We start from the raw sequence: 46,190 nt of genomic DNA on the forward strand, positions 1-46,190 counted from the left end.
CTTCGCAGGAGGAAGACTGCCGGGCGCCGTTCCCGTTCCGTTCCCTTCTCGACACCCGGCGCCCCACCATGATCGACCGGTGCCCGACGCGTCGGGTCCGCCGCCGGCCCGCCTACCGGGCGTCGGGCTCCCTGCCAGGGCGTACGTCCGTGCGGAGCAGCGTGCGGACATGGCCCACCCGCCGGGCGGTCTCCCGCGGCGAGCCGCCGGTGACCACCACATAGCCGTGTCCGGTGTCGGCCGTTGCGCCGTCGTCGGCCGCCGGGGGCACCACCGCACCGGTCCCGAACGGGAAGCGGACCGCGTGCACGTACGGCAGGACGCTGATGCTGTCGAGCCCCGCGACGGACCACAGCCGGCCCGTCGGCACCCGGAAGAAGCCGATCTCCGCACAGCGGTACGGGGGCGGCAGCCGGGCGGGCTCGTCGTGCCACGGGCCCCCGTTCCCGTCCCGGGACAGCACGACGCCCCGGGAGAGTTCGATCAGGAACGGGATCCTGGCGCCGCCGTGCCCGGGCCCGGCCCGTACCGGCACGGGCCCGCCGGATGTGTTCACGAACTCGACATGTACGGGCCCCGTGCGATGGCCCGCCCGCCGCAGCAGGGCGTGGGACTGCTCCTCGGCGGCGGCCCGGTCCGGATCGGGCAGCGGCGCCGGATGTACGTATCCGGCGGGCCGCCGGGCCGTGACGCCGAGGGTGAGATGCCGGCCGTCCAGGGAGAGCGTGCTCACGCTGAACTCCCCCTTTGGCGGCGGTGCTTCGGCGTGCCCGCGCCGCTGGGAACGTACGGCTTCCATGAGCGGTCCGGAGTTCTGACACGGGATCACGGCTGTCCGCTCCCCGCCCCGGTGTCCGGCGCCTCGTGCGTCGTCGGCCCCGGCTCCCCGGGGCCCTCCTCCGGTACGGCGCCGACGGCCTCGTCCGGCCAGCGCAGGATGGCGGGGGCCAGCAGGATCGTGGCGGCGAGGTGGACGGCGCCCCCGGCGATCCAGGGCGCGGCCAGGCCGAACTCGGCGGCGACGAACCCGCCGACGAAGGCCCCCAGCGGCAGCGCCCCGAAGCAGACCATGCGCGAACCGGCGCTGACCCTGCCGCGCAGGTCGTCCGGGGTGAGGCGCTGGCTGACGGATGCCGCCATCACGTTCCACACCGCGAGACCGGCGGACCAGACGCAGAACAGCAGCACGACCACCCAGGGCTGACGGCCGATCAGCCCGATGGCCATCAGGCTGAGCGAGCTGCCGAGCGAGACGGTGACGGCCACCTTCCGCGCCCCGAGCCACCGGACGATCCGCTCGCTGACGAGCGCGCCCGCCACCCCGCCGGTCGCCATGGCGGCCAGCAGCAGTCCGTACCCCATGTCCCCGACGCCCAGGACCTGCTGGGCGAAGAGCACCTGGATCGACAGGGCCATCAGCGCACCGAAGTTGGAGACGGCGGCCATCGCCACGATCACGCCGAGCACCCGGTGCCGCATCACATAGCGCAGCCCCTCCGTCGCCTCGGCCAGCAGCTTCGGCCGCTCCCGGCCCTTCTCCAGGTCCGGGCGCTCCGGCTGGAACCGGCCGTTCGCGCCGTTGATCCTCATCAGGAGCAGCAGCGAGGCCAGATAGGTGATCGCGTTGAACCACAGCGGCAGCGGCAGGGCGAAGGCGAACAGCGCGGTGCCCAGCGGCGGTCCGGCGAACTGCTTGCCGATCGTCTCGGCGGTCACGATCCGCCCGTTGGCGGTCTCCAGCCGGCTGCGCGGCACCAGGTTGGGGATCATCGCCCGGCTGGCGCCGGTGAACAGGATGTCGCCGGTGCACAGCAGGAACGCCAGCAGATACACCATCCACAGCTGGACGAACCCGAAGGACGCGAGCATCGCGAAGCAGAACAGCAGCCCGCCCTGGGCGGCCTGGGTGCGGAGCATCAGCCTGCGGCGGTCGAAGCGGTCCACCAGCACACCGCAGGGCAGGGCCAGCAGCAGCCAGGGCAGCTCATGGGCCACGCTCACCCAGGAGATCAGCCGGGGATCCTCGGTGATCTTGCTGGCGAGCAGCGGCAGCGTCGCGATGATGACGCCTTCGCCCAGCGTCTGGACCGAGTAGGCCGACACCTGGAAGTTGTAGTCACGGCCCAGCCGGTGGCGCTGCTTCTTCGTGGGGGGAGAGGGGTCGAGCACGTCGGATGTCATCGGGTGGCACCTCCCGCGACGGTCGCGGTCGGCGCGCCCGTCGCGTCGTCGGGGCAGAGGAACAGTCCGGCGACGCGCCGCTGTTCCAGAGGGATGTCGGAGGGGGCGCCCACGGGGACGAGCCGGCCGCCGCCGCCCGCGTATCCGGAGGGCAGGTAGAACATCCCCCAACAGGCCTCCCAGTCCGCGGTGCGCCCGGTGGCCGGGTCGTACAGCCGCTCGGCGCGGGGTACGACGCGCCGCTGCACCACCGCTCCCCCGGCCGCCGCCGCGCGCAGCGCCCGCCACCACGCGTCGTCGTCGCTCTCCCAGCCCCGGACGATGCCCTGGCCGCCGAAGCCGGTGTCGGGCTTGAGGATGAGGCGCTCGCGCTCGTCGCGCAGCTGCCCGGCCAGCTCCCGGTCCCCGTCCAGGGCCGCCTCGTCGGGCAGGGCGCGGGTCCAGGGCAGCCTGCGGTCCACGACGCGCCGCTCCTCGTCGCTGAGGTGGCCGCGCAGCCGGGGGTCGGAGAGGTGGGCGAGGAAGCGTTTGTTGTCCCCGGCCTGCGGGGTGATCCACAGGGCCACCCGGCCGTCCTCGTGGGCCTCGAGGAGGCGTTCGGTCTTCTCCGTGTTCTCGGCGTCCGCGGTGACCTGGTCCAGCGAGAACACCCGGAAGACCACGTCCACCGGTACGTCCCCGAGCAGCACCCGGCCGTCGCGGAAGGCCACGTCGGTGATCTCGCCGAGGTGGCAGTCGAGACCCCGCAGCCGCAGCGCCTCCGTCAGGGGGCGCCACGCGTCGCCGTACTCCGCGAGCCCGCCCGGACCTTCGAGGACCGCCACCACCGGGTCGTGGCCGGAGGTGACCGGTGCGGCCACCTCCCGCAGGGCGTCTGCCAGCATGCCCACGGTGTCCGTGTGCCGCAGGCCGTGCGTGCCGGCGAACTCCCGGAACCGCGGGAACTCCCGCAAGGCCTCCGGGAGTTCGCTCACCCAGTGGGCGCCGCCCGCGTCGCTGGAGGCGTTCACCTCCAGGACCTTCAGCGACTCGCCGTCGTGGTAGGCGTCGATGCGCCCGAAGGGCGGCGCGGGCCGGGTCCGGGGGCGGCACATCATCCGGGCCTGCACCTCGGGAATGCCGAGCTCCGTGGCGAGCCGCCGGGGGTCGCCGTCGAAGAGCCGCAGATGCGCGGTGGTGAGCAGGCCGACCAGGATCATCAGGTCCTCGCCGAGCGCGCGTATCTCGCCGGCCCCCAGCAGCAGGGGCCGGGAGAGGCGGGGGACGCCGAAGGTGTGCAGCCGCTCGAACCGGCCGCTGTTGAGGTCGATCTGCGCCAGTTCGCTGCCGGGGCGGGCGAGTTCCCGGTCCAGGAGCTCCGTGGTGCGGGCCGGTGTCTGGGTGGTCGCGATGGTCGTCATCATCCTTGCGGCGTCCGTCGTCGGGAGGGGGAGGTGGTGGGGCCGGGCTGTGCCACGCGGTGGTCGATGACCGGGCGGATCTTGGCGCTGACCGGGTTCCGGGGCAGCTCCCCCTCGGCCAGGCACTCGACGACCAGCTCGAAGGCGGACAGGCTGTCGTCGTACAGCTGCTCGTCGCTCAGGGCCGGAAGCGTGCTGGTCAGATGGGCGCGTACGCGGGCCTCGTCCAGCGGCTCCGGGGACTCGGTGCGCAGAATCAGCGTCTCCCGGTGCTCCCGGGTGACCAGTTCGAGCTGCAGCTGCGAGACCTGGAAGGTCTCCAGGGCCGCCAGGACCTCGTGGTGGTGGACCGTGCAGGACTTGAACCGGAGCAGTCCGTCGGAGCGGCCCAGGTACTCCAGGACGCGGCCGGACACGCCGCAGGCGCAGTCCCGTTCGACGATCCGTCCGACATCCCCGATCCGGTAGCGGATCAGCGGGCCCTCGAACTTCTGCAGGCTGGTGACGAGCAGTTCCCCGCTCTCGCCGTCGGGCAGCGGCCGGCCCTCCTCGTCGACGACCTCGATGAGGTTGTAGTCGTCGTTGAGATGGTGCAGCGTGCCGCCCAGTTCACCGCACTGGTAGCCGAGCTGGGCACCGTCGTTGGCCGCGAGGATGCTGGTGATCTTCCGGGTGCCGAGCTCCGTGCGCAGCCACTCCTTGTCGGACTCGGTCATCGCCGTGCCGCCGTAGATGACCGTCTCGATGCGCAGACCCGGGTGCTGCTTCTTCGCGTCGCGCAGCAGCGGCAGGATCAGCGCGGGCTGGCCCAGCAGGACGTTGGCGTCGAAGTGGTCGACCAGCTTCAGCAGCAGGTCGACGGTGATCTGCTGGCCGGTGGAGTACGCCTCCACCGGCAGCCGGGTCAGCTCGCTCGCGCTGGTCAGCAGCCCGCCGTACATGCTGCCGCCGATCAGGGTGTTGACGACCCGGTCGCCGTTGCGCACGCCCAGCTCCCGCAGGACGGGCAGCGCCTCGCGGACCATGTTCTCCCAGTCGGTGCGGGAGAAGACGACATAGCGGGGCTCGCCGCTGGTGGCGCCGCTGCGCAGCACCTCGCCGCTGGGGCGGGCGCCGCTGGACAGGTCGGCGGAGCGCGGCAGGGAGTGCGCTTCGAGCAGGTCCTTGGTGAGCACCGGGAGCCGGTCCAGCTCCGCGGTGCCGCGCACCCGGGGCAGGTCCCGGTAGTACGGGGCGCGGCGGGCCGTGCCGAGGAGATAGCGCAGCTTGGCGTCGAGCCGCTCGGTGCGCTCGGGGTCGGCGTTGCGGACGGCGGCCAGCGTGGTGCCGGGCAGATACACCCGGCGCAGCAGGCTCCGCGTCCAGTCGTCGCGGGCGTCGAGGGCGCTGACGGGCGCCGGGAGGCCGTCGCCGGCGGCCGGGACCGCGAGGCCGATGGCCGGTTCGCCCGGGGTGCCGGACGGGGCGTACAGCTGCTCGTCCCACCAGGCGGGAAGCGGCTCGCCGCCGGGCACGGGCACCAGGTCGGGCACGGTGACCGGTAGCCCGTCGGCCGGCGCGTCCGGGCCGGCGACCCGGCCTTCGGGCAGCGGCAGACCGGTGCCGCGCAGGGTCTCCAGCACCTCCTGCCACAGGGCGGGGCGGCTGCTGCGGATCACCACGGTGTTGCCGGTGGCCCAGGCGTACAGCAGGCCGCGCAGGGTGTTGCCGGGCCGCTGGTCGTCGAGGACGACCGCGCCGGCGGGCCGGAGTTCGTACACGTCGTTGGTGTCGGCGAGGGGCTGCCAGGGGTACTGGCTGAGCCCGCCGAGCAGTGCGTCGAGCGCCTCGGCGAGCGGTGCGCCGTCCAGCAGGGGGACGAGGGCGTCGAGCTTCTCGCGCCGCAGCAGTGCGGTCAGCGGGGCCGCCGCCTCTTCGACGGCGAGCAGCAGGTCGGTGGGGTAGTGCCTCACAGGGTCGCCTCCGCCCGGGCCGGTTCCTGGTGCGCGGTGTGGTGCAGGGTGATCCGCCGGGCGCAGGTGCGCAGGAAGGCGCCGAGCTTCTCCGGATCGGTGTGCGAGGCCTCGACGAACACCGGAACCTCCCATTCCTGGTACGTGACGTGGTCGGGGAGCGGCCGTCCGGGGTCGAGCAGATGGACCCGGTCCACGCACGGATCGGCGCGCAGCTCGTCGGGTATCCCGACGCGGACCGTGCTGCCGGCCGGCAGATGGTGTCCGGGCAGCGCCACCCAGCCGTGGTGGAGCCCGGAGGCGGCGTCCGGCCGGGGCCGGGGCAGCCCCAGGCGCAGGGCGATCTCGTGGCTGGGCAGATGCACCCCGGTGTGGCGGTGGTGCATGGTGACGATGCCGCCGCCGCCGACCCGGTTGGCGATCTCCAGGAAGACGGTCTCGCCGTCGGCCGTGGTGAAGAACTCCAGATGGACGCAGCCCTCGGTGATGCCCAGCGCCTCGACGACCCGGGAGGTGAACTGCCAGTGCTCCTCGGTGCGGTGGATCTGGTGTGATCCGAGCGGGCTGCCGTCGAGGTACTCGGCGGGCTTGTTGACGTACCGGCTGACCACCAGATCGGTCAGGACGCCGTCCGTGACGAGCCCGTCGGCGTGGTGGAGTTCGCCCTCGACGTACTCCTCGATCTGGTAGTCGTGCGGCTCGGGCAGCCCGCGGTACGCGCCGAGGGCCTCACGGGCGCTGTCGAAGATCATCACGTTCTCGCTGGACGCGCCCTGCCGGGGCTTGACCACGGTCCGGCCCTGCCACGGCAGCGGGCCGCGGGACGGCGGCGCGTCCACGAAGCGCGGCAGCCGGATCCCGGAACCGCGCAGGGCCTCCTTCATCAGGACCTTGTCCCGTACCAGCCGGATCCGCTCCTCGGAGGGGCCGGGCAGCCCCAGGTGCTGTCGGACCCGGGTGGCTTCGAGGATCCCGAACTCGGACAGGGCCAGCACCTTGTCGAAGCCGTCGGCCGGGCCGGTGCGCGCGGTGATCCCGGCGACCAGGTCCTCGTCGTCGCCGAGCACGACGCGCTCGCACCGCAGGGTGTCGGGGAGGTTCTCCATCGCCGTGGCGCGGCCGATGTAGGTGACGTGGTGCACGTCGTGGTCGATGCCCCGGTCGTACGAGATCTTCTGGTACGGAACCTGATGGATGACAAGAATCTTCAAGGGCGTACTCATGGGCGCACGGCTCTCATCCTTGGTGTTCGAGGGCGGTGATCCCCCAGCTGAAACCCATGCCGCTGGTGGCCAGCAGGATGAGGTCGCCGGAGCTCAGAAGTCCGTCGTCGCTGAGGTCGCGCAGGGCGATGAAGGGGTCGGCCCCGCCCATGTGGCCGAACCGGTGGTAGTTGAAGACGCTGCGGGACGCCGGGACGCCGAGCTCGTCCAGCAGCCGTTCGTGCATGGTGCGGTCGCCCTGGTTGATCAGCAGCCGGTCGACGTCGTCGATGTCCCGGCCCAGTTCCTTCAGGGTCTGCCGGACGAGATCGGTGAAGGTGCGGACATAGGCGTCCGCCAGGCCTGAGCGGTGCGGGCCGCGCCGGATGACGACCCGGTCGTTCCGGATCTCGCCCTGGTAGTAGTCGGACCAGCTGGGGTCGGTGCGCATCGCGGAGTGCAGGACCCGGAAGGTGGTGGCGGCGTCGCCGTCGGCCGCCAGCAGCAGTGCGGCGGCCGCGTCGCCGAAGTTGAACAGGCCCTTGGACGCCGGATCCGCGTGGTCCACCATCGTGCTGAGCCTGTCCCCGACCAGCACGAGCGCGTACTCCCCGGGCCCGAGCGCCGGGTTCTGGGCGGCCAGCCACAGGGCCGCCGCCCCCGCGTTGCAGAAGTTCGCCACCTCGAAGCAGTGCGCGTCGCCGATGCCCAGCCGGTCGGCGACCTTGGCGGCCGGCGACCAGAAGGGCCGGTCCCAGGCACCGGATCCGGCGTAGAGGACCTGCCGGATCCGGTGCGGCGGGGCCGCCGTACGGTCCAGCACCGTACGGGCGGCCCGCACCGCCAGCTCCCAGGCCGGCTCGCCGTCGCCCAGCACCGGGAAGCTCTCGGTGTGGGTGATCCTGGCGATGTCCGCGACGGGGACACCCGAGGCGCGGTGCATCGCGTGGATGTCGGCCGTCGCGGACGGGAAGCTCACCGCGAAGTCGACTATGCCTCCCACGGCTCGGCCGCATCGATGCTCACCCGGTGCACGGTGCGGACGGCGTCCGGCGCCACCGCGGTGGCCGCGTGGTAGGTCGTCTCCGTCTTCCAGACCACCAGGTCGTCGGTGGTCCAGCGGTGGGTGTAGACCCGGTCCGGGTCCTGGATGAGGCTGTCCAGCAGCGCGAAGAACTCGGCGTTCTCGTTGGCGTCGAACCCGATGACGGAGTCCATGTACTCCGGGGCGCCGTAGAGGTACTGGCGACCGCTGGCCGGGTCGCGCTTCACCAGCGGGTGCTCGACCTTCGGGTACTCCTGGTCGACGAGCGCCCGGAACTCGGCGATGGACAGCCCGACATGCTCGCTGCCGATGCGCTGCCGCTTGTTCACGGTGTGCAGGGCGGTGCGGTCGGCGATCCGCTGCTTCCACTCCTCGGGCAGCCGGTCGTACACGTCGCAGGCGCTGGCGTACAGCGTGTGGCCGCTGGTGCTGGGCACCTGCACCCCGTGCAGCATCGTGTACGGGGCCGGGTTCTGCTGGTACGTGGAGTCCTGGTGCCAGAAGTTGCCGACGCGGGCCACGCCGATCGGCTTCTCGGCGCGGGTGGCGTTGGAGGAGATCATGATCTCCGGGAACTCGGGGTGGCGGTACTTCGCCATCAGGAAGGGCTTCGGCGTGCCCAGCCGGCCCGCGAGCTCGACCTGCTGCTCGGGGGTGATGCGCAGGCCCCGCACCACCACCAGCTCACGCTGGTGGACGATGTCGACGAGGGTCTGCCACACCTCGTCGCGCTTCAGGTCGTCGTAGGTGACGCCGAGCATCACCGAGCCGATGAACGGCGTGAGCTGCTCGACCTGTACAGGGGTGGTCGTAGACATGGTGAAGGTGTTCCTTTCCTCGGACAGCGGTTTCACGTGGCGGCGAGGCAGGTGTGCAGCGCCTCGGCGAAGCCCTCGATCTGCTCGGGGGTCCGGAAGGGCTGGACCGTGACCCGGAAGCGTTCGCTTCCCTTCGCCACGGAGGGGTAGTTGACGGGCTGGACGTAGATGCCGAACTCGTCGAGAAGTCGTCGGGAGACCTGTTTCACCCGTTCGCCGCCCGGCACGATGATGGGCACGAGATGGGTCGGGGCGGTGATGAAGTCGATGTCGCGCCGGGCCAGTTCGGCGCGCATGCGGTCGGCGTTCTCCCGCAGCGTCTTGCGCAGCAGCCGGCCGGTGTCGCCGCCGATGATGTCCAGGCTGCGCACGGTGGCGTCCAGGCTGGAGCGCGGGATGGTGGTGGTGAAGATGAAGCCGGGGGCGTGGGAGCGTACGTAGTCCAGGGCGTCGTCCGGCCCGGCGACATAGCCTCCGGTGGTGCCCACGGCCTTGCCGAACACCCCCTGCACGAAGGTCGCGCGGTGCTCGCCGATCTCCTCGCAGATGCCCGCCCCGGTCGGTCCGTTGACCCCGATGGCGTGGGTCTCGTCCAGATAGGTGAGGGCGTTGTAGCGCTCCGCGAGGTCGCAGATCTCGCGGATGGGCGCGATGTCCCCGTCCATCGAGTACACGGACTCGAAGACGATCAGCTTGGGCCGTTCCAGGGGGTAGCCGGCGAGCAGCTCCTCCAGGGCGGCCAGGTCGCTGTGGGCGAACACGTGCCGGGTGTTCTTGGTCGCGCGGATGCCCTCGATCAGCGACCGGTGGTTCAGCTCGTCGGAGAGGACCACGGTGTCCGGCAGCGCCTTCAGCAGGACGCTCAGCGTCTCGAAGTTGGCGACGTACCCGCTGTTGAAGACCAGCGCGCGTTCCTTGCCGTGCCACTCGGCCAGCTCCCGCTCCAGCCGGGCGTGCGTCTCACTGGTCCCGGCGATGTTGCGGGAGCCGCCGTTGCCGACGCCGTGCTCGACGGTGGAGGTGATCTGCGCCTCCATCACCTCGGGGTGTTGGCTCATGCCCAGGTAGTCGTTGGTGCACCAGACCTGGATCCGGCGGCCGTCGTGCATGGCGTGCCCGCGGTCGTGGGCGATGTAGGAGCAGGGGGTGAACTCCCGGTAGAGCCCGGCGCTCCTGAGCTTTTCGAGCTCGGCGCCGAGCCTGCTGAAAGCGGCCGGGGAGCGGGCGACGAGCGATGACGCGGCCATGGTTTCCCTTCGCTGTTCCTCCCGGGTCTGTCCTCCGGGGCGTGAAAACAGCGTGCAGGGGCCTCTTCCCCCCTCGGTCCCGTCCGCTTCCCCCGCCGGTACCGAGAACGCCCCCGCCCTGTACGGGGCGGGGGCGGGGGGCGTCGCGGAGGGGCCGGAGGGCGCGTCGGGCGCGTCGGGCGGGCTTCAGATCAGCTCGCGTACGGTCCGCCAGGCCGCGTCCCAGTCGTCGGCGAGATACATGTGTCCGCCCGGCCGGTCGACGGCGCGGAACGGCTGCGAGGTGTAGGCGGCCCAGTCCAGCCAGGGTTCGGTGGGCGCCAGGACGTCGTCCGTGCCGCGGATCGCGGTCAGGGGCACGGGCAGCGGTTCCGGTCCCCGGTCCGGGTCCGGGGCCAGCAGGGTGACGTCGGCGCGCAGGGCCGGGAGCAGCAGGGTGCGCAGTTCGGGGTCGAGCAGCGGGGCCAGGTCGCCGGTGAGGCTCTGGCCGGTGACCGAGCACAGGTCCGCCACGGCCTGTGCGTCGTCGGTGGCGGAGATCGGCAGCGGGCTGCGGTGGCGCGGGCTGACCGTACCGCTGACGATCAGACGGCGGGGCCGGGGGCCGCCCCGGGCCACCAGTTCACGGGTGACGCCGTGGGCCAGGGCTCCTCCGAAGCTGTGGCCGAAGACGGCGAAGGGCCCGGAGCCGACCGCGGCGAGGACCCGGTCGGCCGTGCCGTGCACGGCCGCCTCGAAGGTGGGGTAGAAGGGCTGGCCGAACTCCTCCTCGCGGCCCGGGAGTTGGATCGGTACGGCGGTCAGGTCCGGGGTGGAGAGCGCCTTCCAGCGCCGGTAGACGCCCGCACCCGCTCCCGCGTACGGCAGACAGATCAGCCGGGTGGTCACACGGCCTCCTGCGGCAGGCCCGTGCGGGGCTGTTCCAGGACGCGGGTGCGGTAGCGGATCGTGGTGCGGTACGGCTCGTCGTGGGCGAGGAGTTCGCGGTGCAGCCGGGCGATCCGGTGGTGCGGTACGCCGGGCCACAGGTGGTGGACCGTGTGGAAGCCGTCGCCGTGCGGGTGGAAGAGCAGCCGCTGGCGGAGGCCGATGTTGCTGACCGTGCCGCCGAAGACGGTGTCGGCCTCGCGGTAGACGTGCTCGTTGGCCTCGCCGACGAAGCGCAGGGCGGGCAGTCCGACGAGGTGGGTGGCGAGCCAGCCGAGTCCGGCGGCGAGCGCCCAGCCGGCGCCGCCCATGAGCTGGGCGGGCAGCACGAGGACCAGGGCGCACCACAGGAAGGGCAGGGCGGTGGTGAGGGGCGCGGATCCCATGGATTCCAGCCAGCCGCGCTGGTAGGCGCCGAACCGCCGGATCATGCCGAGGGTGTACGGCAGGACGCCCGAGCGGTCGAGGTTCTCGAGGTCGAGTTCCTCGTAACGGGTGCGGTCGGGGTCCTCGGCGGTGCCGAAGCGTCCGTGGTGCAGCAGATGGCTCGTCCGGTAGTCGGCGATCCGCGCGCCGGTCGGCGCCCCGGCCAGCACGGTGGCCAGGATGTCGCCCGCCGTGCGGTGGCGCCGGCTCCAGTTGAAGTGGGACGCCTCGTGGACCAGGCATTCGAGCGCGCGCAGCTGGCGCGCAGCCAGGAGGACGGCGACGGGGAGCGCGAGGGCGAGCGCCCACCAGCCGGCGTCGCGGACGGCCGGCGAGGTGGCCGCGAGCAGCAGGACCACGACGCTCAGGTGGTCCAGGACGGCGGTGCCGGTGGTCCGCCACAGCCGGGTCGTATGCGCCTCGGCGATCGCGTCGCGCAGCTGCGACGGGTTGCGGTAGCCCCTCTTGTAGGCGGTCTCGGGCAGGCCGAGATGAGCGCCCGGTGGTGACGAAAGCATGGAAATCCCCCATGGTGCGGTGTAAAAGGGCGGCGGAGGCGCTGGGCTCTCCGCCGCCCGTGGTGCTGGTGAGAGGCGTGCGCTCTAGCGGCGCAGGGTGCGGCTGCGGCGGACGATGCGCGGACCGTCGTCCTCGGCCGCAGCGGCTGCGGCTGCGTCCGGTGTGCCGGCCGTGTCGACGACGGCGGCGAGCCCGGCGACCGTCGGAGCCTGGAAGAACTCCTGGACGGTCAGCGGTACGCCGAACCGGGCGCGGATCCGGGTCAGGGCCTGGATCGCCAGGAGCGAATGCCCGCCCAGCGCGAAGAAGCTCTCCTGGCGGCCGACCCGGGCCAGCCCGAGGAGCTCCGCCCAGATCTCCGCGACCCCGCGTTCGGTGTCCGTGGCGGGTGCCGCGTACGCGAGACGGGTCGGGCGTACCCCGAGGGCGAGCAGGGCCCTCTTGTCCACCTTCCCGTTCGTCGTCAGCGGCAGCGCGTCGAGCACGCGGTACGCGGAGGGCACCATGTAGTCCGGCAGGGCCGCCTCGGCACAGCCGCGCAACTGCGCCTCGTCGGGCGCGGGCGCCCCGGCCTCCGGGACCACGAAGGCGATCAACTGCCGTCCCACGGACGGGATGTCGACGGGCAGGACCCGGGCCTGGTCGACCGCCGGGTGCGCCGAGAGCGCCGCCTCGATATCGCCCAGCTCGATCCGGAAGCCCCGGATCTTCACCTGGTCGTCCGTCCTGCCGTGGAACTCCAGCATCGCGTCCCGCCGCCAGCGCGCCAGGTCGCCCGTGCGGTACATGCGCGAGCCGGGCGGACCGAACGGGTCGGCCACGAACCGTTCGGCGGTCAGCCCCGGGCGGCCCAGATAGCCGCGCGCCAACTGCGCCCCGGCCAGATACAGTTCGCCGGTCACGCCCGGGGGAACCGGCTGGAGCCGGGCGTCGAGCACGTACACCTGGACGTTCTCGATCGGCCGCCCGATCGGCGTACGGTCGTGGACGTCGACGCAGTCCATCACGGTGACCGCGACCGTGCTCTCGGCCGGGCCGTAGCCGTTGAAGAACGTGCGTCCTCCGGCGGTCCACTGCGGGACGAGGGAGCCGGCGTAGGCCTCCCCGCCGACCGAGACCAGACGCAGTCCCGGCAGCCGCTCCGGATCGAGCAGCGGCAGCATCGCCGGCGGGAACTCCGCCACGGTGACGCCCGTGGAGCGCATCAGCTCCGTGAGCACCTCCGGGTCGCGGCGCTCCTCGTCGGAGGCCACCACCAGGGCGGCGCCGGAGAGCAGCGAGCAGTAGACGTCCTGGGCGTGCACGTCGAAGGTGGGCGCCGCGAAGTGCAGGAGCGTGTCGGCGTCGGTCACCTCGTACCGGCGGGTGAGCGCGTGGAAGAAGCTCACCACCGCGTGGTGCTCCACCAGGACGCCCTTGGGCAGCCCGGTGGATCCCGAGGTGTGCACCGCGTACGCCGCATGGCGCCGGGTCAGCGGGCGCACCCGGTCCGCGTCGGCCGGATTCGACTCCTTGCCCGGGGTGTCCACCAGGGCGGCGACCGACTCGACGGTGAACACGGCCACCGGCGCGGCGTTCTCCAGCGTGGCGGCGGTCCGGGCGGCGGGCGCGGCGGGGTCGATCGGCATGTAGGCGGCGCCGGACTTCAGCACGCCGAGCATGGCGGTCACCATGTCCGCCGAGCGCGGCAGCACCAGCGCGACCAGGTCCTCGGGGCCCGCGCCGGCCGCGATCAGATGGTGCGCCACCCGGTTGGCGCGGGCGTTCAGCTCCCCGTAGGAGATCGTCCGGCCGGCCCAGATCAGGGCGGGGGCCTCCGGGGCGCGCGCCACCCGCTCCTCGAACAGCTCGACGAGGGTGGCCGGGGCGACCGGGCAGGTCCGGGAGTTCCGCGTGACGAGCAGGTCGTCGCGCTCCTCGGGGGCCAGCAGGTCGACGGCGGCCAGACGGCGGCCGGGGTCGTCGGCGAAGGCCGCCAGGATCCGGACGAGCCGGTCGCCGAAGTCCTGCGCGCTGGCCTCCTCGAACAGGTCCACGCTGTACTCGACGTAGCAGTCCAGACCGTCGGGGGCGCCGTCCGGGGTGTGGCTCTCGGTGAGGTCGACGTGCAGGTCGAACACGGCCGAGTCCAGGTCGAGCGGGACCGGCTCGGCCCGTACGCCCGGCAGGTCGAGCAGGTCCTCGGTGTCGTTGTGCAGGGTGAGCATCACCTGGAACAGCGGGTGGCGGGTCATGGAGCGGACCGGGTTGAGCGCCTCGACCAGCCGCTCGAAGGGGATGTCCTGGTTCTCGTACGCGGCGAGATCGGTGGCCCGTACCCGGCCCAGCAGCTCCCGCAGCGTGGGGTCGCCGGAGGTGTCCGTGCGCAGTGCCAGCGTGTTCACGAAGAAGCCCACCAGCTCGTCGAGCGCCTCGTCGGTGCGGCCCGCGATCGGGCTGCCGATCACGATGTCCGTGCCGCCGCCGAGCCGGGTCAGCAGGGTGGCCAGGCCGGTCTGGAGCACCATGAAGAGGCTGGTGTCGGTCTCCTCCACGCGTTCCAGGAGCCGCCGGTGCAGCGGTGCCGGGATCCGGAACGGCACCGTGCCGCCCTTGTTGCTCGCCGCCGCCGGACGCGGCCGGTCCACGGGCAGCACGGTCTCCTCCGGTGCGCCGTCGAGCGCCGTGCGCCAGAAAGCGAGCTGGCGGGCGACCGTGCTGTGTGGGTCGTCCTCGCTGCCGAGGAGGTCCCGCTGCCAGAGGGTGTAGTCGGGGTACTGCACGGGAAGCGGCGGGAGGTCGGGCGCCGCGCCCCGGGTCCGGGCGCGGTAGGCGGCGGCCAGGTCCCGCCACAGCGGGCCCATGGACCAGCCGTCACCGGCGATGTGGTGGATCACCAGCAGGAAGACATGGGTGTCCGGACCGGTGACGAAGAGATGGGCGCGGACCGGCGGGTCGACCGTGACGTCGAAGCCCTCGCCCGCGGCCCGGGAGGCGGCGGCCGCCACCTCGTCGTCGCCGGTCTCGGTGACGACGAGCCGGGGGCGTGCCTCCGCCGGGTCCAGGAGCTGCTGGCGGGGGCCGTCGGCCGAGTCGGGGAAGACCGTGCGCAGCGTCTCGTGCCGGGCGACGAGGTCGCCGAGCGCCGCTTCCAGGGCCGCGTGGTCGAGCGGGCCGGTGAGCCGCAGCGCGGAGGGCATGTTGTACGCGGCCCGCTGGTCCTCGAACCGGTTGAGGAACCACAGGCGTTGCTGGGCGGACGACAGCGGTACGACGTCCGGGCGCTCCGCGCGGACCAGCGGCCGGCGCGCGCTGCCGGCCGCGTCGAGGGCCCGGGCGAGGGCCGCCACCGTCGGCGTCTCGAAGACCGCCCGGATGGGGAGTTCGATGTCGAGCTCCGAGCGGATCCGGCTGATCAGCCGGGTGGCGAGCAGCGAATGGCCGCCGCCGGAGAAGAAGTTGGCGTCGACGTCGTGCCACGGTCGGCCGAGCACCTCGCCGAAGAGGGCGCACAGCTCCTCCTCCCGGCGGCTCCCGGGCGCCCGGCCCGCCGCCTCCGGGGTGAAGGAGGGGGCGGGCAGGGCGCGGCGGTCCAGCTTGCCGTTGGGCGAGAGCGGGAAGGCGTCCAGGACGACGAAGGCGCTCGGCACCATCGCGGAGAGCAGGAACTCCTCGGCGTGGCGGCGCAGTTCACCGGTATCAGGGCTGCTGCCCGCGTCCGGTACGACGTAGGCGACCAGGTGCTTCCCCTCGGGCCCCTCGTCCCGGGCGAGCACCGCGACCTGGGCCACCGAGGGGTGCTTGGCGAGCACCGACTCGATCTCGCCCGGCTCCACGCGGATGCCGCGGATCTTGACCTGGTGGTCGGCCCGGCCCTGGAACTCCAGGGTGCCGTCGGGCAGCCGCCGGGCGAGGTCGCCGGACCGGTACATCCGGGAGCCGGCCGGCCCGTGGGGGTCGGCGACGAAGCGTTCGGCGGTGAGGCCGGGGCGGTCCGCGTAGCCGCGGGCGACGCCCTCGCCGCCGATGTACAGCTCGCCCACGACACCGGCGGGCACCGGCCGCAGCCGTCCGTCGAGGACGTAGACCCGGGTGTTGGCGACGGGCCGGCCGATCGGGGCCGCCACGGGCCAGTGGGCGGGGTCGGCGGGCAGCGAGTGGACGGTCGCCCCGTGCGCCTCGGCGGGGCCGTACAGATTGTGCAGCCGTCGGCCGTTGCCCGTGTGGTGGGCGCGGGTGCGGTCGTCGAGGGTGAGCGCCTCACCGGCCTGCTGGACGTCGGTGAGCGAGGTCAGCGCGAGCCCGAGCTCCTCGGCGGCCTCGTACACCGCGTCGATGACCGGGGCGGGCGCGTACAGCTCGTTGACCTGATGGCGGTCCAGCCAGCGGGCGAGCTGTTCGGCGCTGCGCCGGGTGTCCTCGGTGGGCACCACGAGCGTCTTGCCGGAGATGAGCGTGGAGAGGATCTCCTGTACGGAGACGTCGAAGCCGACCGCGGTGAACTGGGCCGTCCTGACGCCGGTCATGCCCGCCATGGTGTCCCGCTGCCACAGGATCAGGTTGCGGGGCCCGGCGGCCGGCATCAGGACGCCCTTGGGGCGGCCGGTGGAGCCGGAGGTGTAGATGACGTACGCCGTGTTCAGGGCGGTGAGCGGGGCGGTGCGCTCGGCGTCCGTGGGGTCGGTGGCCGGGCGGGCGGCGGTCTCCGCGATCAGCGCGGGGTCGTCCAGCAGCAGCCGCTCGGCGCCCTCCGGCACCAGGCCGGCGGTCCGGGAGTGGGCGATCGTCAGCGCCGGGGCGGCGTCGCCGAGGAGGTAGGCGACGCGGTCGCGGGGGTAGTCCGGGTCCACCGGGACGTAGGCGGCGCCGCTCTTGAAGACGGCGAGCAGCGCCACGATCATCTCCGGCGAGCGGGGCACCAGCAGCGCGACGGACCGCTCCGGGCCCGCGCCCCGGGCGATCAGGGTGTGGGCGAGCCGGTTGGCGCGCTCGTTCAGCTCGGCGTAGGTGAGGGTCTCCTCCTCGAACACCACCGCCGGCGCGCCGGGCGTCCGGGCGACCTGCTCCTCGACCAGGGCGGGCAGGGTCGCCCCGGCGACCGGAGCCTCGGTGGCGTTGTGGCCGGTGATCTCCCGCGTGTGCTCCTCGGGAGCGAGCAGGACGATGTCGTCGATGCGGGCCTCGGGCGTCGTCAACTGGGCGCGGAGCACGGCGAGGTAGTGGTCCGCCATCCGCCGTACGCGGTCCTCGTCGTAGAGGTCCCGGCTGTAGACGAACCGGCAGACGGTGGACTCGGGTCCGGCCTCGAAGTGCGCTTCGAGGTCGAAGCGGGTGACGCGGTCCTCGATCTCCAGGAAGCGCACGTCCAGTCCGGGCGCGCGGGGCTCCTCGCGCAGGTCGAGGTAGTTGCACATGACCTGGAAGACCGGGTTGAGGCCGGGGTCGCGGTCGGGGGCCAGCTCCTCCACCACCCGGCCGAAGGGCGCCTCCTGGTTGGCCTGCGCGGAGAGCAGGTTCTCGTGCGTGCGCCGCTGGAGTTCGGCGAGCGTCGCACCGCCCGGCACCTGGTTGCGCAGCGCCACCGTGTTCACGAAGAACCCGACGACGCCCTCGAACTCCTTACGGGTCCGGTTGGCGACGGGCGCGCCGACGATGATGTCCTCCTCGCCGGTGTAGCGGTGCAGCAGGACGTCGAACGCGGTGAGCAGCACGCTGAACGCGGTGACCCCGTCGCGTCGGCACACCACCTTCAGCTGCCGCTCCAGGTCGTCCGGGAGCGTGGCCAGGAGCGTGCCGCCCTCGAAGGTGGGCCGGGCCGGGCGGGGGCGGTCGGCGGGGATCCGCAGGACGGGCAGCTCGCCGGCGAGTTCGGTCTTCCAGTGGTCGACCTGGCGGCGCAGGTCGCCGCCCACGAGCGACTCCTGCTCCCAGCCGGCGTAGTCCGCGTAACCGAGCGCGAGGGCGGGCGGGGCGGCGGGCGTGCCGGAGACGCGGCCCTCGTAGAACTGCCAGAACTCCCGCGAGAACAGGCTCTCCGACCAGCCGTCGGTGACGACGTGGTGGAAGTTGAGGAAGAGGTAGTGGCGGCCTGTGCCGGGGCCGGACCGGAACACGGCGGCCCGCAGCAGCGGCCCCTCGGTCAGGTCGAACGGGATCTGCGCCGCGTCCGCCATCCGGCGCAGGATCTCCGCTTCCACCGCCTCGGGCGTGGCGCCCGGCACGTCGGTGCAGGCGATGTCGAGCGGGAGCGCGGGGGAGATCCGCAGCACCGGTCCGCCGTCCTCCTCGCCGAGGACGGACCGCAGCATCTCGTGCCGGTCGACCAGGTCCTGGAGTGCGCCGCGCAGGGCGTCGAGGTCGAGGGGGCCGTCGACGCGCAGGGCGAACGGGACGTTGTAGGCGGCGTTGCCGCCGTGCAGCCGGTCCAGGAACCACAGTTGGCGCTGGGCACTGGAGGCGGGCAGCGGTCCTTCGCGGTCCACCCGGCCGATCGCGCCGTCCGAGAAGACGTCCTTCGTGGAGGTGAGGAGCATGCCCAGGAGCTCGGCCTGGAGGCTCTCGGCGGTGTCGCGCGGTGCTTTGCCGGTGGCGTGCGGTGCCATGCCGGTGTCCTGCGGTGCCATGTCAGTGCTCCCGTCCGTCGGCGAGCACCCGGCGCACGATGGACAGCGCCCGGTCGATGTCCGCTTCGCGGACCCCGCAGTGGGTGACGGCGCGCAGCCGGCCGTGGCCGAGCTCCGCCAGCGCCAGCCCGTGCAGACCGACGGCCTCGACGAAGGTCTGCCAGGTGAAGCGGGGGTCGGTCACCTTGAACATGACGATGTTGGTCTGGACGGCGGCCGGGTCGACCTCGATGCCGTCGATCCCGGCGAGCCCCTCGGCCAGCCGCAGCGCGTTCGCGTGGTCGTCCTGGAGCCGGTGCAGATCGTCCAGGGCCACCAGCCCGGCCGCCGCGATCAGGCCCGCCTGCCGCATACCGCCGCCGAGCATCTTGCGGGCCCGCCGGGCCTCCGTGATGAACTCGGCGGTGCCGACGACCATCGAGCCGATCGGCGCGCCGAGCCCCTTCGAGAGGCAGAACTGCACGGAGTCCGCGTACTGCGCTATCTCGGCGACCGGCAGCCCCAGCGCGGTGGACGCGTTGAAGATCCGCGCCCCGTCGAGGTGCACCGCGACCTCGCGTTCGTGCGCGAACTCCCACACCTCCTTGAGATAGGTCTGCGGCAGCACCACACCGCCGCACCGGTTCTGGGTGTTCTCCAGGCAGATGAGCGAGGGCAGCGCGAACTGCTCGTCGTCCGGGTCGTCGGGGAAACCCCGCCGCAGATCGGACAGGAGCAGCCGGCCGTCGCTCTGGTTGGGGACCGGCTCGTACATGACGCCGGCGCAGACCGTCGCCCCGGCCGCCTCGTAGATGTAGATGTCGCTCTCCGCGCCGACCAGCATCTTCGAGCCGCGCGGGGCGTGCGTCATGATCGAGACGAGGTTCGCCATGGTGCCGCTGGGCAGCAGCAGACCGGCCTGCTTGCCGAGCAGATCGGCGGCGCGCTCCTCCAGTTCGAGGACGGTCGGGTCCTCGCCGTACACGTCGTCGCCGAGGCGGGCCTCGTTCATCGCCCGCATCATGGCGGGGGTGGGCAGGGTGAAGGTGTCGCTGCGCAGTTCAATCATCGTCGGTGCTCTCTTCGCTGCTGGTCTGTGGGTGGTGTCGGAGCGCGGGCTCTCAGGCGTCGGGGCGCAGCCGGACGTCGACGGTGCGCAGGGCCGCGTCCAGGGCGTCCGCCACCTCGGCGGAGCCGGCTCCGGCGGCGACGATGTGGCCGAGCCGGTCGTAGGCGTTCCGCGGCGGGCGTACGGCCGCGCCCTCGCGGGCGGTCACGGTGACCCGCTCGACGCCGTCCAGGGCCAGCGCCTCGTCGGCGCCGGCCACGGTCTCCAGGGTTCCGGTGCGGTCGGCCAGCAGGAACTGGATGCCCGCGTGGCCGCTCCGGTCGGCGGCGAGGTCGACGGGGAGGGCGGCGGCGGCCCTGATCTGCTGCTCCAGGAGGTCACGGCCGGTGGCCAGCCGGATCAGCTCGGGGATCATGCCCCCGGCCAGCCGCGGGTTGATCTCGATGATCGCCGGTCCGCGCCCGGTGAGCTTGACCTCGGTGTGCGTGGGGCCGGAGCGGATGCCGACGGCCTTGAGCGCCCGCCGGACGGTCTCGGTCAGCTCCTCCCGTACGGAATCGGGCAGTTCGGCCGGGAAGAGGTGCCGGGACTCGACGAAGTGGGGTGTGCCGGTGAGGTGTTTGGCGGTGACGCCGACACAGGTGGACTCGCCGTCCTCGCCGAACATCTCCACGCTGTACTCGGGGGCGTCGAGATACTCCTCGACCAGCACGGTGCGCGCGGTGGGCAGCCCTCGTACGTTGGTGTGCACGGCGAGCACCCGGGCCGCGTGGGCGACGGCCTCCTCGACCGTGGTGCACAGGAGCACGTCGTTGGAGCCGGAGTCGTCGGCGGGCTTGACCACGCACGGCAGGCCCACCGCCGCGACCGCCCCGGCGGTCTGCGCCTCGTCCGTCACCACGGCGAAGCCGGGCTGGCCGACGCCGGCCGCCGCGAGGGACTTCCGCAGCTCGGCCTTGTTGCGGCAGCGGGCGGTGGCGTCCTCGGGGTTGCCGGGCAGGCCCAGCCAGTCGGCGAGCGCGGCGACCGTGGGCACGTAGAAGTCGCTGGTCGTGGTGATCCCGGCGATCTCCTCGCGGCGGAAGTGCTCCTGGATCAGTGTGCGGAGGCCGGGCAGGTCGTTGGTGTCGCAGACCATGATCTCGCAGCCGGTGCCGTCCAGCCCGGCGTAGCGCTCCGGCTTCGAGGTGAGCAGGACGGCGGTGAGGCCCAGGACGGCGGCGGTGCGCAGCGCCTGCACCCCGGTGCCGCTGGTGTTGGCCTCGACGAACAGCAGATGGCGGCGGCGTTCCGGGCGTCCGCTCAGCTCGGCGCGGGACCAGGCGTACACCTCGGTGCCGTAGTCGACGGTGACGGGGGCCTCGGACAGCGGGAGGTCCGCCAGCCGGTGCTCCTGCCAGTAGGCGTCGCTGTAGACGGTCGTGGTGTACCGGTCGCCCCGGTCGGGGAAGATGCCCGCGATCCGGGTGCCGGGCGCGGCCCGCAGCGCGGTGTCGCGCAGCAGCCGGTAGACGGATCCGGAGGTGTTGCCCGCGAAGATCTGCTGCTCGTGGGCGAGCGCGCGGGTGGCGGTGAACGCCTCGTGGTCGTTGAGCCAGTGGACCTCGTCGATCTGGGTCCGGTCGAGGTTGTTGGGGTGCAGGCTGTTGCCGAGCCCGCTCTGTCGGCGGCCCGGGACGTCGGGCTGGTCGAAGAGGGTGCTGCCGACCGAGTCGACGCCGATGACCCGGAGGCCGGGCAGGTGCCTGCGCAGGGCGCGGGCGGTGCCGCAGAGGGAGCCGCCGCTGCCGACCGCGCCGACCAGGATGTCGATGGGGCCGAGGTCGTCGAGGATCTCGGCGGCGAGCGCCCGGTAGGCCCCGGGGTTGTCGGGGTTGCTGTACTGCTGCGGCCAGAAGGCGTCCGGCATCTCGCGCATGAGTTCGGCGAGACGGGTGAGGCGGGCGCCCTGCCAGCCGCCGTCGGTCATGGCGGGCACGACGTGCACCTCGCAGCCGAGCGCCAGCAGCTTCGCCATGGTCGTCGGGTCGGTCCGCGGGTCGGTGACGATGTGGACCGGGTGGCCGAGCGAGCGGCCGACCAGGGCCACGCCGAGCGCCATGGTGCCCGATGAGCTCTCCACGACGGGGGCGCCCGGCCGGAGCACGCCCAGCCGCCGGGCCTCGGCCACGATGTTCTTGGCCACCCGGTCCTTCATGCCGAAGGCGTTCGCGAGTTCCAGCTTGGCGTACACCTCGGTGCCCGCGGAGGCCGGCAGGTCGAGGCGGACCAGCGGTGTGTGGCCGACGGCTTCGTTCATCGAGTCGAAGATCATGTTCATGCCCCCCAGGCACGGTCGGTGTGCGAAGAACGAGCGGGTACGGGCACGGCCCGGCGGGCGCCGGAGTGCCAGGCGTCGCCCGTGCCGAGCGAGCGGTGTACGGCGGTGGCGCCGGGCAGTTCGGCGCAGGCGGCGCGCGCGGCGGCCATCTTCACGTCGAGGGCCGGGTCGTCGGCGGCGTAGAGGATGCCGAGCATGGTGCCGCTGTGCGCGCACACCACACCGAGCCCGCCCGTCGCGGCGCTGACGCGCTCCATCTCGGACAGCCGGCGGCGCGGCCGCAGCCGGGCGTTGAGCTGGGCGCTGCGGGTGGCGACCTGGCCCACGGTGGCGAGGTCGCCCGCCCGGACGGCGTCGCACAGCCGGTCCAGCAGCCGCGCGTATTCCCGCTTCTCGGCCTCCCCGGCCGGTTTCGCCGCCCGGTTGTGCACGATCGTGTCGACCTGGCCGCCCTCGTCGTGCGCGACGATCACCAGGGGCGGCAGGGCGCCGAGGGCTTCACGGAGCTCGGCCTCCCGGTGGTAGTAGGCGACGATCTCGTCGTACATCACGCCGTCGGTCGGTTCGATCTCCCGCAGGAACGACTCGATCGTCGCGGCGTCGAACTCGGTGCCGAGCGCCGCCGCCACGGCGCGCGCCGTGGCCACGAGGTCCGCCGACGAGCTGGCCATGCCCTTGCCCTCGGGCAGTTCGCTGTCCAGCTCCAGGACGCCGCCGCCCCCGTGGCCCGCCGCCGCGAGGGCGAGCCGGGCGATCCGCAGCGCCTTGCGCTTGTGCGGGGGCCAGACGACCAGCCCGCTGCTGTCGGGGAAGTGCTGGAAGGAGGCCGTGCTCCACGCGGCGACCGGGAAGGTCACCATGAAGTGCCGGTCGCTGCCCGGCAGTACCCCCTGCAGCAGTTCCCCGAAGGTCCCGAAGGCCCTGCCCGTTCCCCGTGTCGCCCCGTCCGTCTCAGACAGCACCGTGCGCGGTTCCGCTTCCATCTGCGCTCTCCCCCGTTCCCCGGGCGTTCGCCGCCCTGTCCTGCCATTCCTTGACGAGCCGCTCGCGCTCCGCGCCCTGGGCGCGCAGCGCGGCGGCCACCGCCTCCGGGTGCGCTGACCCGGAGGACTTCATACGGAGCAGCGCCTGCTCCACGTCGAAGGCGTCGCCGAGCGTCCCGGCCGGGTCGCGCAGGACCAGGCCCTCCGTCTCGGCGGCCGCCCGCAGCAGCTCCGGGTCGGTGTCGGCCGGGGCGAGCCCGGCCTCCGAGGCCGCCACGACATACCGGCCGGCGATCACCTGGGCGCGACGCCAGGGGATCTGCTCGGCGAGCGTGAGGGAGTTGGCGAGCGAGAAGCCGCCGAGGAACTCCCGGGCGCACACCCGGGCCATCCGGTCGGTGTCGAAGTCGAGATGGCGCAGGACCTCGGTGAACAGCCGCAGGGTGCTGCGCAGCGTCTCGAAGGACTGGTTGACGTACGCCCCGGCCTCCTTGGACACCTCCACGGTGTTGGAGTACGGCGTGTTCCGCTGCCCGAGGCTCGCGTCCAGGTGGAAGGAGGACAGATGGGCGCTGCGCCCGCGGATGCGCTCCAGGACCGGGAAGTTCTTCTTCTGCGGCATGGCCGAGGAGATGCCGCACAGCTCGTCGGGCAGGTCGATGAAGCCGTACTCGCTGCTGCCCCAGGCGAGCAGATCCGTGGCGAAGCGGCTCAGCGTCACCCCGAACACACCGAACTCCGCGGTGATTTCGAGCGCCCAGGCGCGGGAGGCGACGGAGGTCAGCGCGTTGGGCTGCACCCGTCCGAAGCCGAGGAGCGCGGCCAGCCGGTCGCGGTCCCAGGCCAGCTCCTGCCCCGACATGGCGCCCGCGCCGAGCGGGCACGCGTCGAGCGCCTCGTAGGTGGCGAGCAGCCGGCGCAGGGTGTGCTGGACGTGTTCGGAGAGCGCGGCCAGATGGAAGCCGGGCGTGATGATCTGGGCGGCCTGGTGGTGGGTGTAGCCGGGCATCGGCCGGTCGGCGGTACGGGCGGCCAGCGCCCGCGCGGCGGCCTCGAACTCCAGCAGGTGCTCCGCCGCCTCGACGAGCCTGGCCCGCCCGAACATCAGCTGGGCGCAGGCCTGGAGGTCGTTGCGGCTGCGGTCGACGTGCCAGGCCGGGACGGGGGCGGAGAGCCCGGACTCCACATGGCGTTCGAGGGCGAACGCGATGTCGGACATGGTCGACTGCCGGTTGGCCGCGAGGACGTCCTTCGTCGCGCCGGCCAGCAGGCCGTCGAGCTCGGCCGCCTGTGCGGGGGTGACGAGCTCCATGCGGGCGTACTCGGCGACGAGCGCCCGCTCGATCCGTACGTAGAACGGCAGGAGGTGCTCGGACTCGTAGCGGAACTGCGGATCGAGGATCTCCTCGCGCAGCAGGGCGCTGGGGCCGCTCGCGATGCGGCCGGTGAGTGCGGTGGTGTGCGGTGTGTTCACAGGGGTGCCCCTCAGACCGTTTCGGGATGGTGCTCGGGGATGACCCGCACCGATCGGACGTCGGACAGGAGCAGGACGACCGCGGAGAGCAGGACGCCGACCGCGCCGAGCAGCAGCGTCTGCTGGGTGCCGATCCAGCCGCCGAGGAGGCCGCCGGCGAGGGCGCCGACCGGCGTGATGCCCATGACGATCATGCGGATCGAGGCGTTCATCCGGCCCAGCAGCCGGTCGGGCGTGAGCGCCGTGCGCAGGCTGCGCTGGTTGACGTTGTAGACGATCACCATGGCGGCGTCGATGAAGTACATGACGACGATCAGGAGCGCGGCGACGACCTTGGGCAGCAGGGTGGCCACCGGGATCAGCAGGGCCGTGACCCCCGCGAGGCCGAGCGAGAAGACCATGGCGCGGCCGACGCCCAGCCAGTTGCTCGCCCGCTCCGCGATGAGCGCGCCGACCAGGGCGCCCGCCCCGGACGAGGCGAAGACCAGGCCGATGTAGAAGGGTTCGAGCCCCAGGGTCCGGGTGATGAAGATCAGGAACACCGGCTCGATGACCAGGGTGAACAGGTTGAACAGCAGGGTCGCGGTGACCAGGGTGCGGATCACCCGGTTCCGCAGGATCGGCTCCGCGCCCTCGACGATGTCCCGCCAGATGCTCCGCGGTGCGGGCCCCTCCTCGGACACGACCGGGGCCGGCTTCTCCTCCCGGTGGGTGATGAGGCCGGTGAAGACCGCCGATACGAGGTACGTCACCGCGTTGATGATCACCGCGAACGGGGCGGAGATGATCTGGAGCAGCGCCCCGCCGACGGCGTTTCCGCCGATGTCCGATGCGGAGCTGCTCAGTTCGAGCTTGCTGTTGCCGTCGACCAGATGCCTGCGGTCGATGAGCAGCGGCAGATAGGAGGAGCTGCCGATGTCGGACACCACGGTGCAGGCGCCGATCAGCAGGGACACGATGAGCAGCAGCGGGAAGGTGAGGAAGTCACCCGCCCAGGCCGCCGGAATGATCAGCAGCAGCACCGCGCGCAGCACGTCGGTCAGGATGAGGATGGGCCGCTTGGGACTGCGGTCCAGCCAGACGCCGACGAACAGGCTGATGAAGAGGTACGGCAGCGTCTCCGACGCGACCAGGACACCCATCTCGAACGGGGTCGCCGAGAGGGAGACGGCCGCGATCAGCGGGACCGCCACGGCGGTGACCTTGGATCCGAACAGCGAGGCGGTCAGCCCGAGCCACAGGTTCCGGAAGTCCGCATGCCGCCACAGACTCGATTTCTTCTCCGTCACCGGTCCAGCCCTTCGCCCATGATCTTTTCCATGTCCTTCGCCGTCTCCCGGATGTGCGCGCCGCGCACGATCCCGTAGTGGTCGGTGTCGAGTTCACGCACGACGAGTGGTCCTCGGACCGCTTGCGCCCAGGCCCGCGCGGAGCCGAGCCGCGCCCCGTCCGTGCTCTGGTAGAAGTGCACGGCTCCCCGGTGGGCGGGGGGCCGGTAGGCCGCGGCGGCGAGCGTGTTCGCCCGGAACACCGCGTAGTGGCGGGCGAGTTCACCGGGGGTGAGCCCGGCTCCCGCGTCCTGCCGGATCAGCTCGTCCCGGACGGCCCGCAGCCCGTCCTCCTCGCGCCCGGCGGCCTGTGCGGCGGCCAGGGACGCGGCCAGCGGCTCCGGCATACCGAGTCCGGCGGACCTGAGGAGGTCTTCGGCGAAGTCGGCGAGCAGGGTGTCGGGGGCGCCGCCCGTACCGGGGAAACCGGTGTCCAGCAGGGCCAGCAGCGCGACGTCCTCGCCCTGTTCGGTGAGCGTGTGGGCCATCTCGTACGCCACCAGACCGCCGAACGACCAGCCGCCGAGCCGGTAGGGGCCGGCCGGCTGGACCTCACGGACGGCTCGCAGCCCGAGGTCGGCCAGCTCCCGCACGCTCGCCGCCGGCGGTGTTCCCGGGGTCAGTCCGGGGGCGGGCAGACCGTGGACGGGCCGGCCGGTCCCGAGTACGGCGGCGGCCTCCCGGTAGCACAGGACGCCTCCGCCGACCGGGTGGACGAGGAACAGCGGGGGCCGCCCGCCGCCGCCCGCGAGGGGCACGGCCGCGCCGGGGCGGCCGTCCGTACCGCGCCCGTCGCGCAGCAGGGCGGCCTGCCGGGCGACCGTCGGGTTCGCCAGGACGGCCGAGACGCCGAGAGCGGTGCCGTACGCCGCGTTGATCCGGGAGATCAGGCGCAGGGCCAGCAGGGAGTGGCCGCCCGCCTCGAAGAAGTCGTCGTGGATCCCGAGCCCGCTCCGCCCCAGCAGCTCGGCCCAGATCTCCAGCAGCCGCCTCTCCCGGGCGTCGCGCGGCGGCGCGGCGGGAGCGGCCCCGGCCGGGGCCGCGGCCGGGTCGGGCAGCCGCTTGCGGTCCAGCTTGCCGCTGTGCGTCAGCGGCATCGCGGCCAGCGGGGACCAGGCGGTGGGCACCATGTAGGCGGGCAGGGCGGTCGCCAGATGGGCGGCGAGCGAGGCCGGTTCGGGGGCGGCGCCGGGAGCCGGCACGTAGTAGGCGGCCAGCCGGTCCTCGCGCAGCAGCACCGCGCACTCCGCCACCGACGGGTGGGCCGAGAGGACGGCCTCGATCTCGCCGAGCTCGATACGGAAGCCGCGCAGCTTGATCTGCGCGTCGGTCCGGCCGCGGTACTCCAGCGCGCCGCCGGGCAGCCGCCGGACGAGGTCGCCGGTGCGGTAGAGCCGCCGGGTCACTCCTCGGCCGTCGGTGTGCCGGACGAAGCTCGCCCCGGTCAGATCGGGCCGCCGGTGGTAGCCGTCGGCGAGCTGGACGCCGCCGAGATACAGCTCGCCGGTCACGCCCTGCGGGACGGGCAGCCCGTGCCGGTCCAGGACGTGCAGTTCGGTGTTGGCGACCGGCCGGCCGATGGGCACGACGCCGGAGCCGTCGTCGACGCACGTCCAGTGGGTGACGTCGACGGCCGCCTCGGTCGGCCCGTACAGATTGTGCAGCTCGGCGGAGAACCGGGCCAGGAACCGTTCCTGGAGGTCGTACGGGAGGGCCTCGCCGCTGCAGACGACCCGGGTCAGACCCGTGCACCCGGCCGTGGCCGGGTCCTCCACGAACGCCTGGAGCATGGAGGGCACGAAGTGCGCCGTGGTGACGGACTCCGCCTCGATCAGCGCCGCGAGGTACGCCGGATCGCGGTGCCCGCCGGGCTTCGCGACGACGAGGACGCCGCCCGCTAGCAGGGGCCAGAACAGCTCCCAGACCGATACGTCGAACGTGGTGGGCGTCTTGTGCAGCACCGGTTCGCCCGGCCGCAGGCCGTACGCGCGCTGCATCCACAGGAGCCGGTTGGCGATCGCCCGGTGAGAGACCACCACGCCCTTGGGCTTCCCGGTCGAGCCCGAGGTGAAGATCATGTACGCGGGGTCGGCGGGCCCGGAGGCGGCGCAGGTCTTCTCGCCGGGGGCCGTGGTCCCGGTGTCGCCGGGCCGTACGACCTCGACGCCGGGCCCGGTGATCTTCGCGTCCCAGGGGGCCGCCGAGATCACCAGGGAGATGCCCGCGTCGTCCAGGATGCCGCGCAGGCGCTGCTCGGGGTGGTCCGGGTCGAGCGGGACGTAGGCGGCGCCGGACTTCAGCACCGCGAGCAGCAGCACGGGAAGCTCCAGGCAGCGCTCCACCAGGACCGCCACGAAGCGACCCGGACCCGCGCCCCGCGCCCGCAGCCGGGCCGCCAACAGGTCTGCCCGCTCGTCCAGTTCGCGGTAGCTGAGGGTGTGACCGTCGTACCGCACGGCCGGGGCGTCCGGCGTGCGCCGGACCTGCTCCTCGACCAGGGTGTGCAGCACATGGGGGCGGTCGAACACCTCGGCGGTGGCGTTCGCCTCCGCCAGGGCGCGGTGCTCCGCCGGGGAGAGCAGATCGGCGCTCTCGTAGCGGGCCTCCGGGTCGGTGGCCAGCGCGGCGAGCGCGGCGGCGTAGTAGCCGTGCGCCCGCTCGACGCTCTCCGCGTCGAAGCGGGTGGCGTCGTGGCGCAGCCCGAGCCCGAGCGCGCCGTCGGTGCCGTCGCGGAAGAACTCGGCGCCGAAGGGGAAGTTGGTGTGCGCGATCCCGCGCTCGTCGAGCACCCGCACCGGCGACCCGCCGGGCGCCTCGGACCCTTCCGGCACCGCCGAGACCGACGCCTCGACGTGGAAGTGGGTGTAGTTGAAGAACGCCTCGAAGAGCTCGGACGTCCCGGCCTCCCGCACGATCTCGGCGAGCGGGAACCTGCGGTGCCGCTGGATCGCCAGATCCAGTTCCGCGGTGTCCCGCACCAGGTCGGCCCAGGTGCCGCCGGTCAGCCGGGCGCGGACGGGCAGCGTGTTGAGGAAGACGCCGAGGGCCAGATCGCCGTCGCGCTCCTCGCTGCGCCCGCCCAGGACCGCGCCGGTGACGACGTCGTCGGTCCCGGTCAGCAGCGACAGCACACGCAGATGCGCGGCGAGCAGCACGGTCCGCAACGGAACCCCGAGGTCGCGGGCGAGCGCGGTGAGGCCCCGGTGCACCGCATCGGGCACCGGCCGCTCGTCGATCTCCATGACCGGACGGGCCGACTCCCGGGCGGCGGCGGGGGTGCCGGGCAGCCGGGTGAGCGTCGAACCGGCGAGCCGGTCCGCCCAGAAGCGGCGGCTCTCCTCGTCGGCGGTCGCCTCGCGCTCCAGGCGTACGTAGGAGGCGAAGCGGGCGGCCGGCGGGGGCGCGGTCTCCGGTGCGGCGCCGGCGAGCCCCCGGCCGTAGCCGAGGAGCAGTTCGGCGAAGAGGGAGCGCTCGCTCCAGCCGTCGAGGATCGCGTGGTGCTCGCTGATGAACAGCTGGAGGGTGTCGTCCGTGCGGCGCTGCACATGGAAGCGGATCAGGGGCGCCGTCAGCGGGTCGAACGGCGCGGCACGCTCCCGCTCGAACCTGCGGTCCGCCGCCGCGTCCAGCTCCGCCGCGGTCAGCCCGCGCAGATCCTCGAACGTCAGCGGCAGCGGCACCCGCTCCCACACCAGCTGCATCGGCTCGTCGAAGCGGCTCAGGTCGAAGGAGGTCCGCAGGATCTCGTGCCGCCGCAGCAGGCCGGCGACCGTGTCGCGCCAGGACCGCTCGCAGAAACCGGCCTCCAGGCGGTACGTGGAGACGTTGTGGTACTCCGTGCCCGCGCCGGACAGGTCGCTGTGGAAGAGCATCCCGCCCTGGAGCCGGGTCATCGGGTACGCGTCGGTGACGCCGTCCGGCACCCGCGCCCGGTCGGCGGCCGGGAGCAGCGAGAACGGTCGGTACGTACGCCGGTCGGCGGGCTCCTCGGGGGTGCGGGCGACGGCGGCGAGCGAGCGCACGGTCTGGTGGGTCATCAGATCGGTGAAGCCGATCTCCAGCCCCGCCTCGCGCGCCAGCGACAGCAACCGGATGGAGCGGATGGAGTCGCCTCCGAGCGCGAAGTAGTTGTCGTCCACGCCCACCCGCTCCACGCCCAGGGCGCGTGCCCACACCGAGGCCAGCGTCTCCTCGGCCGGGGTGCTCGGTGCGGTGAACTCCGCCTCGCGGTCGGCCGTTCGGGCCGCCGGGTCGGGGAGCTTCGCCCGGTCCACCTTGCCGTTGGCGGTGAGCGGGAACTCCGGCAGCACCGTGAAGGTGGACGGGATCATGTAGCCGGGGAGCCGGCGGGCCGCGTGGCCGCGCAGGGCCTCGGGGTCCGGCTCCGCGCCGCGCGCGGTGACGTACGCGGCGAGCGCGGCGTGCCCTTCCGTGTCGGTGTGCAGCACCACGACGGCCTCATGGACGCCCTCGTGCTCGGTGAGGGCCGACTCCACCTCGCCCAGCTCCACCCGGAAGCCGCGCAGCTGGATCTGCGAGTCGATCCGGCCGCCGTACTCCAGGTCGCCGTCGGGCAGCCGGCGGGCCAGGTCGCCGGTGCGGTAGAGCCGCTCGCCGGAGCCGGCGGGGGCGAAGGGGTGGGGGACGAAGCGTTCGCCGGTCAGTTCGGGCCGGTTGAGATAGCCGTCGGCCAGGCCGCTCCCGCCGACGTACAGCTCGCCCGTCACCCCGGGCGGCACGGGCGAGCCGTGCCGGTCCAGGACGTACAGCTGGAGGTCGTCGATGGGCTCGCCGATGACGCTGCCGGCGCCGGCCCGCAGGTCCTCCAGGGTGATCGGGCGGTAGGTGACGTGCACGGTCGTCTCGGTGATGCCGTACATGTTGACCAGCCGGGGCGTGACGTCGCCGTGCCGGGCGAACCAGTCGCGCAGGGCGTGCGGATCGAGCGCCTCACCGCCGAAGATCACCTGACGCAGGGCGAGTTCGCCCGCCGGTGAGCCCGGCGCGCCCTGACCCTTCCCGGCTTCCTCGGCTTCCTCGGCGCGGATCAGCTGGTAGAAGGCGGAGGGCGTCTGGTTGAGCACCGTGACCCGCTGCTCGCGCAACAGCCGCAGGAACGCGGCCGGTTCGCGGCTCGTCTCGTACGGCACGATGACGAGCCGGCCACCGTGGGCGAGTGCTCCCCACAGCTCCCAGACCGAGAAGTCGAAGGCGTAGCTGTGGAACAGCGTCCACACGTCCTGCTCGCCGAACCCGAACCAGCGGTCGGTGGAGGTGAACAGCCGACTGATGTTGCGGTGCGGGATCAGCACGCCCTTGGGGCGGCCGGTTGACCCCGAGGTGTAGATGACGTACGCGAGGTCGTCGGGGCCCGCACCGTCGGCCGGAGGACCCGTCGGACCGTCCTCGGCCGTGTCCGCGCCCGTGTCCTCGGCGTCCAGGACGTCCCCGTCGAACCCCTCCCACCACCGCTGAACCCCGCCCCCGGTGAGGATCGTGCGCAGCCCGGAGTCCTCGACCATGTGGCGCAGCCGCTCCACGGGATAGGCGGGGTCCAGGGGTACGTAGGCGCCGCCGGCCTTCAGGACGGCGAGGAGCCCGGTCACCAGGGCGGCGGACCGCTCCATGCTCAGGCCGACCAGGGTGCCCGGTCCGACGCCGTGGGCGCGCAGCCGGTGGGCGAGGCGGTCCGCGCGGGCGTCCAGTTCCGCGTAGCGAATCGTGGTGTCGCCGTCGACCAGGGCCACCGCGTCGGGCGTCCGGGCGGCCCACCGGGCGAAGCGCTCGTGGACCGGCTCCGGGCGGGCGTCGGTGCGGCCGGGGGCCGGCGGCGGGGCCAGCTCCGCGTACTGCGCGTCGGACAGCATCCGCAGCGAGGACACCGGGGCGTCCGGGTGCGTGACGATCTCCTCGATCAGCCGCCCGTAGTGCTCGGCCAGCGCCCCGACGATCCGGTCGTCGAACAGGTCCGTGCGGTACTCGAAGACGCCCGAAGCGCCGCCGTCCGCGGTCTCCGCCACATCGAGGGTCAGGTCGAACTTGGCGGTGCCGGAGTCCACGGGCACGGGCCGGGCGGTGATCCCCGGCAGCCGCAGCTCCTCGTCACCGGTCTCGTTCATGCCGAACATCACCTGGAAGAGCGGTGAGGCGTCGGCGGCGCGGTCCGGGTTCTTCATCCGGACCAGCTCCTCGAAGGGGAGGTCCTGATGTCCCTGGGCCGCCAGCACCCGGTCGCGTACCTGCCCGAGGAGTTCGCGGAACGTCGGGTCCGCCGACAGATCGGCGCGGAACACCGTGGTGTTGATGAACAGCCCCACCGTGTCGGCGAATTCGTCGCGGTGACGTCCGGCGATCGGGGTGCCGACGACGATGTCGTCGCGTCCGGTGTAGCGGCTCAGCAGGATGTCGAAGGCGGCGAGCAGGCCCATGAAGAACGTGGCGTTCGCGTCGGCGCACAGCTCGCGCAGCCGCCGGGCCGCCGAGGGCAGCGGAAAGACGAGGTCGGCTCCGGCGCCGCGCGCTACCGGCGTGGCGGCGCTGCCGTTCCCGGCCGGTGCTTCCGTGCTCGGCGGACGGGTCACGGGCAGCCGCAGGACGGGCAGTTCGCCCGCGAGCTCCGCCTCCCAGTGCTCCCGCTGCCGCTTCGCCTGCGGGCTCTCCAGCCACTCGTCCTGCCAGGCGGAGTAGTCCGCGTACTGGAACTCCGGCTCCTCGGGTGCCGCCGTGTCCTCGCCGTTCACCAGGGCGGTGTACGTCGCGGTGAACTCGCGGAGCAGGATCTTCGTCGACCAGCCGTCCGCGACGATGTGGTGCATGCCGAGCAGCAGCACCGCGTCCCGGTCGCCGACGCGCAGCAGACCGGCCCGGAACAGCGGGCCCTCGGCCAGGTCGAACGGGCGGGCCGCCTCGTCCCGTGTCCAGGCCTCGGCCGCGGCCTCCGGGTCCTCGGCGTCGCGGGCGTCGTACTCCCGCCACTCGAAGCCGGCGTCGGGGCTGATCAGCTGGAACAGCTCGCCCTCACGGGCCGCGAACGTGGTGCGCAGGGCCTCGTGCCGCTGGACGAGAGCCTCGGCGGCCCCGCGCAGGGCCCGGCTGTCCACCGCACCCTCCAGCCGGTGGAAGAGCGGCAGGTGGTACGTCGGCGCGTCCCCGGCCAGCTGCTGCAGGAAGTACATGCGGTGCTGTGCCCGCGAAGCGCGGAACTCATAGAATTCCGGTTCGGCTGCTCCAGGCAGTCCGGTCGTCACGACGTCCCCATCCTCGATGTCCTTCGATGCCCGGCGGCTCGCACGGCCGCCCGTCCACTCACTCGTCCCGCCCGGCCCGCTGCTCCGGATCGGCGCCGGCCCGCTGTTCCGGATCGAGACCCGGTCAGCGCCGGCTTCGGCGCGGCTCAGCGCAGGAGTTCGAGCAGGGAACGCATCTCGTCCACGCTCATGCCGCTGATCTTTTCCCTGAGGTTCCGGTCCACCTCGTCGGCGAAGTCCCGCAGCACCGGCCGGTCGAACACGGTGCGCAGCGGCAGCTCCAGGCCGAAGCGGTCGCGGAGCCGACCGGTCACCCGGGTGGCCAGGAGCGAATGGCCGCCCAGGTCGAAGAAGGTGTCGTCCGCGCCGACCGACCCGACCTCCAGCACCTCGCACCAGATCTCGCCGACGGCCCGCTGGACCGGCCCGTCGAGAGCGGCCCGTTCGCCCTGCCCGGCGCTCATGTCCTCCGCAGGGTCGGGCAGTTGGTGGCGGTCGGTCTTGCCGTTGGCGTTGAGCGGCAGCCGGTCCATGACGACCAGGAACGGCGGTCGCATGTGGTCCGGGAGCCACTCGGCCAGATGCGCCCGCAGCGACTCCACGGTCGGCGCGCCGTCCTGCCCGCCGCCCGCCACGTAACCGCTGAGCCGGTACTGCCCGGAGGGCGTGCGCCGGGCGACCACCACGGCGTCCCGCACCTGGGGGTGGTCGCGGAGCACCGACTCGATCTCGCCGAGCTCGACGCGCATGCCGCGGACCTTGATCTGGTGGTCGTTGCGGCCGACGAACTTGATCGAGCCGTCCGGGCGCAGATAGCCCTGGTCGCCGGTGCGGTACAGCCGCTCCCCGGTGCCGAAGGGGCTGGCCACGAACGCCTGGGCGGTCTTCACCGGGTCGTTGAGGTAGCCGCGGGCCAGACCGGCGCCGCCGATGTACAGGTCTCCGGTGACCCCGACGGGCAGCGGGGCGTAGGCCGCGTCGAGGACATGGACGGTGTTGTTGTCGAAGGGCGTACCGACGCTCACCGCACCGGTGTCCTCGGCGTCGGCGGCCGCACACGTACGGATGGTGGAGTCGATGGACACCTCGGTGGCGCCCCAGGTGTTGTGCAGGGCCCCGGGCATGGTCTCGTGGAAGCGCCGTACGGACGCGGGGGTGAGGGCCTCGCCGCTGGAGACCGTGTTGCGCAGGGAGCCGAGCGCGATCCGCTCTTCCGGGGTGATCTGGTCCATCAGCAGGTTGAGCATGCTGGGCACGGTCTGGAGGAGGACCGTCCGGTAGGTCGTGGCGGCGGCCAGGACCGCCTGCGGGTCGCGGTGGAGGCCCGGCCCGATCAGCGCGATGCGGCCGCCGTACATCAGTGGCCAGAAGAGTTCGAGCGCCGAGTCGTCGAAGGTGAGCGTCGTCTTGTGCAGGACGGTCTCGCCCGGACGCAGGGCGTGCTGCTTCTGCATCCAGACCATCCGGTTGACCCAGCCCCCGTGGGCGCTGGCGACGCCCTTGGGCGCCCCGGTCGAGCCGGAGGTGTAGTACACCGACACCAGGTTCTCCGGGTGCACGGCGACGGCGGGCCGGTGCGCGGGGCAGCCCGCGAGGGTCTCCCGGTCCGCGTCGACGCGGACCACATGGGCCGCCTCGGGGGCCCGGTCCGCCTGGTGGCCGAGGGTGAGGCAGACCTCCGCCCGGGCGTCCGCCATGATCTGGGTCAGCCGCTGGCGGGGAGCCTCCGGGTCCAGGGGCAGATAGCCGGCCCCCGCCTTGAGGACGGCGAGGAGCGACACGACCAGCTCCGTCGACCGGTCCATGCACACACCGACCACGTCGTCGGGCCCGACGCCGAGCCGCCCCAGGTGGTGGGCGAGGCGGTTGGCGCGCGCGTCCAGCTCCGCGTAGGTGAGCTCGGCGTCCTCGTGGACCACGGCGACGGCGTCCGGGGAGGCGTCCACCCGGTCCTCGATGAGCTCGTGCAGGGCCCGGTCGGCGGGGAAGGCCACGGTGGTGTCGTTCCAGGCCGCCAGCCGGTCCAGCTCGGCCGGGGTGCAGAGCCGGTGCCGGGCGAGGCCCGCGCGGGGGGCGTCGAGGACCTGGTCGAGCAGGCCGAGGAAGTGGGTGACCAGGCGTTCGGCGGTGGCCCGCTCGTAGAGGTCGGTGCTGAACTCCAGGTCGCAGGCGAACGATCCGTCCCGCTGCCGCGCCATGAAGAGCGTCAGGTCGAAGCGCGAGGTCGCGCCGGTCGCCCGGGCCGGTTCGGTCTCCAGGCCGTCGAGGCGGAGGGTGAGGTCCTCCCCCTCCTGATAGGCGAAGACCGTCTGCACGAGCGGCGCGTGGCTGGTGACGCCCTGGAGGCCGAGCCGCTGCACGATCTGCTCGAACGGCACGTCCTGGTGGTCCAGCGCGCCCAGGCAGGTGGCGCTCACCCGGCGCAGGAAGTCCTCGAAGGTGTCGTGGTCCCGGTGACGGGAGCGTACGGGGACGGTGTTGACGAAGAAGCCGACGAGCCGGTCCACGTCGGGGTGGTGCCGGCCCGCGACCGGGGTGCCGACGACGAGGTCGCGCTGTCCGGAGTACTTGTGCAGGGTCGTCAGGAAGGTGGTGAGCAGCCACGCGTAGACCGTGACGTCGTGCCGGCGGCTCGCCTCGGCCACCCGGTCGCCGAGCTCCGGCTCCAGCGTGAACAGGACGTGGTCGCCGTCGTAGGACTGGGCCGCCGGGCGCGGGCGGTCGGTCGGGAAGGCCGACAGCTCCGGGGCGCCGGCCAGCTCGGACTCCCAGTAAGCCAGCTGCCGTTCCCCGGCCCCGCCGTCCAGCCAGGCGCGCTGCCGCACCGCGAAGTCCGCGTAGTCCAGGGGAAGTTCCGGCAGTCCGGGGGAGCGTCCGGCGAGTGCCGCCGTGTAGCCGTCGGCCAGCTCGTCGAGGATCAGGGTGGTGGACCAGCCGTCGGTGACGGTGTGGTGGAAGGTGAGCTGCAGAAAGGCGTCGTGCTCGGCGACCCGGTACAGCGTGGCCCGGAACAGCGGGGCCGCCGCCAGGTCGAAGGGGGTGGCGATGTCCGCCCGGATGAGGCGTTCGGCGACCGCCACGGGGTCGGCCGCGCCACCGCGCAGATCCTCGATGCGCAGCTCGGCGTGGAGCGAGGGCTCGATCCGCTGTACGGGCCGGTCCCCGTCCAGGTGCAGGGCGGTGCGCAGGACGGCGTGACGGTCCACCAGGCCCTGCAGCGCGGTCCGCAGCGCCGCCGGGTCGAGCGCGCCGCGCAGCCGGTGGACGAGCGGTTCGTTGTAGGCGGCGGAGTCCGGGTCGAGCTGGTGCAGCAGCCAGAGCCGCTCCTGGGCGTGGGACAGCGGAAGGCCTTCGCGACCCGCGGCGCCCCGGCCGGAGGAGTCGGAAGGGCCGGAGGCGGCCGCCGGACCGGACAGGTCGGACAGGTCCGACAGGCTCGCCGGGTCGATGAGGTCGACGAGCAGCACGGCCAGCTTGGCGGGGCTCCGCTGCTCGAAGATCCAGGCGAGCGGCACCTCGCCCGTCGCCTTCGACCGGATCCGCATCGCGGCGCGCGCGGCGAGGATGGAATCACCGCCGGATGCGAAGAAATCGTCGTCGCGCGCGAACTCGGAGAGGCCGAGGGCATTCCCGAACACGTCCGAGAGCCAGGCCTCTACTTTTTCCTGAGATTCACTGCGCGAAGACACGTCTACCCCGACCCCAAAGAGAGAGTTCATCGATCCTGCCGACTTATCCGTATGTCTGCGTCGGCATGACTTGATCCTGCACTTCGCGACGGAGGAAAGGGGCGGCGGCGGTGGCTCACATACCTGCATGACAGCAACATGAGCGCCCGGCATATCGGAAGGCAATGGATCAAATCGGACAGTGATTGTCCGGCGGCCTGTGATCCCCGGGGCGAATCACATGTTCCGTTCGGAGCCCTCCGATATATTTGCCCACCATGGATCCATTGAGTGAAAAAGCCATCCGGAATTCCTTTGTGAACTGCACCAAGGGGGAGGCGTCCCGGCTGCGTCTCCCGCTCGGCTTCGGCGAGCTGGCCTGGGAGGACCTGGACTTCCTCGGCTGGGTCGACCCCGGCGCACTGCTGCGGTCGCATGTCGTCATGCCGGGCCCCGACGGGCCGCGCGGAATCACCCTGCGCGTTTCCAGTGCCGCCCGGAAGAGCGCGGTGAAGTCCAGCATGTGCCAGATATGTCTGACCGGGCATTCGTCGTCCGGCGTGAATCTCTTCGTCGCACCGCTGGCCGGACCGTCGGGCCGGCAGGGCAATACCGTGGGCATCTATGTGTGCGCGGACCTCGCCTGCTCCCTGTACATGCGCGGGAAGCGGCAGCCCAAGCTGCGATTCAGCCAGTACGAGGAATCGCTCACGCTCGACGAGCGCATCGCGCGGGCGATGGACAACCTCACCAAATTCGCGGACAAGGTGGCCGGGATCGCCTGAGGAACGGGACCGCCCGAGGAACCGGAAACGCCGAATGCCCGCCACCTTCCGGGTGGCGGGCGTTTTCGTCGGGCCGGGGTCAGCGGCCGGCGTTCTCCATGGCGTCCACGAGGCTCTGCGGTCGCATGTCCGTCCAGGTCTCCTCGATGTACGCCAGGCACTTCTTCCGGTCGGCGGCGCCGAACGCCTGCGTCCAGCCGGCGGGCACCTCGACGTGGCCGGGCCACAGCGAGTGCTGGTTCTCGGCGTTCACCAGCACGTAGTACGTACCCTCGGCGTCCTCGAAGGGGTTGCTCACAGCCTGTTCCTTTCGTCTGGGCGGTCGGATCCGCGGCGGCGGATCTGCTGAGGCGGATCTGCTGAGGCGGATCCGCGGGACGGATCGGTGGGACGGATCGGTGGGACGGATCGGTGGGACGGATCGGTGGGTCAGGCCGCCCGGCCCCGGCCGGTGTCCGCGACGCCCCAGCCGGTGTCCTTGGCGATCGTCCGGGCGCCCGGCGTTCCCCAGCCGGTGTCCTTGGCGATCGTCCTGGCGGCCGGCGCACCCCAGCCGGTGTCGTCGTTCGTGCCGCGGCTCTCGGCGGCGGCGACGGAAACCCCCGCGACGCCGACGACGGCGAGTGCGCAGACGACTCTGACGGCCTGAATGAGGTGCCTCATGATGCGGTGTCCTTACCTGCTCGTACGAGAGAGGCGCAGTCGGCGCCGCTCTGCACCCCCCGTGGGCACACCGCCACACTGCCAGCCCGACGTCGGCACATGGCTGGTTCCGGTGGGCCATAAAGTTGCATGTCAGGTTGATGATCGCTGGACAGATCGGGATGAAAGGCCGAGATATGGAATTGCCGGAACTTTCGGGCGCCGTAGAGCCTTCGGCCGACACTCCCCAGGCCGTCTACCGGTTCGCCCTGCGCCAGACGGCCGTCACCGCCGCCGATGTGGCGGCCGCCCTCGCCCTCGGCGTCGAGGCCGCCGAGGACCACTGCGCGCAGCTCGCGGCCCTCGGGCTGCTGGCCGAGGACACCCGCACCTCCCCCACCGTCTTCCGGGCCGTCGACCCGGAGACCGCCGGGGAGCGGGTGCTCGGCCCGCTGGAACGGGTCATCCGCACCCGACGCCAGGAGCTGGAGAGCGTGCGGTCCCGGCTCGTGGAGTTCAGCCGCGTCTACGAGGAGCAGCCGGTGCGGACCGACACCCGGGGCACCGTGGAGTTCCTGGCCTCCCTCAGCAGTACGCGCGCGGCGATCGTCGAGCTCGCGGCGAAGTGCGAGTCCGAGGTGCTGACCGCGCAGCCCGGCGGCGGCCGGCGCGCCGAGGTCCTGGAGGAGGCCATCTCCCGGGACGAGGCGATGCTGCGGAGCGGCGTCCGGATGCGCACCCTCTACCAGCACACCGCCCGCTTCAGCCAGGGCACCCGTGAGTACGTCGACCGGGTCTCGCGGATGGGCGCGGAGGTCCGCACGCTCGACGACCAGTTCATCCGGGTGCTGCTCTTCGACCGCAAGGCGGCCGTCATCGGAGTGGAGAGCGATCCCGGCTCCGCCATCATCGTGCGCGAGCCCAACCTCATCCACTTCATCGCCAAGACCTTCGACCTGTGGTGGCTCAACGCCGCGCCCTTCCCCCTGGAGTGGAGCAACCAGGAGGTCGCCGACATCGCCGACCAGCTGAAGCAGCGCATCGCCCTGCTCCTCAGCGAAGGGCTCACCGACCAGACGATCGCCAAGCGCATGGGCATGTCCGTCCGCACCTGCCGTCGTCACATCGCCGAGATCATGGAACGTCTCGGCGCCAAGAGTCGTTTCCAGGCGGGCTGCCTGCTGAGCGCCCGCACGGACGTCTTCGCCGCCCCCGAGGCGCCCGAGACCCCCGCGGACCGCTGAGCTCGGTGGTCCCGGACCCCGATCTCGTACGATCCGGAACTGTCTCGCTGCCTCCGGGGGCCGAGTTCCGGGGTCACCAGGCACACTTCATACGTAAACAGTCGAGCCACAAAAAGGACTCAGGCATGATCACGTTGACGAAGGAAGACGGCCCGGCGGACCTGGGCGGGGTGACCCACCTGTCCATCGGGGCGTCCTGGGACCCGACGGTCGGCAGCAGTGGCGGTCTGATGGGGAAGATCAAGCAGAAGGCCGGCACGGACCTCGACCTGATCGCCATCGCGCTGCAGGGCGGCGACCCGGTGCGGCTGGCCGGCCTGGACTCCCTGGACCCGCTGGGCAACGGCTCGCTGGTGCACAGCGGCGACAACCAGACGGGTCACGGGGACGGCGACGACGAGACGGTGACCGTCGAGTTCGCCAAGATTCCTTCGAACATCACGTCGATCGTCTTCATCGCCGCCGCGTACAAGAAGCGCAGCGCGTTCAAGAACGCGCGCAACATCAGCTTCAAGGTGTACGACGCGACGGGCGGCAGCACGCAGCAGGTGGCCGACATCTGGCCGAGCATGCTCACCCAGGACAACGGCGTCGCCGTGGCCAAGGCGATCCGCGAGGGCGCGGGCTGGAAGCTCCAGGTGATCAACGAGACCGGGAAGATCAAGCAGGGCGACGAGCAGGCTCTGATGCGCTTCGCCGTGAGCCGATAGTCACCGGCAGCCGCCGGTGGTCGACGCCCTGGCGCCGCCTTCGTGGCGGAGCCGGGCGACAGACCGGATGCACGGCCGACGAAAACGCGGCTGCGGTGACCGCCGGGGCGGTCACCGCAGCCGCGTTCGTTCTTTCCGGGGTCAGCCGGTCTCAGGGCCGGTCGTCGAGACCGGGGGTGTCGCCCTCGCCCGACTCGGCCTCGGCCTGCTTGGCCTTGACCTCCGGGTCGAGGTCGGCCCGGTTGCTGCCGTCGACCGAGCTCAGCGGCCGATCGTCGCCCACCTCGGTGGCGACGGGCGGCTCGACCAGCCAGTCCGGGTTGGCCTGCTTGTCCCACCAGCGCCAGGCGGCATAGGCGCCGCCCGCCAGCACACCCAGCACCAGGAAGCCCTTGGCGGCCCGGCCGGCCTTGGCCCGCCGCTGGTGCTTCCTGGCGAGCTTCTGGATTTCCTTGGCGGTCACCTGGGTGCGCAGCGCCGCCAGGGCGGCCGCGCTGCGGGCCGACGCCTGCTCGGCGACGGGCAGGGCCACCGCCCGGGCGTGCTCGACGCGGGGCGCGGTGTAGTCGGCGGCACTCCGTGCGGCCTTACGGGTGGAGACCGCGGCGCGGTGCGCGGCCTCGTCGACCCGGGGCGGCACATGGCTACGGGCCTGTTCGAGGCGCGGTGCGAGATGGGACGCGTACTGGACACGGGCCTGCTGGGCCGCCTTCGTCACCTTCGGCGCGAGCCGTACGCGCGCCTCGTGCGCGTAGTGGGCCGCCTGCTCCTTGGCTGTGTCGGCGTAGGGCGCCACCACTTCCGCGGCGTGCTGCGCGCTGTCCTTCGCCGAGTCGGTTGCGGCGCGCACGCTGTCGATGCGGGTCACGAGATCCTCCTCCTTGGTGGCGGGTAGGTACTCCGCCTGTCCGCCCAGTTCGAAATCATGCCTGTCGCGGCCATGCCCGGCATGCGGGACGGGCATCCGGGTCATGTTCGTCTTTCGCGGTCAAAACGGTTCATGTGAAGTCTGCCGACGACAATGCCACGGTTCGGTGGCGAACGCGCCGTTTCGCCCGGCATCCGGCCGTACATTTCCCGGTCCGTGGGAGGATCGGCGGACGCCGGCGAAGGATGTGACGTCAGGTGAAGGATGAAGGAAGGCAGATCGTGGCCGAGCAGCTTTACGCCACCTTGAAGACCAGTCGGGGCGACATCGAGATCCGACTCCTGCCGAACCACGCCCCCAAGACGGTCAGGAACTTCGTCGAGCTGGCCACCGGGCAGCGCGAGTGGGTCAACCCGGAGACCGGCGAGAAGACCACGGACCCGCTGTACGACGGCACCGTCTTCCACCGCGTCCTCAGTGGCTTCATGATCCAGGGCGGCGATCCGCTGGGCAACGGCACCGGCGGCCCCGGCTACCGGTTCGCCGACGAGTTCCACCCGGAGCTGGGCTTCACCCAGCCGTATCTGCTGGCCATGGCGAACGCGGGCCCGGGCACGAACGGCTCGCAGTTCTTCCTGACCGTGTCCCCCACCGCCTGGCTGACCGGCAAGCACACCATCTTCGGCGAGGTGGCCGACGAGGCGGGCCGCAAGGTCGTCGACGCCATCGCGGCCACCCCGACCAATCCGCGCACCAACCGTCCGCTGGAGGACGTGGTGATCGAGTCCGTGGTCGTCGAGACCCGCTGACGGGCCCGCCGCGCGGCAGGCCTCGCGGGAACCAACCGCCCTGCCCGTCCGTACTTGTTACCGAGCGGACCAGCGGGGCGGCTCTGTCCGCGCCGCCCGAGTGACGAGGACCGAGAGGCAGGCCAGGACCGATGGAGCAGCAGCCGCCGGGGGACCGGGCCGCCACGGGCGGCGGTGTGCCGACGCCGACCTGCTACCGCCATCCCGACCGCGAGACCGGCATCAGCTGTACGCGCTGCGGGCGGCCGATCTGCCCCGAGTGCATGGTCAGCGCGTCGGTCGGCTTCCAGTGCCCCGACTGCGTACGCCAGGGCTCGGGCACCGGGCACCACCCGGCGGCCAGTCAGCCGCGCACGCTGGCGGGCGGCTCGGTGGCCGCCGATCCGCGCCTGGTCACCAAGATCCTGCTCGGCATCAATCTCGCCGTCTTCCTCCTGGTCAGCATCCGTCCCGAGCTGGTGAACGATCTGACGCTGCTCGGGCGGGCCTGGGACCCGAGCCCGCCGCCGGGATCCATCGAAGGCGTCGCCGAGGGCCAGTGGTACCGCCTGGTGACCTCGATGTTCCTGCACCAGGAAGTGGTGCACATCGCGTTCAACATGCTGGGGCTGTGGTGGCTCGGCGGACAGCTGGAGGCGGCGCTCGGCCGGTCCCGCTATCTCGCCCTCTATCTGCTGTCCGGCCTCGCGGGCAGCGCCCTCACCTATCTGATCGCCGCGCAGAACCAGCCTTCGCTGGGCGCGTCCGGCGCGGTCTACGGCCTGTTCGGCGCGACCGCCGTCCTGATGCGCCGGATGAACTACGACATGCGTCCGGTGCTGGTGCTGCTGGCGATCAACATGGTCTTCACCTTCACCTGGGGCGGCATCGCCTGGGAGGCGCACGTCGGCGGTCTGACCGCGGGCGTCGCCATCGCCGTCGGCATGGTCCACGCCCCGCGTGAGCGGCGTACGGCGGTGCAGGCGGGCACCTGCGCGCTCGTCCTGCTGGTGACGGTCGGGATGATCGTCGCCCGGACGATGGCGCTCACCTGAGCCGGATCCTGTGCGGAACGGGGTCCTCCACCCCCAGGTGGACCGAAGTTGTCCACAGTGTGCGCAGAATCTTGTGCATGGCAAGAGGAACAGTCGTTCCCATCGTCGCTGAGCTGGGTTTTCTCGCCCGGACAACGGGGTGCAGCCCCCCTCGACGAGGGAGGCTGCGGTCACACCGGCGTCAACTTGAGTGGAGGTTATCCACAGATCGTCTGACCTTTTCCCCCAGCTGTGGATAACTCTGTGGGTAACTCAGGGCAAGGCTTGCGCGGAGGTGGTCCGTCACTTCCACTGCGTCGACACGGCGAAGCCGCCGGCGATGAAGCCGAAGCCGACCACGATGTTCCAGTTGCCCAGGGCGTCGACCGGCAGATCGCCTTCGGTCACGTAGAACACCACGATCCAGGCCAGCCCGATGAGGAACAGGGCCAGCATCACCGGAGCGACCCAGCTGCGGTTGGTCAGCTTGATAGCCGTTGCCTGCTTCGCCGGGGGCGGCGTGAAGTCGGCCTTCTTGCGGATACGTGACTTCGGCACGAGGGACTCTCCTGTCGATGCGCTGCGTGACCGCGCAGGGATCTGTGGCGGGCGCCGGGGGCGGGGTGCCAGGGGGAATGCTGCTCCCCCCGAGCGTCCGTTAGCGTAGTGCTTCCCTGGCGCCTGATGAGATAAGGGTACGTTGAGCAATTCTGCCGACTCCCCGGAAGGCCCGGCCCGGCGCACCTCCGTGTGGGCGGTCCGGGGGCTCACCGCTGCGGTTTTCGCCCTGGCCGGACTCATCTTCGTCACCAGCGCCAACACCGCCAAGGGCACCAATCTGCGCAGTGACTCCTCGCTGCTCAAGCTCTCCGACCTGATCAGGGAGCGCAGCGAGAAGAACGGCGAGCTGAACGACTCCGCCGCCGCCGTGCGTGCGGACATCGACGCGCTCGCCCAGCGCGACGACGGCTCCACCAAGGCCGAGGACGCCCGGCTGAAGGCCCTGGAGAAGGCGGCCGGCACCACGAAGATCAGCGGCGACTCGGTCAGCGTGACCCTCAACGACGCGCCCCCGGACGCCACCGCCAACCCCGGCTACCCCGAGCCCCAGCCCAACGACCTGGTCATCCACCAGCAGGATCTGCAGGCCGTGGTGAACGCGCTCTGGCAGGGCGGGGCCCGCGGAATCCAGGTGATGGACCAGCGGCTGATCTCCACCAGCGCGGTCCGCTGCGTGGGCAACACCCTGATCCTCCAGGGCCGCGTCTACTCCCCGCCGTACAAGGTCACCGCGGTCGGCGACCCGGGGAAGCTCAAGCGGGCGCTCAACGACTCCACCGCGATCCAGAACTACCTGCTGTACGTGAAGGCGTACGGGCTGGGCTGGAAAGTCGACGAGAACGAGGCGGTGACTCTTCCCGGGTACTCGGGCACAGTGGATCTCCACTACGCACAGCCTGTGGAGTGAGCCCGAGCTGAGCCCCGGGGAGGCCGTCCGGTGTCGGTGCGACTCGTCGTCAGAACCTTCAGCGAACTCTGCATCACCGTGGGCGCGCTGATCGTGCTCTTCGTCGCCTACGTCCTGTTGTGGACGGGGGTGAAAGCGGCCGACGCGGCCGAGGGCGAGATCGACACGCTCCAGAGCCAGTGGGCCCGCGAACCCGTGACGCCGGCCCCGCCGCCCGCCACCACCGAGCCCTCCGCCGAGCCCTCCGCCCCGGCGGCCCCGGTCCCGTACCGCGACGGAAAGCCCTTCGCGACGCTGCACATCCCCCGCTTCGGTTCCGGCTGGGAGTGGCCGGTCCTGGAGAACACCGAGGCCACGACCTTGCAGAAGGGGCTCGGGCACTACCGCGGAACGGCCCGCCCCGGTGACACGGGCAACTTCGCGGTGGCCGGCCACCGGCGGACGTACGGCGACCCCTTCAAGGACTTCCCGGAACTGCGCCCCGGGGACGCGGTGGTCGTCAACGACGGCACGACCTGGTTCACGTACCGCATCGCGAGGAAGCCGTACCGGACCGTGCCCACCGACACCGCCGTCGTCGACCCGGTGCCCCGCGGTTCCGGCTTCGAGGGCGCCGGGCGCTATCTGACGCTCACCACGTGCGAACCGGAATGGGGCAGCAGCCACCGGCTGATCGCCTGGGCGCACCTGGACGCGACGCGGCCGGTGAGCGACGGCAGGCCGCCGGAGCTTTCCGGCTGAGTCCTGCCGGGCCCGAGCTTTTCCCCAGCTGACCCACTCCCCGGCCGCGGCCCTCTAGTCTGGTGCGGGTACCGAATGGAGGGGTCAGCATGTACGGCTGGATCTGGCGGCATCTGCCGGGCAACGCATGGGTGCGGAGCGTCATCTCGCTCGTGCTGGTTCTGGCGGTCGTCTACGCACTGTTCCAGTACGTGTTCCCGTGGGCGGAACCACTGCTTCCGTTCGGTGATGTGACCGTCGACGGCGCGAGCGCCGGTGGAGCAGGAGCAGGCCAGTGAGCGCGCGCGTCCTCGTCGTGGACAACTACGACAGCTTCGTCTTCAACCTCGTCCAGTACCTCTACCAACTCGGCGCCGAGTGCGAGGTGCTGCGCAACGACGAGGTGACCACCGCGCACGCTCAGGACGGCTTCGACGGTGTCCTGCTCTCGCCGGGCCCCGGCACGCCCGAGCAGGCCGGCGTCTGCGTCGAGATGGTGCGCCACTGCGCGGACACCGGCGTCCCGGTCTTCGGCGTCTGCCTGGGCATGCAGTCGATGGCGGTCGCGTACGGCGGAGTCGTCGACCGCGCCCCCGAACTGCTGCACGGCAAGACCTCACCCGTGACCCACGAGGGCAAGGGCGTCTTCGCCGGACTGCCGTCGCCCTTCACCGCGACGCGCTACCACTCGCTCGCGGCCGAACCCGGCGCGCTGCCCCCGGAGCTGGAGGTCACCGCCCGCACGGCGGACGGCATCATCATGGGGCTGCGCCACCGTGACCGGGCGGTGGAGGGCGTGCAGTTCCACCCCGAGTCGGTGCTCACCGAGTACGGCCACCTGATGCTCGCCAACTGGCTGGAGCAGTGCGGGGACCAGGGGGCCGTCGCGCGGTCGGCGGGGCTCGCGCCGGTGGTGGGCAAGGCCGCCGCGTGACCGCGGGCCGCCCCGGGCCCGACGCCGGACCGGAGGGCCCTCACCCGCAGGGGGCGTACGGGGCCGACGGCGCGTTCGTGGCGGCGGTGGACGGCCTCGCGGATCCGCTCAACGATCCGCTGCCCGGCGGGCACGCCTCACCGTGGTTCCGGGCGGACAACATCCCGGCGGGCGGACCGGTGCCGGGCGGACCGGGCCCCGCCCGGGGCCCCGACCTCGGCTACGCACCCCACCAAGGGCCTCAGCAGCCCCAGGGAGCGCCGAACGAGTGGTACGACCCCGCCGGGTACCAGCGCGACTGGTACGGCCCCCAGGAGCCGTCTGCGCGAATAGCAGAGGCGGCCGCGGCGGCCGAGACGGCTCCGGTGGCTCCGGTGCCTCCGGCGGCTGTCGCCCAGGAGCGGGCTCCGGCCCCGGATCCGGGCTTCTCCGCCGAACCGCGTACCGAGGTCATCGCCCGTATCCCGGCGGAGCCCGCAGCCCCGTTCGAGCCCGACGCGGCGTACGAGCCCGAGGCGGCGTACGAGCCCGCCCGGGAGCCCGAGCCCGGCGCGGAGGACCCGGCCCCGGCCCCCGTGCCGCCGGCCGGCGGGCGGGCCGAGCGGCGGCG

General features: G+C 72.3%; 31 protein-coding genes and 1 pseudogene. 10 read left to right on the forward strand and 22 right to left on the reverse strand.

Annotated features, from left to right (window positions below; all coding sequences use genetic code 11):
- Positions 1–112 precede the first annotated feature (112 nt).
- The 18 genes from G3I54_RS08120 to G3I54_RS08205 form a co-directional block, all read right to left on the reverse strand.
- Positions 113–733 carry a hypothetical protein gene (locus G3I54_RS08120; protein WP_164612498.1) on the reverse strand — a complete coding sequence of 207 codons (621 nt, stop codon included), beginning with the start codon at positions 731–733 and terminating at the stop codon, positions 113–115.
- Positions 734–825: 92 nt separating this feature from the next.
- Positions 826–2,181 (reverse strand): MFS transporter, encoded by a 1,356-nt coding sequence (locus G3I54_RS08125; protein WP_164612500.1) that lies wholly within the window; start codon positions 2,179–2,181, stop codon positions 826–828.
- A complete protein-coding gene (locus G3I54_RS08130; protein WP_164612502.1) occupies positions 2,178–3,581 on the reverse strand; it encodes a hypothetical protein in 1,404 nt (467 codons plus the stop codon). The genes G3I54_RS08125 and G3I54_RS08130 overlap by 4 nt, the downstream gene beginning before the upstream one ends.
- Positions 3,581–5,533: a phenylacetate--CoA ligase family protein gene (locus G3I54_RS08135; RefSeq protein WP_164612505.1), complete on the reverse strand. Its 1,953-nt coding sequence runs from the start codon at positions 5,531–5,533 to the stop codon at positions 3,581–3,583. The genes G3I54_RS08130 and G3I54_RS08135 overlap by 1 nt, the downstream gene beginning before the upstream one ends.
- Complete coding sequence (locus tag G3I54_RS08140) at positions 5,530–6,756, reverse strand: ATP-grasp domain-containing protein (protein WP_239144281.1); 1,227 nt, start codon at positions 6,754–6,756, stop codon at positions 5,530–5,532. Before G3I54_RS08140 ends, G3I54_RS08135 begins: the two co-directional genes overlap by 4 nt.
- A 13-nt stretch (positions 6,757–6,769) precedes the next feature.
- The gene (locus G3I54_RS08145) at positions 6,770–7,738 is read right to left on the reverse strand and encodes a 3-oxoacyl-[acyl-carrier-protein] synthase III C-terminal domain-containing protein (protein WP_164612507.1); all 969 of its coding nucleotides are present in this window, start codon (positions 7,736–7,738) and stop codon (positions 6,770–6,772) included.
- Positions 7,726–8,598, reverse strand: a complete 873-nt coding sequence (locus G3I54_RS08150; protein WP_164612509.1) for a TauD/TfdA family dioxygenase — start codon at positions 8,596–8,598, stop codon at positions 7,726–7,728. The genes G3I54_RS08145 and G3I54_RS08150 overlap by 13 nt, the downstream gene beginning before the upstream one ends.
- Before the next feature lie 32 nt (positions 8,599–8,630).
- Positions 8,631–9,845 (reverse strand): 5-aminolevulinate synthase, encoded by a 1,215-nt coding sequence (hemA, locus tag G3I54_RS08155; RefSeq protein WP_164612511.1) that lies wholly within the window; start codon positions 9,843–9,845, stop codon positions 8,631–8,633.
- Between the two features lie 186 nt (positions 9,846–10,031).
- Entirely contained in the window at positions 10,032–10,733 is a 702-nt protein-coding gene (locus G3I54_RS08160) for a thioesterase (RefSeq protein ID WP_164612513.1), read from the reverse strand.
- Positions 10,730–11,716 (reverse strand): fatty acid desaturase, encoded by a 987-nt coding sequence (locus G3I54_RS08165; RefSeq protein ID WP_164612515.1) that lies wholly within the window; start codon positions 11,714–11,716, stop codon positions 10,730–10,732. Before G3I54_RS08165 ends, G3I54_RS08160 begins: the two co-directional genes overlap by 4 nt.
- Positions 11,717–11,800: 84 nt before the next feature.
- Complete coding sequence (locus G3I54_RS08170; RefSeq protein WP_164612518.1) at positions 11,801–18,319, reverse strand: non-ribosomal peptide synthetase; 6,519 nt, start codon at positions 18,317–18,319, stop codon at positions 11,801–11,803.
- A 1-nt stretch (position 18,320) separates the two neighbouring features.
- A complete protein-coding gene (ltaE, locus tag G3I54_RS08175; RefSeq protein WP_164612520.1) occupies positions 18,321–19,367 on the reverse strand; it encodes a low-specificity L-threonine aldolase in 1,047 nt (348 codons plus the stop codon).
- A 52-nt stretch (positions 19,368–19,419) separates the two neighbouring features.
- Positions 19,420–21,687, reverse strand: coding sequence for a pyridoxal-phosphate dependent enzyme (locus G3I54_RS08180; protein ID WP_239144282.1), 2,268 nt, complete (start codon positions 21,685–21,687; stop codon positions 19,420–19,422).
- A complete protein-coding gene (locus G3I54_RS08185; RefSeq protein ID WP_164612522.1) occupies positions 21,684–22,670 on the reverse strand; it encodes a kinase in 987 nt (328 codons plus the stop codon). Before G3I54_RS08185 ends, G3I54_RS08180 begins: the two co-directional genes overlap by 4 nt.
- Positions 22,639–24,144 (reverse strand): lyase family protein, encoded by a 1,506-nt coding sequence (locus tag G3I54_RS08190; RefSeq protein ID WP_343240288.1) that lies wholly within the window; start codon positions 24,142–24,144, stop codon positions 22,639–22,641. The genes G3I54_RS08185 and G3I54_RS08190 overlap by 32 nt, the downstream gene beginning before the upstream one ends.
- An 11-nt stretch (positions 24,145–24,155) precedes the next feature.
- On the reverse strand, positions 24,156–25,433 hold the full coding sequence (locus G3I54_RS08195) for an MFS transporter (protein ID WP_164612524.1): 1,278 nt from the start codon (positions 25,431–25,433) through the stop codon (positions 24,156–24,158).
- Positions 25,430–32,719, reverse strand: coding sequence for an amino acid adenylation domain-containing protein (locus G3I54_RS08200; RefSeq protein ID WP_343240289.1), 7,290 nt, complete (start codon positions 32,717–32,719; stop codon positions 25,430–25,432). Before G3I54_RS08200 ends, G3I54_RS08195 begins: the two co-directional genes overlap by 4 nt.
- Positions 32,720–32,865: 146 nt before the next feature.
- The gene (locus G3I54_RS08205) at positions 32,866–36,357 is read right to left on the reverse strand and encodes a non-ribosomal peptide synthetase (protein ID WP_164612529.1); all 3,492 of its coding nucleotides are present in this window, start codon (positions 36,355–36,357) and stop codon (positions 32,866–32,868) included.
- Between the two features lie 308 nt (positions 36,358–36,665).
- On the opposite strand from G3I54_RS08205, the gene G3I54_RS08210 reads away from it, so the two are divergent.
- On the forward strand, positions 36,666–37,172 hold the full coding sequence (locus tag G3I54_RS08210) for an FBP domain-containing protein (RefSeq protein WP_086777761.1): 507 nt from the start codon (positions 36,666–36,668) through the stop codon (positions 37,170–37,172).
- Positions 37,173–37,251: 79 nt separating this feature from the next.
- Here the strand turns inward: G3I54_RS08210 and G3I54_RS39375 are convergent, their stop codons facing one another.
- Together G3I54_RS39375 and G3I54_RS39380 are read right to left on the reverse strand one after the other, a co-directional pair.
- Entirely contained in the window at positions 37,252–37,470 is a 219-nt protein-coding gene (locus tag G3I54_RS39375; protein WP_164612531.1) for an MbtH family protein, read from the reverse strand.
- A gap of 131 nt (positions 37,471–37,601) precedes the next feature.
- Positions 37,602–37,835 (reverse strand): hypothetical protein, encoded by a 234-nt coding sequence (locus G3I54_RS39380; RefSeq protein ID WP_164612533.1) that lies wholly within the window; start codon positions 37,833–37,835, stop codon positions 37,602–37,604.
- A 176-nt stretch (positions 37,836–38,011) separates the two neighbouring features.
- Here G3I54_RS39380 and G3I54_RS08225 point away from each other — a divergent pair, with 176 nt between their 5' ends.
- Both G3I54_RS08225 and G3I54_RS08230 read left to right on the forward strand, forming a co-directional pair.
- Complete coding sequence (locus G3I54_RS08225; RefSeq protein ID WP_164612535.1) at positions 38,012–39,058, forward strand: helix-turn-helix transcriptional regulator; 1,047 nt, start codon at positions 38,012–38,014, stop codon at positions 39,056–39,058.
- A gap of 125 nt (positions 39,059–39,183) precedes the next feature.
- The gene (locus G3I54_RS08230) at positions 39,184–39,768 is read left to right on the forward strand and encodes a TerD family protein (RefSeq protein WP_030077175.1); all 585 of its coding nucleotides are present in this window, start codon (positions 39,184–39,186) and stop codon (positions 39,766–39,768) included.
- A 151-nt stretch (positions 39,769–39,919) separates the two neighbouring features.
- Here the strand turns inward: G3I54_RS08230 and G3I54_RS08235 are convergent, their stop codons facing one another.
- Positions 39,920–40,636: a DUF5324 family protein gene (locus G3I54_RS08235; RefSeq protein ID WP_164612537.1), complete on the reverse strand. Its 717-nt coding sequence runs from the start codon at positions 40,634–40,636 to the stop codon at positions 39,920–39,922.
- Between the two features lie 281 nt (positions 40,637–40,917).
- On the opposite strand from G3I54_RS08235, the gene G3I54_RS08240 reads away from it, so the two are divergent.
- Both G3I54_RS08240 and G3I54_RS08245 read left to right on the forward strand, forming a co-directional pair.
- Complete coding sequence (locus G3I54_RS08240; RefSeq protein WP_164612539.1) at positions 40,918–41,445, forward strand: peptidylprolyl isomerase; 528 nt, start codon at positions 40,918–40,920, stop codon at positions 41,443–41,445.
- Positions 41,446–41,576: 131 nt separating this feature from the next.
- The gene (locus tag G3I54_RS08245) at positions 41,577–42,479 is read left to right on the forward strand and encodes a rhomboid family intramembrane serine protease (protein WP_164612541.1); all 903 of its coding nucleotides are present in this window, start codon (positions 41,577–41,579) and stop codon (positions 42,477–42,479) included.
- A gap of 282 nt (positions 42,480–42,761) precedes the next feature.
- On the opposite strand, the gene crgA is transcribed toward G3I54_RS08245, so the two are convergent.
- Entirely contained in the window at positions 42,762–43,016 is a 255-nt protein-coding gene (gene crgA, locus G3I54_RS08250) for a cell division protein CrgA (protein ID WP_003967902.1), read from the reverse strand.
- Positions 43,017–43,158: 142 nt separating this feature from the next.
- On the opposite strand from crgA, the gene G3I54_RS08255 reads away from it, so the two are divergent.
- The 5 genes and pseudogenes from G3I54_RS08255 to G3I54_RS08275 form a co-directional block, all read left to right on the forward strand.
- The gene (locus tag G3I54_RS08255; RefSeq protein ID WP_203685652.1) at positions 43,159–43,926 is read left to right on the forward strand and encodes a DUF881 domain-containing protein; all 768 of its coding nucleotides are present in this window, start codon (positions 43,159–43,161) and stop codon (positions 43,924–43,926) included.
- A 30-nt stretch (positions 43,927–43,956) separates the two neighbouring features.
- The gene (locus G3I54_RS08260) at positions 43,957–44,667 is read left to right on the forward strand and encodes a class E sortase (RefSeq protein ID WP_164612543.1); all 711 of its coding nucleotides are present in this window, start codon (positions 43,957–43,959) and stop codon (positions 44,665–44,667) included.
- A gap of 89 nt (positions 44,668–44,756) precedes the next feature.
- Entirely contained in the window at positions 44,757–44,945 is a 189-nt protein-coding gene (locus G3I54_RS08265) for a hypothetical protein (protein ID WP_164612545.1), read from the forward strand.
- On the forward strand, positions 44,942–45,580 hold the full coding sequence (locus G3I54_RS08270; protein ID WP_164612547.1) for an aminodeoxychorismate/anthranilate synthase component II: 639 nt from the start codon (positions 44,942–44,944) through the stop codon (positions 45,578–45,580). The genes G3I54_RS08265 and G3I54_RS08270 overlap by 4 nt, the downstream gene beginning before the upstream one ends.
- Positions 45,577–46,190 (forward strand): annotated as a pseudogene (locus G3I54_RS08275) (class E sortase); the annotation flags it as partial. The gene G3I54_RS08270 and the pseudogene G3I54_RS08275, both read left to right, overlap by 4 nt.

This window comes from Streptomyces sp. SID14515, assembly GCF_010548505.1.
In the GTDB taxonomy this organism is placed as follows: domain Bacteria; phylum Actinomycetota; class Actinomycetes; order Streptomycetales; family Streptomycetaceae; genus Streptomyces; species Streptomyces caviscabies.

What these genes read in the sequence shown, in the direction of transcription:
- G3I54_RS08125 (WP_164612500.1), bottom strand. Translation starts at nt 2,181, where the DNA reads ATGACATCCGACGTGCTCGACCCCTCTCCCCCCACGAAGAAGCAGCGC.
- G3I54_RS08130 (WP_164612502.1), bottom strand. Translation starts at nt 3,581, where the DNA reads ATGACGACCATCGCGACCACCCAGACACCGGCCCGCACCACGGAGCTC.
- G3I54_RS08140 (WP_239144281.1), bottom strand. Translation starts at nt 6,756, where the DNA reads ATGAGTACGCCCTTGAAGATTCTTGTCATCCATCAGGTTCCGTACCAG.
- G3I54_RS08150 (WP_164612509.1), bottom strand. Translation starts at nt 8,598, where the DNA reads ATGTCTACGACCACCCCTGTACAGGTCGAGCAGCTCACGCCGTTCATC.
- hemA (WP_164612511.1), bottom strand. Translation starts at nt 9,845, where the DNA reads ATGGCCGCGTCATCGCTCGTCGCCCGCTCCCCGGCCGCTTTCAGCAGG.
- G3I54_RS08165 (WP_164612515.1), bottom strand. Translation starts at nt 11,716, where the DNA reads ATGCTTTCGTCACCACCGGGCGCTCATCTCGGCCTGCCCGAGACCGCC.
- G3I54_RS08170 (WP_164612518.1), bottom strand. Translation starts at nt 18,319, where the DNA reads ATGGCACCGCAGGACACCGGCATGGCACCGCACGCCACCGGCAAAGCA.
- ltaE (WP_164612520.1), bottom strand. Translation starts at nt 19,367, where the DNA reads ATGATTGAACTGCGCAGCGACACCTTCACCCTGCCCACCCCCGCCATG.
- G3I54_RS08180 (WP_239144282.1), bottom strand. Translation starts at nt 21,687, where the DNA reads ATGAACATGATCTTCGACTCGATGAACGAAGCCGTCGGCCACACACCG.
- G3I54_RS08185 (WP_164612522.1), bottom strand. Translation starts at nt 22,670, where the DNA reads ATGGAAGCGGAACCGCGCACGGTGCTGTCTGAGACGGACGGGGCGACA.
- G3I54_RS08210 (WP_086777761.1), top strand. Translation starts at nt 36,666, where the DNA reads ATGGATCCATTGAGTGAAAAAGCCATCCGGAATTCCTTTGTGAACTGC.
- G3I54_RS39380 (WP_164612533.1), bottom strand. Translation starts at nt 37,835, where the DNA reads ATGAGGCACCTCATTCAGGCCGTCAGAGTCGTCTGCGCACTCGCCGTC.
- G3I54_RS08225 (WP_164612535.1), top strand. Translation starts at nt 38,012, where the DNA reads ATGGAATTGCCGGAACTTTCGGGCGCCGTAGAGCCTTCGGCCGACACT.
- G3I54_RS08230 (WP_030077175.1), top strand. Translation starts at nt 39,184, where the DNA reads ATGATCACGTTGACGAAGGAAGACGGCCCGGCGGACCTGGGCGGGGTG.
- G3I54_RS08245 (WP_164612541.1), top strand. Translation starts at nt 41,577, where the DNA reads ATGGAGCAGCAGCCGCCGGGGGACCGGGCCGCCACGGGCGGCGGTGTG.
- G3I54_RS08265 (WP_164612545.1), top strand. Translation starts at nt 44,757, where the DNA reads ATGTACGGCTGGATCTGGCGGCATCTGCCGGGCAACGCATGGGTGCGG.